Annotated in this window: 61 protein-coding genes and 1 pseudogene (1 of these 62 cut by a window edge); 24 read left to right on the top strand and 38 right to left on the bottom strand. The window is 47.7% G+C overall.

The annotated features are described in order from the left end of the window. Positions 1–352 carry the 3' portion of a HyaD/HybD family hydrogenase maturation endopeptidase gene (locus DHAF_RS13710; RefSeq protein ID WP_015944203.1) on the top strand. Its footprint begins 143 nt before the window's first position, so the window shows 352 of its 495 coding nt (coding positions 144–495); the start codon falls outside the window, past its left edge; its stop codon occupies positions 350–352. 77 nt (positions 353–429) lie between these two features. On the opposite strand, the gene DHAF_RS25170 is transcribed toward DHAF_RS13710, so the two are convergent. Then, on the bottom strand, positions 430–600 hold the full coding sequence (locus DHAF_RS25170) for a DUF1540 domain-containing protein (protein ID WP_015944202.1): 171 nt from the start codon (positions 598–600) through the stop codon (positions 430–432). A gap of 200 nt (positions 601–800) precedes the next feature. On the opposite strand from DHAF_RS25170, the gene miaB reads away from it, so the two are divergent. The 17 genes and pseudogenes from miaB to DHAF_RS13630 all read left to right on the top strand — a co-directional run bounded on the left by miaB (position 801) and on the right by DHAF_RS13630 (position 22,254). Then, on the top strand, positions 801–2,144 hold the full coding sequence (gene miaB, locus DHAF_RS13705; RefSeq protein WP_015944201.1) for a tRNA (N6-isopentenyl adenosine(37)-C2)-methylthiotransferase MiaB: 1,344 nt from the start codon (positions 801–803) through the stop codon (positions 2,142–2,144). Between the two features lie 92 nt (positions 2,145–2,236). Next, positions 2,237–2,632 carry a YlbF/YmcA family competence regulator gene (locus DHAF_RS13700; RefSeq protein WP_015944200.1) on the top strand — a complete coding sequence of 132 codons (396 nt, stop codon included), beginning with the start codon at positions 2,237–2,239 and terminating at the stop codon, positions 2,630–2,632. Between the two features lie 869 nt (positions 2,633–3,501). Continuing rightward, positions 3,502–3,630, top strand: coding sequence for a hypothetical protein (locus DHAF_RS26590; RefSeq protein WP_015944199.1), 129 nt, complete (start codon positions 3,502–3,504; stop codon positions 3,628–3,630). 49 nt (positions 3,631–3,679) lie between these two features. Beyond that, the gene (mutS, locus tag DHAF_RS13690; protein WP_193345567.1) at positions 3,680–6,268 is read left to right on the top strand and encodes a DNA mismatch repair protein MutS; all 2,589 of its coding nucleotides are present in this window, start codon (positions 3,680–3,682) and stop codon (positions 6,266–6,268) included. A gap of 176 nt (positions 6,269–6,444) precedes the next feature. Beyond that, positions 6,445–8,124, top strand: coding sequence for a hydantoinase/oxoprolinase family protein (locus DHAF_RS13685; protein WP_015944197.1), 1,680 nt, complete (start codon positions 6,445–6,447; stop codon positions 8,122–8,124). Further along, positions 8,121–9,446, top strand: coding sequence for a histone deacetylase family protein (locus DHAF_RS13680; RefSeq protein ID WP_015944196.1), 1,326 nt, complete (start codon positions 8,121–8,123; stop codon positions 9,444–9,446). Before DHAF_RS13685 ends, DHAF_RS13680 begins: the two co-directional genes overlap by 4 nt. Then, positions 9,443–11,635, top strand: coding sequence for a DNA mismatch repair endonuclease MutL (mutL, locus tag DHAF_RS13675; protein WP_015944195.1), 2,193 nt, complete (start codon positions 9,443–9,445; stop codon positions 11,633–11,635). Before DHAF_RS13680 ends, mutL begins: the two co-directional genes overlap by 4 nt. A gap of 12 nt (positions 11,636–11,647) precedes the next feature. Further along, entirely contained in the window at positions 11,648–12,487 is an 840-nt protein-coding gene (locus tag DHAF_RS13670) for a class I SAM-dependent methyltransferase (RefSeq protein WP_015944194.1), read from the top strand. Beyond that, a complete protein-coding gene (miaA, locus tag DHAF_RS13665) occupies positions 12,484–13,428 on the top strand; it encodes a tRNA (adenosine(37)-N6)-dimethylallyltransferase MiaA (RefSeq protein ID WP_015944193.1) in 945 nt (314 codons plus the stop codon). The genes DHAF_RS13670 and miaA overlap by 4 nt, the downstream gene beginning before the upstream one ends. Positions 13,429–13,462: 34 nt before the next feature. Next, positions 13,463–13,714 carry an RNA chaperone Hfq gene (gene hfq / locus DHAF_RS13660; RefSeq protein WP_015944192.1) on the top strand — a complete coding sequence of 84 codons (252 nt, stop codon included), beginning with the start codon at positions 13,463–13,465 and terminating at the stop codon, positions 13,712–13,714. Between the two features lie 592 nt (positions 13,715–14,306). Then, a pseudogene (locus tag DHAF_RS26775) lies at positions 14,307–14,508 on the top strand (hypothetical protein). Positions 14,509–14,590: 82 nt separating this feature from the next. After that, positions 14,591–16,423, top strand: coding sequence for a translational GTPase TypA (gene typA / locus DHAF_RS13655; protein ID WP_015944189.1), 1,833 nt, complete (start codon positions 14,591–14,593; stop codon positions 16,421–16,423). Positions 16,424–16,490: 67 nt separating this feature from the next. Further along, positions 16,491–17,456: an AAA family ATPase gene (locus tag DHAF_RS13650; protein WP_005811577.1), complete on the top strand. Its 966-nt coding sequence runs from the start codon at positions 16,491–16,493 to the stop codon at positions 17,454–17,456. Positions 17,457–17,504: 48 nt separating this feature from the next. Next, on the top strand, positions 17,505–19,097 hold the full coding sequence (hflX, locus tag DHAF_RS13645; RefSeq protein ID WP_011459781.1) for a GTPase HflX: 1,593 nt from the start codon (positions 17,505–17,507) through the stop codon (positions 19,095–19,097). Positions 19,098–19,174: 77 nt separating this feature from the next. Then, positions 19,175–20,437, top strand: coding sequence for a methionine gamma-lyase family protein (locus tag DHAF_RS13640; protein ID WP_005811572.1), 1,263 nt, complete (start codon positions 19,175–19,177; stop codon positions 20,435–20,437). 10 nt (positions 20,438–20,447) lie between these two features. Next, entirely contained in the window at positions 20,448–21,017 is a 570-nt protein-coding gene (gene lepB / locus DHAF_RS13635) for a signal peptidase I (protein ID WP_005811571.1), read from the top strand. Positions 21,018–21,168: 151 nt separating this feature from the next. Next, the gene (locus tag DHAF_RS13630; protein WP_015944188.1) at positions 21,169–22,254 is read left to right on the top strand and encodes a D-alanine--D-alanine ligase; all 1,086 of its coding nucleotides are present in this window, start codon (positions 21,169–21,171) and stop codon (positions 22,252–22,254) included. 54 nt (positions 22,255–22,308) lie between these two features. Here DHAF_RS13630 and DHAF_RS13625 read toward each other — a convergent pair whose 3' ends face one another. Beyond that, positions 22,309–23,109 (bottom strand): CPBP family intramembrane glutamic endopeptidase, encoded by an 801-nt coding sequence (locus tag DHAF_RS13625; RefSeq protein ID WP_015944187.1) that lies wholly within the window; start codon positions 23,107–23,109, stop codon positions 22,309–22,311. 185 nt (positions 23,110–23,294) lie between these two features. Next, a complete protein-coding gene (lexA, locus tag DHAF_RS13620; protein WP_011459777.1) occupies positions 23,295–23,909 on the bottom strand; it encodes a transcriptional repressor LexA in 615 nt (204 codons plus the stop codon). A 170-nt stretch (positions 23,910–24,079) separates the two neighbouring features. Here lexA and DHAF_RS13615 point away from each other — a divergent pair, with 170 nt between their 5' ends. From DHAF_RS13615 to DHAF_RS13600, 4 genes are all read left to right on the top strand, one after another. Beyond that, a complete protein-coding gene (locus DHAF_RS13615; protein ID WP_015944186.1) occupies positions 24,080–24,442 on the top strand; it encodes a LysM peptidoglycan-binding domain-containing protein in 363 nt (120 codons plus the stop codon). A 59-nt stretch (positions 24,443–24,501) separates the two neighbouring features. Further along, positions 24,502–25,320 carry a M23 family metallopeptidase gene (locus tag DHAF_RS13610; RefSeq protein WP_015944185.1) on the top strand — a complete coding sequence of 273 codons (819 nt, stop codon included), beginning with the start codon at positions 24,502–24,504 and terminating at the stop codon, positions 25,318–25,320. Between the two features lie 143 nt (positions 25,321–25,463). Next, entirely contained in the window at positions 25,464–26,522 is a 1,059-nt protein-coding gene (locus tag DHAF_RS13605; protein ID WP_015944184.1) for a D-alanyl-D-alanine carboxypeptidase family protein, read from the top strand. Positions 26,523–26,568: 46 nt separating this feature from the next. Next, positions 26,569–26,799, top strand: coding sequence for a hypothetical protein (locus tag DHAF_RS13600; RefSeq protein ID WP_015944183.1), 231 nt, complete (start codon positions 26,569–26,571; stop codon positions 26,797–26,799). A gap of 153 nt (positions 26,800–26,952) precedes the next feature. Here the strand turns inward: DHAF_RS13600 and DHAF_RS13595 are convergent, their stop codons facing one another. From DHAF_RS13595 to DHAF_RS25895, 8 genes are all read right to left on the bottom strand, one after another. After that, complete coding sequence (locus DHAF_RS13595; protein WP_015944182.1) at positions 26,953–27,135, bottom strand: helix-turn-helix domain-containing protein; 183 nt, start codon at positions 27,133–27,135, stop codon at positions 26,953–26,955. A gap of 1,042 nt (positions 27,136–28,177) precedes the next feature. Beyond that, on the bottom strand, positions 28,178–28,390 hold the full coding sequence (locus DHAF_RS13590) for a hypothetical protein (RefSeq protein WP_015944181.1): 213 nt from the start codon (positions 28,388–28,390) through the stop codon (positions 28,178–28,180). A 29-nt stretch (positions 28,391–28,419) separates the two neighbouring features. Then, positions 28,420–28,611, bottom strand: a complete 192-nt coding sequence (locus tag DHAF_RS13585) for a hypothetical protein (protein ID WP_015944180.1) — start codon at positions 28,609–28,611, stop codon at positions 28,420–28,422. Between the two features lie 10 nt (positions 28,612–28,621). Then, complete coding sequence (locus DHAF_RS13580; RefSeq protein WP_015944179.1) at positions 28,622–28,804, bottom strand: hypothetical protein; 183 nt, start codon at positions 28,802–28,804, stop codon at positions 28,622–28,624. Between the two features lie 51 nt (positions 28,805–28,855). Continuing rightward, a complete protein-coding gene (locus DHAF_RS13575; RefSeq protein ID WP_015944178.1) occupies positions 28,856–29,122 on the bottom strand; it encodes a hypothetical protein in 267 nt (88 codons plus the stop codon). Positions 29,123–29,204: 82 nt separating this feature from the next. Then, positions 29,205–30,071, bottom strand: a complete 867-nt coding sequence (locus DHAF_RS13570) for a hypothetical protein (RefSeq protein WP_015944177.1) — start codon at positions 30,069–30,071, stop codon at positions 29,205–29,207. 57 nt (positions 30,072–30,128) lie between these two features. After that, the gene (locus tag DHAF_RS25900) at positions 30,129–30,287 is read right to left on the bottom strand and encodes a hypothetical protein (RefSeq protein WP_015944176.1); all 159 of its coding nucleotides are present in this window, start codon (positions 30,285–30,287) and stop codon (positions 30,129–30,131) included. Positions 30,288–30,319: 32 nt separating this feature from the next. After that, positions 30,320–30,478, bottom strand: a complete 159-nt coding sequence (locus DHAF_RS25895) for a hypothetical protein (RefSeq protein WP_015944175.1) — start codon at positions 30,476–30,478, stop codon at positions 30,320–30,322. 26 nt (positions 30,479–30,504) lie between these two features. Between DHAF_RS25895 and DHAF_RS25765 the strand changes: the two genes are divergently transcribed. Further along, the gene (locus DHAF_RS25765) at positions 30,505–30,828 is read left to right on the top strand and encodes a hypothetical protein (RefSeq protein ID WP_148213289.1); all 324 of its coding nucleotides are present in this window, start codon (positions 30,505–30,507) and stop codon (positions 30,826–30,828) included. Here the strand turns inward: DHAF_RS25765 and DHAF_RS13565 are convergent. The 5 genes from DHAF_RS13565 to DHAF_RS13545 form a co-directional block, all read right to left on the bottom strand. After that, entirely contained in the window at positions 30,806–31,969 is a 1,164-nt protein-coding gene (locus DHAF_RS13565) for a hypothetical protein (protein ID WP_015944172.1), read from the bottom strand. The two genes, DHAF_RS25765 and DHAF_RS13565, sit on opposite strands and share 23 nt — an antisense overlap. 13 nt (positions 31,970–31,982) lie before the next feature. Continuing rightward, the gene (locus tag DHAF_RS13560) at positions 31,983–32,219 is read right to left on the bottom strand and encodes a hypothetical protein (RefSeq protein WP_015944171.1); all 237 of its coding nucleotides are present in this window, start codon (positions 32,217–32,219) and stop codon (positions 31,983–31,985) included. A gap of 20 nt (positions 32,220–32,239) precedes the next feature. Next, on the bottom strand, positions 32,240–32,536 hold the full coding sequence (locus tag DHAF_RS13555) for a hypothetical protein (protein WP_015944170.1): 297 nt from the start codon (positions 32,534–32,536) through the stop codon (positions 32,240–32,242). Between the two features lie 6 nt (positions 32,537–32,542). Further along, positions 32,543–33,349, bottom strand: a complete 807-nt coding sequence (locus DHAF_RS24755) for a rolling circle replication-associated protein (RefSeq protein ID WP_015944169.1) — start codon at positions 33,347–33,349, stop codon at positions 32,543–32,545. A gap of 295 nt (positions 33,350–33,644) precedes the next feature. Continuing rightward, complete coding sequence (locus DHAF_RS13545; protein WP_015944168.1) at positions 33,645–34,082, bottom strand: hypothetical protein; 438 nt, start codon at positions 34,080–34,082, stop codon at positions 33,645–33,647. 217 nt (positions 34,083–34,299) lie between these two features. Here DHAF_RS13545 and DHAF_RS13540 point away from each other — a divergent pair, with 217 nt between their 5' ends. After that, positions 34,300–35,283 carry a tyrosine-type recombinase/integrase gene (locus DHAF_RS13540; protein ID WP_005811557.1) on the top strand — a complete coding sequence of 328 codons (984 nt, stop codon included), beginning with the start codon at positions 34,300–34,302 and terminating at the stop codon, positions 35,281–35,283. A 208-nt stretch (positions 35,284–35,491) separates the two neighbouring features. Here the strand turns inward: DHAF_RS13540 and DHAF_RS13535 are convergent, their stop codons facing one another. The 22 genes from DHAF_RS13535 to DHAF_RS13435 all read right to left on the bottom strand — a co-directional run bounded on the left by DHAF_RS13535 (position 35,492) and on the right by DHAF_RS13435 (position 57,333). Continuing rightward, positions 35,492–35,713, bottom strand: a complete 222-nt coding sequence (locus DHAF_RS13535) for a hypothetical protein (RefSeq protein WP_005811555.1) — start codon at positions 35,711–35,713, stop codon at positions 35,492–35,494. Positions 35,714–35,954: 241 nt separating this feature from the next. Beyond that, positions 35,955–36,764, bottom strand: a complete 810-nt coding sequence (locus DHAF_RS13530; RefSeq protein WP_005811554.1) for a CoA-transferase subunit beta — start codon at positions 36,762–36,764, stop codon at positions 35,955–35,957. Positions 36,765–36,768: 4 nt separating this feature from the next. After that, the gene (locus DHAF_RS13525) at positions 36,769–37,737 is read right to left on the bottom strand and encodes a CoA transferase subunit A (protein WP_005811552.1); all 969 of its coding nucleotides are present in this window, start codon (positions 37,735–37,737) and stop codon (positions 36,769–36,771) included. 111 nt (positions 37,738–37,848) lie between these two features. Beyond that, positions 37,849–38,997 (bottom strand): acyl-CoA dehydrogenase family protein, encoded by a 1,149-nt coding sequence (locus DHAF_RS13520; protein WP_015944166.1) that lies wholly within the window; start codon positions 38,995–38,997, stop codon positions 37,849–37,851. 35 nt (positions 38,998–39,032) lie between these two features. After that, positions 39,033–40,394 (bottom strand): thiolase family protein, encoded by a 1,362-nt coding sequence (locus DHAF_RS13515; protein ID WP_005811549.1) that lies wholly within the window; start codon positions 40,392–40,394, stop codon positions 39,033–39,035. Positions 40,395–40,445: 51 nt separating this feature from the next. Further along, a complete protein-coding gene (locus DHAF_RS13510; RefSeq protein ID WP_015944165.1) occupies positions 40,446–41,285 on the bottom strand; it encodes a 3-hydroxybutyryl-CoA dehydrogenase in 840 nt (279 codons plus the stop codon). Between the two features lie 346 nt (positions 41,286–41,631). Next, the gene (locus DHAF_RS13505) at positions 41,632–42,054 is read right to left on the bottom strand and encodes a cobalamin B12-binding domain-containing protein (protein WP_005811545.1); all 423 of its coding nucleotides are present in this window, start codon (positions 42,052–42,054) and stop codon (positions 41,632–41,634) included. Positions 42,055–42,081: 27 nt separating this feature from the next. Beyond that, entirely contained in the window at positions 42,082–43,719 is a 1,638-nt protein-coding gene (locus DHAF_RS13500) for a methylmalonyl-CoA mutase family protein (RefSeq protein ID WP_005811544.1), read from the bottom strand. Between the two features lie 72 nt (positions 43,720–43,791). Further along, on the bottom strand, positions 43,792–44,757 hold the full coding sequence (gene meaB / locus DHAF_RS13495) for a methylmalonyl Co-A mutase-associated GTPase MeaB (RefSeq protein WP_005811543.1): 966 nt from the start codon (positions 44,755–44,757) through the stop codon (positions 43,792–43,794). Further along, positions 44,754–45,272, bottom strand: coding sequence for a cob(I)yrinic acid a,c-diamide adenosyltransferase (locus DHAF_RS13490; protein ID WP_015944164.1), 519 nt, complete (start codon positions 45,270–45,272; stop codon positions 44,754–44,756). The genes meaB and DHAF_RS13490 overlap by 4 nt, the downstream gene beginning before the upstream one ends. Before the next feature lie 312 nt (positions 45,273–45,584). Continuing rightward, positions 45,585–47,378, bottom strand: coding sequence for a sigma-54-dependent Fis family transcriptional regulator (locus tag DHAF_RS13485; protein WP_005811541.1), 1,794 nt, complete (start codon positions 47,376–47,378; stop codon positions 45,585–45,587). 164 nt (positions 47,379–47,542) lie between these two features. After that, on the bottom strand, positions 47,543–47,935 hold the full coding sequence (locus DHAF_RS13480) for an ACT domain-containing protein (RefSeq protein WP_015944163.1): 393 nt from the start codon (positions 47,933–47,935) through the stop codon (positions 47,543–47,545). Between the two features lie 113 nt (positions 47,936–48,048). Next, complete coding sequence (locus DHAF_RS13475) at positions 48,049–48,585, bottom strand: GNAT family N-acetyltransferase (protein WP_005811538.1); 537 nt, start codon at positions 48,583–48,585, stop codon at positions 48,049–48,051. 391 nt (positions 48,586–48,976) lie between these two features. Continuing rightward, positions 48,977–50,179: an MFS transporter gene (locus DHAF_RS13470; RefSeq protein ID WP_005811534.1), complete on the bottom strand. Its 1,203-nt coding sequence runs from the start codon at positions 50,177–50,179 to the stop codon at positions 48,977–48,979. Positions 50,180–50,544: 365 nt separating this feature from the next. Beyond that, complete coding sequence (locus DHAF_RS13465) at positions 50,545–51,477, bottom strand: alpha/beta fold hydrolase (protein ID WP_015944162.1); 933 nt, start codon at positions 51,475–51,477, stop codon at positions 50,545–50,547. Next, positions 51,413–51,856, bottom strand: coding sequence for a hypothetical protein (locus DHAF_RS25760; protein WP_148213288.1), 444 nt, complete (start codon positions 51,854–51,856; stop codon positions 51,413–51,415). The genes DHAF_RS13465 and DHAF_RS25760 overlap by 65 nt, the downstream gene beginning before the upstream one ends. A 198-nt stretch (positions 51,857–52,054) precedes the next feature. After that, positions 52,055–52,753 carry a C40 family peptidase gene (locus tag DHAF_RS13460; RefSeq protein WP_005811530.1) on the bottom strand — a complete coding sequence of 233 codons (699 nt, stop codon included), beginning with the start codon at positions 52,751–52,753 and terminating at the stop codon, positions 52,055–52,057. A 271-nt stretch (positions 52,754–53,024) separates the two neighbouring features. Then, entirely contained in the window at positions 53,025–53,483 is a 459-nt protein-coding gene (locus DHAF_RS13455; protein WP_005811528.1) for a GNAT family N-acetyltransferase, read from the bottom strand. A gap of 8 nt (positions 53,484–53,491) precedes the next feature. Beyond that, positions 53,492–54,460 (bottom strand): AmmeMemoRadiSam system radical SAM enzyme, encoded by a 969-nt coding sequence (gene amrS / locus DHAF_RS13450; RefSeq protein WP_011459758.1) that lies wholly within the window; start codon positions 54,458–54,460, stop codon positions 53,492–53,494. Continuing rightward, a complete protein-coding gene (gene amrA, locus DHAF_RS13445) occupies positions 54,460–55,722 on the bottom strand; it encodes an AmmeMemoRadiSam system protein A (protein WP_015944160.1) in 1,263 nt (420 codons plus the stop codon). The genes amrS and amrA overlap by 1 nt, the downstream gene beginning before the upstream one ends. Positions 55,723–55,730: 8 nt before the next feature. Beyond that, positions 55,731–56,723, bottom strand: coding sequence for a hypothetical protein (locus tag DHAF_RS13440; protein ID WP_018211766.1), 993 nt, complete (start codon positions 56,721–56,723; stop codon positions 55,731–55,733). Positions 56,724–56,970: 247 nt separating this feature from the next. Further along, entirely contained in the window at positions 56,971–57,333 is a 363-nt protein-coding gene (locus tag DHAF_RS13435; RefSeq protein ID WP_018211767.1) for a hypothetical protein, read from the bottom strand. Positions 57,334–57,671: the final 338 nt, after the last annotated feature.

Here is a 57,671-nt window from a genome sequence, read left to right as displayed (position 1 = left end):
TGAATTGGTCCATCTTATTAAAGAAGTAGACTATCTCATCATCGTCGATGCCTTGAATGCCAAGGATGAACCTGGCGCAATTTTCCGGTTTGAGCCGGAAGATATTCGGGTTATGCCCTCTCAGTTTGAGGTTTCCTTTCATCAAGTGGGGATTCTGGAAGTATTGGCTATGGCTAATATCCTGGGGAATGCGCCCAAAACCCTCATCTTTGGTGTTCAGCCGAAGAGCCTGGAGATGGGATTGGAATTGACTCCTGAGATTCAAGCAGTATTGCCCAGGGTCAAGGAGCTTGTTCTGGAAGAAATTCAGAACATCACTCAGCATGGGGAATTCCGCCAAGTGAACTCTTAATCCCACCCCGTGGGCAGACGACTTTATTTAAAAAATTACTAAAGGGAACCGGATTTTCCGGTTCCCTTATCACATGCTTAAACTTTTTCTCTTCCGTCACCTAATTCGAATGTACCGCAGTCGGTCGCTTCAGTAGTGCGAACCTCGGCATGATGCTTGGTTACTTGAATTTCTCCGGCATGACATTCTTTGGCAGCTTCATTATACTTGCACTCCACCACATTGCACAAAACTTTTGGATTAGCCATTCTTATCACCTCCCTAATTAAGATACCCAAATAAATCACCTTCTACACCAAAAAGAAACTTGAAAAATTCGTAAAAACCCCACCCGAGCAGCTTTCATCAATGTTTAAAAACCTTTCACAGTAGTCCTTGACTGGCGGCCTTTATTGAAGTATGTTATCCTTTATGAAGAATACTACTTTTCAGGAGTGAGACGATAAGTATGTCAATCACGAAAGTCCCTAAGAAGGTCGTCACCTTAGCCTATGGGTGTCAAATGTCGGAGCGTGATGCCGATACCTTGACCGAGATATCCAGCCAAAAAGGATATGTCCGCTCTCAGGAGCTGGAACAGGCCGACCTCATCATTGTGAATACCTGTTGTGTTCGCGAAAGCGCAGAAAATAAAATCCTGGGTAAAATCGGCGAGCTCAAGCATTTGAAAGAAGCCAATCCTCAATTGAAAATCGCCATTTCAGGATGTATGGTTCAGCAGCCGGGCGCTTTAGAACGGCTTAGAAAAAGAGCCCCCCATGTGGATATCTGGGCAGGAACCCATAATATCCATGAGTTTCAGCGTCTCCTGGAGGAAGCTGAGGAAAAGGGGAAAGTGGCTGAGGTCTGGGAAAAGCCGCGGGAAACCCAGGAATCGGTTCTTCTGGCAGCCAAAGGCAAGCTTAAAGCCTATGTCAATATCAGTTATGGCTGCAATAACTTCTGCACCTATTGTATTGTCCCCCATGTCCGCGGCCGGGAGCGCAGCCGTCAGCCGGAAGAGATCCTGGCGGAGATCAGGGCCTTGGTCGAGACAGGCTGCAGGGAAGTGACCTTGCTTGGCCAGAATGTAAACTCCTATGGCCAGGACCTGGACAGAGCTTATGATTTTGCCGATTTGCTCAAGGATGTGGATAGCATTGACGGATTGTGGAGAGTGCGGTTTATGACCTCCCATCCTAAAGATCTATCCGATAAATTGATTGAAACCATCGCTGCAGGCACCCATCTTTGCGAGCATATTCATCTGCCTTTTCAGGCCGGCAGTGATGAAATTCTCAAAGGTATGAATCGTAAATACACCCGGGAATACTATTTAAGCCGGATTGCTCAAATTAAGGCCATCATTCCCCAAGTCAGTTTAACGACGGATATCATTGTTGGTTTTCCCGGGGAGACGGAAGAGGATTTTGAGCAAACCCTGGCTTTAATTCGACAGGTAAAATACAGCCAAGCCTTTACCTTTATGTATTCCAAACGCTCCGGTACGCCGGCAGCCCAAATGGCGGAGCAAATTCCTCTGGACATCAAGAAACGCCGCCTGCAGCAGCTGATCACGGTTCAGAATGCCCAAAGCCTGGCCTGGCGGCAGGAAATGATCGGCAAAACCTGCGAAGTTCTCGTGGAAGGGCCGAGCAAATCCAATCCTGATCGTCTTACCGGGCGAACCCGGGGTTATGAGCTGGTGGTCTTTCCCGGGGAAGCCCAATTAATTGGCACCTTGGTTCAGGTGCTGATTCAGGATGCCAATTCCTGGACGCTGTTTGGAGAATGCCGCGCAGACAGGCATTGAACGAGACTTCTTTCAGTGATAAATAATAATTGAAGGCTCAAAGCAGGAATCAAGAAAAACGTGTAGAATCAATCGAAGATGGAGGTGTTGTAATGACGGCGGAAATTATGGAAAAAGCCGAAGTCCTAGCTGCAGCTATAGCCAAAAGTGTGGAATTACAAAATTTGCGCAGCACGGAAGAAGCTATGATGGCTGACGAACAAGCTCAGCAAATCATTGCTGATTTTCAAAATGAGCAACAGCGAGTGTATGAGCTCCAGGCCCAGGGTCAAGAGTTGACTGATGAAGTACAGCAGGCCATTGATGCCATGGAAGCGAAAGTGGAAGGTTATCCTCCCATTGCTGCCTATCTGCAGGCTCAAGAGCAATTCACAAAGATGCTGGACACCATCAATGGTGTTTTGGCTCAAGCAATTGCCAATGACCCCAATGGCGGAGGCTGCTCCTGTGACACAGGTTGTTCAGGATGCGGGGGAAGCTGTTCATAAACTCGCGATACAATAGAAATGAGTGGAGATCACTTTATTTAGATTGGGCGCAGCAAGGGAAGAGTGTACACTCTTCCCTTTAGAATATACGCCTGGGGGTCATGCCGCTCAGGGGGCATCGGCAGTGGCAGCACCGGTAGCATTGGCAGAAGGTTAAAAGAGCTGTCCGGGTCGCGTAGCTTTACGCACAACGCGTACTCCATAGCTCCTGGGCTGGTCAACCCGCTTTCTTAACAGCATCTGCGGCGGATAAGTATTCTTTGGGGTGTGCCGCCTTGAGCGAAACTGTCCACCGGACACTTTCGTACGCCAAACCTCAGGGTAATACCTGATGTGAACCGTGGCTTCGCTACGTTAAGAAAGCCTCGTTGACCTGACCGCCCCTCCGCTAAATCCGACACCTTCGGGCGTGAATCCTAAAACCTACCTGCGCCGCTAAGCTTTCCTCTATGGTATTGCGGCTTGGGCGAAACCATTCACTGGATGGTTTCGTCACCGGAAGGTTTCTTCTCCGGAGTTCACGGCTTTTGTACGTAAAGCTACGTCTTGTGGGTCTCTTTAGGTTTTCCTTTGGGGTTCCAATTGCCTTTTTTGAGGGCTCTTGGGTTTAGCTTCAGAGCCCTTCTTGCACTTAGCCCGCATAGCCTTTCTCAGGAGTTAGCCGGCCCTGCCGCCGCAAGCGGCGCCGGTAAAGACGGAAAAAGCAGCTTAGACCAGTCAACTCCCCCACATTTCCCGGAATCTTACAACCTTACAACGCTCTGCATGCAAAAACCTGAAAAGCAGCCCAAGGATTTTGATTTACAAGAAGGAAGCGACTTTAAGCGAGCGGAAACAAAACTTCGCGAAAAGCCCGCAGCGGAGTCGAGTTGGAAACAGGACGTTTCCAACCGGCCATTGATAACAAGTGCGAAAGCAGTGCTTTCGAGGAGCGATTTGGCCGGCGTCCCGACGGAGCGGTGGGCTTGAGCGTTAGTTTTGTCCGCGCAGCTTATTAAGCGACCGATGTAAATCAAAATCCTGGAGACCCCGCTTTCATAAATAACCTTGCCAAGACATTCTACCGCTAAGGAGTCACCAACCATGACCACACCGATGATGCAACAATACAAATCCATAAAATCTCAAGCCCCTGACGCCATTCTCTTCTTCCGCCTGGGAGACTTCTATGAAATGTTTGGCGAGGATGCCCGGACCGCCGCCCCTGTTCTGGAAATTGCCTTAACCGGCCGTGATTCCGGAGGCGGGGAGAGGATTCCCATGTGCGGTGTTCCCCACCATGCTGTAGATGGCTATCTGCTCAAGCTGGTTTCTGCCGGTTATAAAGTGGCCTTATGCGAGCAAGTGGAGGATCCTCAAGCCACTAAAGGGATCGTCAGAAGAGAGATTATCCGAATCATTTCTCCCGGTACTATGACGGATTCCTTAGTGGAGCAAGCCAATAATTTTTTAGCCGCGGTCTATCATGATCAGGACTGGGGATTGGCCTTTGTGGATGTTTCCACAGGGGAGTTTACGGTTTTTCAGACTGAATCCATAGATATCTTAACCACCGAGCTTTCCCGGATTCGTCCTTCCGAATTGCTGCTCCCGGCGGAACTCCTCAAAGCAAAGCACTGGCGGCCCTATTATCTTACTCAGCGGGAAAAGAAAACCTATCAACACACCTTGCTGGAACAGCGCTTTACGGAACAAACCGAGTTATTTCAGGAATTTCCGACGGCTATGAAAGCCGCCAATGGGCTTTGGCAATATATCCTGGAAACCTCACCCGGTATCGATCCCTCCCATATTCTGAAGATCAATGCCTACCGTCCTGAGCACTGGATGCTCCTTGATCCCTGGACCCGCAGAAATCTGGAGCTTACCGAGTCCATTCGCGGCCAAGGGAAAAAAGGAACTTTATTATCCGTTCTGGACTTCACCAAAACCGCCTTCGGCGGCCGCCTGCTCAGACGCTGGATCGAGCAGCCTTTGCTCCTTAAAGAGGAGATTGAAAAGCGCTTGGATTATGTGGAGGCCTTGGTTGAGGATAGCTTTTTACGGGGGGACCTTATCCAGCTCTTCAATAAAGTGTTTGATCTGGAGCGCCTCATGGGCAAGGTTTCCTATGGTACCGCCAATGCCCGGGACTTATTATCCTTAGCTCAGACCTTAGGCGTGCTGCCCCAACTCCGGGCTTTGCTGGCGGAAGGCAAGTCGGCATCCCTGCAAGCCTTTATTCCGGCCTTGGAAGGTCTGGATCCTTTGGCTGTGACCTTAGAGCAAGCTATTAATCCGGAAGCCCCCATCTCCCTGAAGGACGGAAACCTGCTGAAAGCCGGTTATTCAGAGGAAATCGACGAATTGCGCAGCATATCCTCCGGGGGGAAAGCCTGGGTAGCCAAATTGGAAAGTATGGAAAAGGACCGGACAGGAATTCGCTCCCTTAAGGTTGGATATAATAAAGTATTTGGGTATTATATCGAAGTGACACATGCCAATTCCCACCTGATACCTGCTGAATATATTCGCAAACAAACCTTAGCCAATGCTGAGCGTTTTATCACCCCGGAATTGAAGGAATATGAACAAAAAATCCTGGGCGCCGAAGAGAAAGTCACACAGCTGGAGTATCAGCTCTTTCTCGAACTCCGGGAAACAGTTCGCGGGCAGGCCGCTAGGATTTTAGAAGCCGCCCATGCTCTGGCTGAAATCGACGTCTATGCCAGCCTGGCGGAAGCCGCTGTGCGCCATCATTATTCCCGTCCTGTGATGAAGGGAGAAGGGGGGCTCACTATCATCGAGGGGCGGCATCCTGTGGTGGAATCCATGCTTCAGGACACTTCCTTTGTCCCCAACGATACCATCCTGACTGAGGATAAACATCTGGCCTTGATCACCGGCCCCAACATGGCCGGTAAATCCACCTACATGCGGCAGGTAGCCCTGATCGTCCTGATGGCCCAGATTGGCAGCTTTGTACCTGCACAGCAAGCCACCATTCCCATCGCTGATCATATCTTTACCCGGGTGGGGGCTTCCGATGATCTGGCCTCAGGACAAAGCACCTTTATGGTGGAGATGTATGAAGTGGCCCATATTCTGCGCCATGTCACACCCCATAGCCTGATCATTCTCGATGAAGTGGGACGGGGGACAGCCACCTACGACGGCCTCAGCATTGCCTGGGCGGTGGCTGAGTACTTAGCCGGTCAGGAGAACAAACCCAAAACTCTCTTTGCTACCCATTATCATGAACTGACCGATTTGGAGGAAACCCATGCCGGTATCTTCAATCTTCATGTCGGGGTTAGGGAACATGGGGAAGAGATTGTTTTCCTGCATAAGATTATCCCCGGCCGTGCCGATCGCAGTTATGGCATTCAAGTGGCAAAGCTGGCCGGTTTGCCTGCCAATCTGCTGCACAGGGCCAAAATCATTCTGCATGAGCTGGAATCCTCCGCCAAGGAAAACCGCCAGGAGCATTTGCTAAATAAGGAGAAGGCAACCCAACTGTCCTTGTTCGAAGTTCAGCCCCTGGACCCCCTGTTGCAGGAAGTCAGCGAGCTTTCTGTGGAGGATTTGACTCCCAGGCAGGCCTTGGATTACCTGTTCGATTTAAAAGAACGGATTAAAACGGCGGATTCTATTTAGATTTAGTAGTTCATAATTAGACTTAGAAGGTTCATAAAAAAACAGGTTCATAAAAAATATAAGTGTGGGTGTAGGTAGAGGAGAGAGAACTCATGGCAACGATGGGACGTGGAGGGGAACGTGATGAGCGTAAAACTGCACGGCCCGGACAATAATGTGAATTGAGGAGGGCAATTATGTCATACCAAGTTGGAATTGACGTCGGCGGGACGTTTACTGATGGGGTACTTATTCACAAAAACAACCTGATCAAAAAAACGAAAGTCCCCACTCAACACGATAATTTATTGGACACCCTGCTCCATGCTCTGGAACATCTCGATGTCTTTAAACAGCCTGTTGAGCAGATTACAGTCAGTACTACTTTGGTGACCAATGCCATTCTGGAAAACAAATTACCCCCCATTGAGCTGTTTCTCTTTCCCGGTTCCGGGATGAGGCTGGATGCTCTGCCCTGGCCGGTGCCTTATCATGCCCTTATGGGTGAAATCGACTATCGGGGCCGGGAAGTATCTCCCCCGGATGAGCTGGAGTGGCGGCGGCTTTGCAACCAGCTGGATTTTGAAGCCGTCCCCCAGGCGGCCATTGTCAGTAAGTTTTCCCACCGGAATCGGATTCTGGAAGATGCTTTGGCTCAGTTTTTGAGCAAAAAATATCCTCAGCTGGACATTGCTTTAGGCTGCGAATGGGGGCATGCTAATTTTTACCGCCGCAGTCTCACCACCTATCTCAATACCGCCAGCAAAAATCTCTATAAAACCTTCTCCTCCCAATTGCACCAGGCTGTGGCGAAAAATGGTTCCCAAGCCGGGATTACCGTCTTGAAAGCAGATGGAGGCATTTTGCCTATCGATCAGCTCCGTCCGGTGGAATCCATCAATTCCGGCCCTGCCGCCAGTGTCATTGGCGCCCTGGCCCAAACGGATCCTCAGCAGTCTTTTGTGGTGGTTGATATCGGCGGCACCACCACAGATATCGGCCTGATCCTATCGGGAGAACCACTTCTCAGTGCCCGGGGTGCTCAGATTGGTCCCTTTCTGACCTTGATTCCCACTTTAGCCACCCGCTCCATCCCTGTAGGCGGAGATTCTGCCGTGCTGCCTGCACCTGATGTGCCGGAAGGCTTTACCCTCGCTCCCTATCGCCAGGGACCGGCCTATTGTTTGGGAGGGGGATACCCAACCCCCACCGATGCCATGCGCTATTTAAAACGGGTGGAGCATGGGAATTATGCCCGTGCTGAAGAAGGTTTAGCATCCCTGCTGCCCCCTGAGGCCCGGAATCCCCAGGCCATTCAGGGATTAGCCCTAAAAATACTGGAGAAGTTTGCGGAAGAGGTAGCCAATGCTTTTTCGCTCCTGCATAAAGAATGGCAGGAGGAACCCGCCTATAAGGTGTGGGAGGTTCTTCATCCTCATAGTGCCAAGGACTTCTATATCTGGGTCAGCGGGGGCAGCGCCCGGGGTATTGCACCTTCCCTGGAGGATAAAGTCCACCTGCCTGTGCGTTTTACCCAGCATGCCGATGTCTCCAATGCCATCGGTGCGGCCTTAGCCCGGCCGACCCTATCCTGCACCCTGCATTTGGATACCACGATCCGCTCTTACCGGATTGAGGAATTCGGAGAACAAAGGGAATGGCTGGGTTCCAAACGCCCTCATAAGGAGGTTCAGGAATTCCTGCAGGAGATTGCCCGGGAGCGGGCCCGCACCATTGGCTTAAATCTCCATGAACTGGAGTTTAAGACTCAACCTTTTGATTTTTTCCCAGTTGTTAAAGGTTACGCAACCGTTGGTCAAATAATCCGGGGTTCTGTGGTGGTACCCCCGGGAGTGGTTGGGAGGCTTGAGGTATGAAGCAGACAGGATTATTGTTTTTCCCTGCGTTTGACTGGTCTTTAGGAGATACCCACCCGGAACGGGAAGAAAGACTTCTTTATACCCAGGAACAATTGTTTGAAGAAGGGGTTATGGATTTACCTCAGATCAAACACTATGCTCCAGGTCTTGCTTCGCTAAAAGATGTCCAGCGCACCCAAGGGATTTTCCCCGCTCCGGAAAGCCATGATTTGGATGCCCATTTGATCGCTGCCGGAAGCTCTCTGGTTCTGGGCGAGGCCTGGGCCAAAAAGGAGATCCACAATGGCTTTGCCCTGGTGCGCCCGCCGGGACACCACTCCGGGGCTACGGTTTTAGGCAATCGGGGGTTCTGCACCCTGAACAACGAAGCGATCCTGATCAATCATCTCCGCACCTTCCATGGGATAAAAAAAGTGGCCATCGTGGATACGGATGTTCATCACGGGGACGGCACCCAGGATATCTTTTATCATGATCCTAATGTCCTCTTTGTCTCCATTCATCAGGACGGACGGACTCTCTATCCCGGCAGCGGCTTTATCTACGAGAAAGGGGGACCCAATGCCTGGGAGACCACCTTGGATATTCCTCTGCCTCCCGGTACGGGAGATGAAGATCTTCATCATGTCCTGGAAAACTGGGTTCTTCCCCGGATTTATGACTTCCAACCGGATCTGATCATTAATTCGGCCGGTCAGGACAACCACTTCACGGATCCCTTAGCTTCCATGAGTGTGACAGCCCGGGGCTATGGACGAATCACCGAGCTGCTCAATCCGGACTTAGCCGTCCTGGAGGGGGGCTACTCCATTGAAGGAGCCCTGCCTTATGTGAATCTGGCCATTGTCCTGGCCTTGGCGGGAGAAGATTATCAGGGAGTTATCGAGCCTCAAAAGCCCCGTCATCCCCACAGCGGCTCCAATGCCTTCCGGGGCTTCCTTAAAGAGCTGAAAGAGCAATACCGCCGGGCCAAACCAGACTGGAACATCCGCGCCGACAGCTTCCTTCCCGAAGGAAAATGGGTTTACATTCCTCATTCCGTATATTATGATACGGAAGGCTTCCAGGAGGGGCGTAAGGACTGGATCCGCCAGTGCAACCATTGCGGGGGAACGGTGCTCATTGAAAGCCAGCATACTGTAACCGGCAATACTTTCGCTTTAGTGCGGATTCCTTTTGCGGCTTGTGAGCAATGCACCCAGGCGGGATATGATTTATGGGAGCATCTGATCGGGCGCAAAACATCTGTATTACTCCAGGATCAACAGCACAATAAGGTTGAACTCTGGCATCTGGATAAGGGGGTAACTCATTTTTGACCGCTAAAATCCACATCCTTGATATACAAGCCGCCAATCAAATCGCCGCCGGCGAAGTGGTGGAGCGCCCTGTTTCCGTGGTTAAGGAGCTGATTGAAAACGCTCTGGATGCCCAGGCTACTCAAATCGAAGTGATCATTGAGGGAAGCGGGGTGGAAAGGATCAGGGTCCAGGATAACGGCCAGGGAATATCTGCCGAGGATCTGCCCCTGACCGTCCTCCGTCATGCCACCAGCAAAATCCGGACCATTGATGATTTGAACCGTTTACGCACCCTGGGCTTTCGCGGGGAAGCTTTACCCAGCATTGCCTCCGTCTCCAGGCTGGAGATCATCAGCCGCCCCCCTGAGGAAATTTCCGGGCGGGTTTTGCGGATTCAGGGGGGAGAGCAGCTGGAGTTCTCCGAAACCGGCTGTCCGCCGGGAACCACCATTACCGTCGATGATCTGTTTTATAATACGCCTGCCCGGCGGAAATTCCTGAAATCCAAAAACACGGAATTTGGTCAAATCTCCGATGTCATCGGGCGGCTTTCTTTGGCCCGGCCTGATGTTTCCTTTACCCTGAAGCATCCGAAAGTCCTTGTCCTGCAGACTCCGGGCAAAGGAAATCTGCTGGAGAGCATCGGGGCTGTCCTTGGCCAGGCCACGGCCCGCCGTCTCCTGCCCCTGTCCTGCTCCCTGGGGGATTGGCGGCTGGAGGGTTATATCAGTCCGCCGGATCTGGTTCGTTCCACCAAACAAGGGGAGACCTTGATCGTCAATGAGCGGATTATTCGTTCCAACAGCATCAGCCGTGCCATTTCCGAAGGGTATCATACCTTGATCCCTGCTAAGCTTTATCCCATCACCATCCTGAAACTGCATATCCCGCCCCATGAATACGATGTCAATGTTCATCCTACCAAAATGGAAATCCGCTTTCACAAAGAGAAAGAACTTATGGAGTTTATTGCCGAGGGAGTTCGCAGGACCCTTCTCCAAGCCCGTCCCATCGCCCCCTTTGTCAAGGTCAAGAACACTCCATCCCCTAAAGAATCTCTCCCCGGCGCTGACAAGGTTGACAGACCTGTTCAGGGCGCCCTCAATTTTGCTCCTAAAAGCCCTCACAGCCTGTCTCAGGGCAAAACTATCCCCATACCTTATAAACACTCCAGTTACTCTCCCTTGGGGCCTGCAAATGGGCTTTCTGCTTCGCAAAGAGATCGTGAGTTAAATGCCGGCAATGAATTTAAGGCAGGTCATAAACTTAATGCACATGAGTTTGCTGAGACAGCAAAGTTCCTCATCAAGGACTTAAACCCCCAGGAAAGGCCGCCGGTTAATGAGCAGAAACTCTTTCTTGAGTCTCAGGAACCTTTTCAAGTCACCCCTCTGAAAGCTGATAGGTTAGAACCTGATCTTTCCTTGGAGTCGGATGCTTTTTTAGGAGCGAATATTTCGGGAACCGATATTTCAGGGGCTGATACTTTGGGGAGAGCTGATGCTCCTTTGGCTGAAGAAGAGGTGGGGGCAGGGTCAACCGCTGAGTTGGAGCTATCCGTTGCCGAAGAGAACCATGAAAGCAATGAAATTACCGAAATCACTGATAAAATCAAGGAGCAAAGTCCTCTTTTGGCCTTGCGGCCCATCGGGCAGGTTTTTAATACCTATATAATGGCAACGGATGGGGAGCAGCTTGTCATCTTCGACCAGCATGCCGCCCATGAGCGCATTAATTATGAACGCCTGCTGGCAGAGCACCAAAACAATCCCGGCAACAGCCAAATGCTCTTGATTCCTCTGACCATGGAATTTACACCTGGGGAAGAAGAGGCTTTGCTGGAGCATTTTCTGCTGCTCAACGAGATGGGGTTCATCCTTGAGCACTTTGGGACCCGAACCTATCTCCTGCGCGGCATCCCGGCCTATAGCGGCCCTTACCAGGGGGAGCAGCTTCTGCGGGACTTTCTCGACCAGGTCATGCTCAACCACATTCCCCCCACTATGGATAAATTGTTGGAGGAGTGGATCTATATGTTGGCCTGCAAAGCATCCATTAAGGCCAAAGAGAACCTGACCCTGTTTGAAATGGAGCAGCTGATTGTTCAATTGAGTAAGACTCTGAATCCCTATACCTGTCCCCATGGCCGGCCCACCATGATTCAACTCACTAAAGAAGAGCTGGAACACCGCTTTTATCGTAGTTAGGAGCAGCAGCCAATGAACCACGCAACAGTCATCGTTAACATCACCCATCCCAGGGATCCGGATTTACAGAAAAAATTTCTTTGGTTTTCTGAACAACCCGGCATTACCTTACTGACTTCCTCCCCGAAGTCCCTGGCCGGGGCGGTTGAGGAGCCGCCTTATCCGATCCTCCACATTACCCGCAAAGGAATCTATCTGGAAACAGGGGACCATCCTTTGCACTTTCATCCCAGTATGGCCTTGCTGCGGGTTATGCAAATCATTAGAGGAGAAGGGGATCGTTTTCTGGAGGCCGTTGACCTCCGGGCAGGGGATGTCTTTTTGGATGCCACATTCGGTTTGGGAACGGATGCCTTGGTAGCTGCTGTTCAAGTCGGGGCTCAGGGCAAGGTTATCGGCATAGAACATTCGCCTATTTTAGCAGCTCTGGTGAAAGATGGGTTAAGGACCCTGGCTCAAGGGGATTGTCCCCGTGTCCAAAACCCGGACAAGGCCAAAGCCTGGCAGGTCTTGGCTGAAGCGGCACAGCGCATTGAGGTTCTGTGGGGAGACCATCTTGAGCTGCTGGCCGGCTATCCTGCAGCCTTCGCCGATGTGGTTTACTTTGACCCCATGTTTCGCCACACCCGGGAAAAAAGCGCCTCCATCCGCCCTCTGCATGAGGTAGCCAACTCCTGCTCCCTGCAGGGTGAAACTGTTGCCGAAGCCTGCCGTGTAGCCAAAAGACGGGTGGTGCTGAAAGAGCGGAAAGCAAGCCGGGAATTCAGCCGCTTAGGGTTTGAGATTCAAGAAGGGGGGAACTATAGTCATGTAGACTATGGGATAATCCACAAAGAAGGAGCCGGTTCATGAAACCCTTGATCATCATTGTAGGACCTACAGCCGTAGGCAAGACAGCTCTTGGGGTTGCCCTTGCCCAAGCTCTCCAGGGTGAGATTATCTCCGGGGACTCCGTTCAGGTCTATCGTAAACTGGATATCGGGTCAGCCAAGCCAACGTTGGCCGAACAAGGCAATGTACCCCATTATCTGCTGGACGCTTTGGATCCGGCTGAACCATTCACAGTGGCTCAGTTCCAGACTTTGGCCAATCAATCTATTCAGAATATCCAAAGCCGGGGCAAGGTGCCGATTGTTGTCGGCGGGACAGGTCTTTACATCCGCTCTTTAATCGACCCTTTCCAATTTGCCGAGCACGGCTCAGAGTCTATCCGCAGCTTCTGGACCGCCTTTCTCTCTGAACAAGGGAAAGAGGCTCTGCACCGGGAGCTGGCCAAAAGGGATCCTCTCAGTGCCCAGCGTCTCCATCCCAATGATACGGTCCGGATTATCCGGGCCCTGGAAATGTGCCAATTAACCGGTAAGCCCTTTTCCGAAATCCGCGGCAATCAAGACATGAATTATCCGCCTTTGCCACCTTCGCTTCTCTATGTGGGACTTACCGCACCAAGGGAAATCATTTATGAGCGGATCAATCGCCGTTGTGAACAGATGGTGGCCGCGGGGCTGATTGAGGAAACCCACAATTTAATTAAAGAAGGCTATTCCCCAAAACTTAAGCCTTTGCAAAGCATTGGTTACCGGCACGCTTTACTCTATCTTTATGGTAAGGTAACCCTTCCGGAGATGATGAGAATTTTTCAAAGGGATACCCGGCATTTCGCCAAACGTCAGCTCACTTGGTTCCGCAGGGACCCGCGAGTGGTTTGGTATGATACTTACAGTGGGAATTTGACAAATATTCTTGAATCTTTGATTGGCACTTGCAGTGGAATGGAAAGTCGTGTAGAATAGGAAAATAGAAATAGATGGTGGTGGAGGGAAAAAAATGAATAAAGCGCCCATCAATTTACAGGATACCTTTTTAAACCAAGTCCGAAAAGAGAATATGCCGGTCACGATTTACTTAGTGAATGGCTTTCAATTAAAAGGTCTGGTCCGCGGATTTGATAATTTTACAGTGGTCATTGAATTCGAAGGTAAACAGCAAATGGTCTATAAGCACGCCATTTCCACTGTAATGCCGCTTCGTCCCATTAATTTAGTTGCTGCTTCGCAGTCCTCGACAGAGGAGCGTTAAGAATAAGGTCATCGCATCAGTAAAGCCTGATTCCCATCAGGCTTTTTTCGTGTGTCAGGTTTGCTGGCAGGTTAAGCGGCACCCGTTGGGGGACAAAACGTTGTCCGGGTCGCGTAGCTTTACGCACAACGCGAACTCCATAGCTCCGGGGCTGGCTCACTCGCTTTCTTAACAGCTCACGCCAAACCCCGTTGCTTTCTGCAAGTGAACCGTGGCTCCGCTACGTTAAGAAAGCCTCATTCACCTGACCGCTCCTCCGCTAAATCCGTTCGCTTTTGTGCGTAAAGCTACGTCTTGCGGGTCTCTTTCAGTTTTTCTCTGGGGATCTGGGCCTCTTGTTGGGACTTCATGGGTTTAGCTTCAGGGCTTTTCTTAGCCCCCATAGCCTTTCTCAGGGCAGCCGACCTTGCCGCTTAAGCGGCGTCGGTAAAGACGGAAAAAGCGGCTCAGGCTAGGCGATCTTCCCCGACATCTCCCACAACGCCCCACATGCTCAAACCCGCAAAGCAGCCCAAGGATTTTGCTTTACGGCAAGAAGCGAATTTAAGCGAGCGGAAACAAAACTTCGCGAAAAGCATGCAGCGGAGTCGGGTTGGAAACAGGACGTTTCCAACCGGCCATTGAGCAGGAGCGATTTGGCCGGGTACCCGACGGAGCGGAGGGCTTGAGCGTTAGTTTTGTCCGCGCAGCTTATTGAGCGACCGGTAGTAAAGCAAAATCCTGGAGACTCGGCCCAGAGCCCCGAGCTTTCAGACCTTTTTTCATTTAACTTCACCCTAACGCGGAAAATATAACTAAAAATAATTTATTGTAGAGATAATAAAGGCATGGTATATTTAAGAATAGTGTAATTTACTCATGAAAGGGAAATTCTTAATGAAATCAATGAATATTCGTAATATCGCCATCATCGCTCACGTTGACCACGGCAAAACAACCCTAGTCGATGCAATGCTCAGACAAAGCGGAACCTTCCGCGCCAATCAAAATGTTATGGAGCGGGTTATGGACTCCAATGACCTGGAACGGGAGAGAGGGATTACCATTCTCTCCAAGAATACAGCGGTCAATTGGTTGGATACAAAAATCAATATTGTGGATACACCGGGTCACGCCGATTTTGGCGGTGAAGTGGAACGGGTCTTGAAGATGGTGAACGGGGTGCTCCTGATTGTGGATTCCTTTGAAGGGCCCATGCCCCAAACACGCTTTGTGTTAAGAAAAGCTTTAGAGCTGAAGCTTGTTCCCATCGTTGTGATTAATAAGATTGACCGTCCTGATGCCCGTCCTGCTGAAGTGGTGGACGAGGTCCTGGATTTATTTATCGAATTAGGTGCCGATGAGGAGCAACTGGATTTCCCCGTGGTCTACGCTTCGGCCCGGGATGGGTTGGCCGGACTGGATCCCGACCAGCTTACCGATAGCCTGGAGCCTCTTTTCAGTGTGGTGCTGGAGCATATTCCCGCGCCCAGTGTGGATGTGGAAGCCCCTCTGCAGCTCCTGGTTACCACCCTTGATTATGACGACTATGTAGGCAAGATTGTGATCGGGCGCATTGTCCGGGGCAAGGTCCGCCAAGGAGAGAATATCGCCCTGATCAAACGGGATGGTGTTTTGGAGCGGGCCAAAATCGGCAAAGTCTATACCTATGAAGGGTTGAAACGTATCGATGTGCCCGAGGCAGAGGCCGGCGAAATCGTGGCCCTCACCGGCTTGACCACTGCCAATATCGGGGAAACCGTAGCCGATGCCAATAATCCGGAAGCTCTGCCGGTGATTGAAGTGGATGAACCCACTTTGAATATGAATTTTATTGTTAACAACAGCCCTTTTGCCGGACTGGAAGGGGAATTTGTGACCTCCCGCAAATTAAGGGAGCGCTTATTCAAGGAGATCGAGACCAATGTGAGCCTTCGTGTGGAAGAAACGGATTCGGCGGATTCCTTTAAAGTATCCGGCCGGGGAGAGCTCCATTTATCCATTCTAATTGAGAATATGCGCCGGGAAGGCTATGAGCTTCAGGTTTCCAAGCCCGAGGTTATCTATAAGATGATTGACGGGGAGAAATGTGAACCGATTGAGTATCTTATCTGTGATATTCCGGAAACCGCTATGGGTACAGTCATTGAATTGCTGGGGAAACGGAAAGCGGAAATGATCAATATGGCCCATATTTCCCAGACCCAGATACGGGTAGAATTCAAAGTTCCCGCCCGGGGGCTGATCGGCTTTCGGGGGGATTTCCTGACCGAAACCCGGGGCGAAGGGATCATGAGCCATGTTTTCCACGGTTATGAGCCCTATAAAGGCGAAATACCGGGCAGAAGCCGGGGGGTTTTGATCGCGTTTGAGACCGGCGAGGCGACAACCTATGGGCTGCATTCCGCTCAAGAACGGGGCATCATCTTTATTGACCCCGGTACCAAGATTTATGAAGGCATGATTGTGGGGGAAAGCAACCGGGAACAGGACATCGAAGTCAATGTGGCCAGAAAAAAACATGTCACCAATATGCGTGCCAGCAACTCTGAGGAAGCCCTTCGTTTGGAGAAAGCCAAAGTCTTTACCTTGGAGCAGGCCCTGGAATATATTGATGATGATGAGTTGGTGGAGATCACACCGAAGAGCGTTCGCTTGCGGAAAAAGCACCTCGACAAAAATGCCCGTGTCCGCTATGCCAAATCCCTGGCTTCCAACAGCGCAAAATGAGCTAATAATTAAGACACCTTTCCCGTCTTGCTGCGTATAGTAGTAAAGACGGGAGGTGTCACATCTTATGGGAATACGCATTACCTTTCCGAGTGAAAAGAATCAGGCTCCGATCGTCCAAACACCACGGACTGAGAGAAATGCGGCCATCGTGGATTCATCTTCTGAATTATCCCGTGGACGCAAGGCAGCTCATCATTCATCGGAAAACGGTACCATGGCTGAGATTATCGCTGAACTCAATGCCCTCGTGGGCTTAAGCACAGTCAAACGTCTCATCCACGAGATTCAGGCTTACATAGAGATTCAAAAGAGACGGACACGGGAAAAATTAGTGGCGGAGCCCTTGGTTCTCCATATGATTTTCCGGGGCAATCCGGGAACAGGCAAAACCACGGTGGCCCGTTTAATCGGCAGACTTTTTAAAGAAATGGAAGTTCTGCAAAAAGGGCATATTATTGAGTGTGAGAGAGCGGACTTAGTGGGGGAATACATAGGTCACACGGCGCAAAAGACCCGGGATATGGTTAAAAAGGCTTTGGGAGGGATTCTCTTTATCGACGAAGCCTATTCTTTAGCCCGGGGCGGGGAAAAGGATTTTGGCAAGGAAGCCATCGATGCCTTGGTGAAGGCTATGGAGGATCATAAGACTGATCTTATTCTGATCCTGGCCGGTTATAAACACGAGATGGAATGGTTTTTACAAACCAATCCCGGCTTAAGATCCCGCTTTCCCATCCATATTGATTTTCCCGACTATTCCATTGAAGAGCTGCTGAGTATCGGCGATTCCATGCTCAAAACACGCCAATATCAGTTCACCGCTGAAGCCCGTGATGTTTTCCGGTTTATGCTGCAGGGAGTGCTGAATTCCCATCCGTATGCAGGCAATGCCCGTTTAGTGCGCAATATGGTTGAGAAAGCTATTCGCAAACAAGCCGTACGGCTCTATGCCAAACCCACCTCATCCCGGGAAGAACTCATGGGGATTCTGCCCTGTGATTTAAATCTGGATGACGATGACTTGAAATGAAAGAAGCCGAGTCCTTACTGGACAGTGACATATACAGCGGAGGTTCAAATGGATATTTTGGGTGATATCTCTGGGATCCGCGGAACCCAGCTCAAAGAACTCAAGGATTTGACTTCGCTCCGGACGGATCGTCCGGAGCTTATCCATGATGATTTATTAATGGGAATCTGTCGTCTGACCAGCCTTTGGAATAAAGAAATTGCTCTTTATATCAATCGCTCGGGAATGGTCATTGCTGTGGCCATCGGACAGCATGCAGCAGTTAAACTGCCCCCTCTGCCAGCCCGGCAAGCGGGGCGTTTGCGCTGTCTCCATACCCATCCCAGCGGCAATCCTCAGCTCAGTCCTATGGATCTGAGCGCCCTGAGTTCTGCCGGGCTGGAAAGCATGAGCAGTATCGGGGTCAGCAATGGGCAGATTACCGGAGTTGAAATCGCCTTTTCAGGAGATTCAGACTATCAAATCCTGGCCCTAAACCCTAAGGAATTTGTGAATTTTTCTTACGACGGGGCAGTCAACGATTATCGCTCGCGCCCTGCCAGCCCAAGCCTCAAGGTCTCGGAACAGGAGAAAGCTTTTCTGGTCGCTTTGGAGGAAGAGGAATTAGGGCTTGAGCTGCTGACCGAACTGACTGAACTTGCTCACTCTTCAGGTGTTGAGGTAGTGGGGCAGCTTCTTCAGCCCAAACGGTACGGGAGCCCGGTGAGTTACCTGGGCAAGGGCAAACTCCAGGAGATGACCCAACACTTGCAAAACAGCGGCGCCAATGTTCTGATCTGTGATGATGAGCTGTTACCTGTGCAACTGCGGACTTTGGAGCAGGCTACCGGGGTTAAGGTGCTGGACCGCACTACGTTGATCCTGGATATTTTTGCCCAGCGGGCCAAATCAAGAGAAGGTAAGCTTCAGGTGGAATTGGCCCAGCTTAAGCATCTGCTGCCCCGTTTAACCGGTCAGGGACTCAGCCTTTCCCGGCTGGGCGGGGGAGTGGGAACCCGCGGCCCCGGAGAATCCAAACTGGAAATGGATAAGCGGCGGGTAAGAAAGAAAATTAATCTCTTGGAAAATGAACTGGGTGAAATCCGCAAAACCCGTACGACCCAGCGGCGGCAAAGAGAAAAAAGCGGCATCCCCCTCATCGCTTTAGTCGGTTATACCAATGCGGGGAAGACCACCTTTTTGCAAAAAGCCATGGAGCAGACCCGTTCCAAGGGGGAGAGTGTTAAGGGAGAGGACAAGCTCTTTGCCACCCTTGATCCCATCGTGCGCGGGATACGCCTCGATCAAAGGACGGAGATATTGCTTAGTGATACGGTAGGTTTTATTCAGAAATTGCCTCATCAACTTCTCCACGCCTTTCTCGCTACTCTGGAAGAGGTGCAGAATGCCGATGTTTTAATTCATGTCCTGGATGCCAGCCACCCCAGAGCTCTGGAGCGCGCCGATACGGTTCATAAGATTCTGGAGCAGCTGGAGTGCCATCATAAACCACGTCTTACCTTACTGAATAAAATCGATCAGCTGGATCATCCTTCTGATTTAAGCCGCTTGGCTCAGGAGCTGTCTCATCCCATACCGATGTCCCTTATTGCCAACACTTCACTGACTCCTGTCTGGAATAAAGTTCTTGAACTTCTCTAATGCAGTGACAGACTTCAGTCGGCAAGGCAGTGGAGTGGGAGGTAAAGGAAGATGGATACAGCGAGGAGGTTTCATCATTGTTTTTGGATCATCTGCCCAGCAAAATTCTCGAGGCGAAAAATCAGGCCGAGCAGCTTTTAACGCTGCAGGAAAAGCCTATTCTTGATATTGCCGAATACAATCATGCCAAAGTCTTGGCAGCCTTTCAGGAAGAAAGGGTAAGCACCTATCATTTACAGGGCACCACAGGCTATGGCCTGGGGGACAGCGGCAGAGAAACTCTGGACCGGGTGATGGCCCGCATCCTGGGCACGGAAGCCGCTTTGGTGCGGGGACAATTTGTATCGGGAACCCATGCCATTGCCACAGCTTTATTCGGTGTTCTCCGGCCTGGTGATCATTTTATTTCCGTTACGGGAGATCCTTATGATACTCTGGAAGAGGTGATTGGCATCCGGGGAACAGGGCAGGGGAGCCTTAAGGATTTTGGGGTATCTTATGACTCGGTTCCTCTCAGTGAAGAAGGAACTATTCAGCATTCTCTGGTAAGTCAAGGGATAAAGCCCAACACAAAAATGCTTATTCTTCAGCGTTCCCGGGGCTATGCCTGGCGCAATTCCCTTCCTATGGAGCAAATCGCCGCCTTTGTGGCTTATGTCCGGGAGCATTTTCCTCATCTGATTATTTTTGTGGATAATTGTTACGGTGAGCTTGTGGAAAAATGTGAACCCGGGGATGTGGGAGCCGACCTCATGGCGGGATCCCTGATTAAAAACCTGGGGGGAAGTTTAGCTCCCACAGGAGGATATATTGCCGGCAGACAAGAGCTTGTTGAGAAAGCCGCCTGCCGCTTAACTGCTCCGGGGATTGGCGGCGAGGTGGGAGCGACCCTCAGCTGGCAGCTCCAGTTCTTCCAAGGACTGTTCTTCAGTCCTTTGACCGTAAGTGAGGCGATTCGGGGAGCGATTTTTTCCGCTGCCTTTTGGCAGGCCTTAGGGTTCGAAGTCAATCCTCTTCCCGATGCCCTGCGGACGGATCTGATTCAAGCTGTTAAACTCAATTCCCGGGAGGCGATGATTGCTTTTTGTCAGGGCTTCCAGAAGGGTTCGCCTGTTGACAGCCATGTCCTGCCCATTCCGTCGGGAATGCCGGGGTATGAAGATGAAGTCATTATGGCCGGGGGAACCTTTATCCAAGGTGCGACCAGCGAATTCTCCGCGGACGGCCCCATGCGTGACCCCTTTATTGCTTATCAGCAGGGTGGGGTTTCCATGAATTATATTAAGTTTGGGAATCTATTAGCGGCTCAAAAACTTTGGGAACAGGGATTACTAAAGTGAGGTGCACACCATGGGAAACGAACAGGATATCAACGAACAAGATATCAAAGTAAAAGCGAAGAGTATGTTTAAAACTATTATTGAAGTCATCGAGATTGTGATTATTGCCTTTGCCTTGTCCTGGGTCATTCGCACCTTTGTGCTGGAGGCCAGATTAGTCCCCACCGGCTCTATGCTGCCGACGATTCAGCTCCAGGACCGGATTATTGTCGATAAGTTCTTTTTTAAGCATTTTGGTGATTTTGAACGAGGGGATATTATTGTTTTTCATCCGCCTTCCAGCGCCCACTCTTCCGACGATTTTATCAAACGTTTGATTGCTTTGCCGGGAGATACCATTGAGATCAAGGATCATAAGACCTATATCAATGGCCAGGAAGTGGAAGAGCCTTACGTTATGGAGCCTCAAATTAAAAATCTTGAGCCTTTGGTCGTTCCGGAAGGTTCCGTTTTTGTTATGGGAGATAATCGCAACAGCAGTGCCGATTCCCGGGAATGGGGTTTTCTGCCGATTGAAAACATCTCCGGGATGACGTTATTTCGTTATTGGCCGCTTAACCATATTGGAACAATCGATTGATTGTGGCAGCCTTTTCACCCCTGTGCATATAGTATAGAGTAAACCTGTTGCTTGGCTTGTGCAGCTTTATGTACATCCGTACACACCTAAGCACTGTTTTCAGGTTTTCTGGGCTATTTTCTAAAATAGAATAGAGAGGATGGGTACGCCAATGACACGGCAAAAGATTATTATTCTCTTCGGAGGTCAATCCGGAGAACATGAGGTTTCCCTGAACTCTGCCAGTTCTGTACTTAAGGCCATCGATCAAGAAAAATATGAGATAGAGACGATTGGCATTGCCAAAAACGGCCAATGGCACTGGGGAATACGTCCTGAACAATGGCAGCAGGACCCCGCGCTGGAGGGTATTCCTGTCATTCTTGCCCACGATCCTACGAACCCCCGCTTTATCGCTTTAGACGGCAGTTCCCTTCCTCAAGATGGGAAGTTTGCTTTGATTTTCCCCGTTCTTCACGGACCCTTCGGAGAGGATGGGACCATTCAGGGCTTGTTTGAAATGGCCAATATTCCTTACGCCGGCTCCGGAGTTCTCGGCTCCGCTCTGGGTATGGATAAAGACCGTATGAAAGCAGTTTTTACCGAAGCGGGCCTGCCCCAAGCCCCTTATATCACCGTACTTAGAACCATGCTCCAGAAACCGATGGAGCAACTGCTGGATAATATCGAACACTCTTTGGGTTATCCTTGTTTTGTCAAGCCTGCCAATTTAGGCTCCAGTGTAGGCATTTCCAAAGCACGGAACAGGGAGGAGCTCATCCAAGCCCTCCAGCTTGCTGCGGAGTACGATCGCAAACTGGTCGTAGAGCAAAATATCGTGGGACGCGAAATTGAGTTGAGTGTCCTGGGCAATGAGGATGCCCAAGCCAGTATCCCGGGAGAGATTCTTCCCGCCAAGGATTTTTATGATTATGAAGCCAAGTACATCGACACCGGCTCTCAGCTGGTGATTCCCGCTCCTTTGGCTCCCGAGGTCGTCAGGAGTTTGCAGGAAAAGGCTGTTGCCGCCTTCAAAGCCGTCGAAGCCTGCGGCTTAAGCCGGGTGGATTTCTTCGTCACGGAGGGCGGTCAGATCTACATCAACGAAATCAATACCATGCCGGGGTTCACTCAGATCTCCATGTACCCTAAGCTTTGGGAAGCTAGCGGCATCCCTTACACCGAATTGATCACCCGCTTGATCGAACTGGGCTTCCAACGCTTTAGAGACAGCCGTTCCCGGAAAATATCCCGTTAGTATATCGGTATACAGCCCTGAAAGCCGTTTAGTCAGCGGAGTTCAGGGTTATTTTTATACCATTCGCCTGCTCTTTTGGTCGTATATCACAACGGTTACCATTGAAACAAGAACAATCACAGTATTTGCGGCAATTGTTCCCGCCCAAGTCATCGTCATGGTGCCAAAGAGGGGAGATACCGCATTGAACATGGTGTGGAATAATACGCACATAAACACACGGCCTTTTCCTGATATTTTGTAGATTGCCCCGTTGAAAAACCGAAAGGCCATGAGTTGAACTGCAAACATCCAAAAGTTAATGAGGCCCTCGCCATGATTCGTCCCCGGAATGAAGAAGAGAGGGATATGCCATAAAATCCAAATGATGCCAACAAAAAGAGAAGATAGAACAAAGCCATATTTTTTGTCAAGCTCAGGCTGCAATACGTACATCCAGCCAGCTTCCTCCAAGCCGCCGATAATAAGATTACCAGGCAGGGAAAGGAAGAACGTATAAAATGGCAGCACCATTGCCGTGGGGCCTGAAACTGCAATATGTATCAAAAAATAGAGTGCAAGCCCTGCAACAACGAACAAATAGAGAGAGATGTTATTTTTGGCGTAAAAAACAGTTTTCAACCATTCCTTAAAATCTGCTATTTTGTTATTTTTCTTGAGAACGATATATGAAGCAATAGCAGGCGACAAAATATAGATTGCAAAAGGAATATTCATCCCAAATTGCTGTAACGAGTGAACCCAATTGTGAACCGAATATCCGAATTGCCCAAGTGCAATCAAAGCGCCTGATACAAGATAGGCTATGCAAAATGTCAGCGTCGTAAATTGTATGATGATTTTTTTGTCTATCATGATTTCTTAACCTCACAGTTCCCTTGCTGCCATTGCAAAGTTCGCTCCGCACAAATATAAATTTAATAGATCCATTCTACCATAAAAATCCTGCCTGTCATTGTACTTTCATAATAAAAAAGCAGACATCCACCCACATCAGTGTGGAATGGAGGTCTGCTTTTGCTGTCCCTGTAGTTTATAAATCAGTGTAAAATACGAAATACCCCAATAACTTTGCCCAAGATAGTGACATCCTGAGAGTAGATAGGCTCCATATAAGGGTTTTCAGGTTGCAGGCGAATCAGTGTTTTTTCCTTGTAGAACCGTTTTACCGTAGCTTCTTCATCAATCATGGCCACGACGATCTCGCCATTACGGGCTACTTTTTGCTGGCGTACTAAAATAAGATCCCCATCCATAATTCCCGCATCAATCATACTTTCGCCTTTGACTCTCAGCATGAACACTGTGTCTGAGTTAACCACATCAACAGGAAGCGGGAACGTATCTTCGATATTCTCCTGGGCTAAAATAGGCTGCCCGGCGGTTACTTTGCCAATGATGGGGACAAAAACAGTCTTTTTCTCATTAGCATCACTGGAACTGTCTAATATCTCAATGGCTCGAGGTTTGGTGGGATCGCGACGTATGTACCCCTTTTCCTCAATGGTCTGCAAATGCCCGTGAACAGTGGAACTGGACATCAAGCCAACGGCGTCGCCTATTTCGCGGACAGAGGGGGGATAACCCTTTTCTCGAATAACCCGTTTAATATACTCCAAGATATCGGTCTGTCTCTGTGATAAATCTGGATACACCCAATTTCCCCCTTTCATATGTTCTAAACCTATTTTAGCATTAAATATTCTTCTGTGCAAACAAATGTTCGAAAAAGTATTGACGAATCTTCCTGGTCTCCTTTATACTGTTTTCAAGAACTTATGTTCGTATTTATTTAGTTTTAACAGGAACATAGAGGGGGATTAATATGAGTGCTTGTTCTTCTTCCGTCCGGAACTACAGAGGCCATTATAGAAGCTATCGGAATTATCGAATGAAACAACTGCAAAGGCAGCTGTGTTCTTATATGCTGCTTTTCCTCATGGTCTTTGGCAGTATGGGCTGGTTCTTCTGGGACTGGAGCCAGGCAAACAGCAGGGTAGAGGACCTTGCTTTCCAGCCGCAAATCGTTCAATCCGGGGACACTCTTTGGTCCTTGGCTGAGAACTCCGGCCTGCAAATCGATACCCGTACGCTTGTTCTTAAAATTATGGAATACAATCAGCTCACAGATACTACCATACAAACCGGTCAAGTGATTTATACTCCGATCTTAAAGAATCAGCCTTAGTTATACTTCTAATCCGACCTTTCCCCCCATATTATGCATTGTAGAGAGGGGAGAGATGAATGAGGACGCGCAAAGGCCTTAAACCGAGACAAAAGCACTGGACTTTGTTCCTGAAGCTGCTTGTGGTCATTCTGATCAGCGCAGTTGCCTGGAAGGGCATCCATAAGCCCCCCAAGATCTCTGCTGATATCTATCCTTATCTCACGAATCTGTCTGCTGAACTTGTGCTGCAATGTCAGAAAGAAGGGGAGGGGATTTCTCCTGAGGCTTGGGCGGATTTAATAGCTGTACGAAGCACCGTTGAAATAGATGCAGAGCATTACCTCATCCAACAGCTCCAACAGGGCATAGGGCTTCAAGACATTGTTTGGAAAAACAAGGAAATCCAAATCAGTGAAGATGTTGTTCGACAAATCCTTGAGAGGCGGCAGATTCTTTTAACTTATCCCTTTTATGAGCCGGGCCGTTTTGCTTTTCCGGTGATGGGTCAGGTCTGGTACATGGATACCTTTGGGGCAGATCGGGAGGGTGGAGCACGCAGACATGAGGGAACGGACATTTTTGGCGCAGAAGGCATTCCCATTATCAGTGCTGGCAACGGCAAAGTTGAGAAGCTGGGTTGGAACCGCCTTGGCGGAGAACGGGTAGGGGTTAGGGGAGAAGATGGCAACTATTATTACTATGCTCATCTAAAGGCTATAAACCCTCAACTCCGGGAAGGCCAAGAGGTTAGGAAAGGGGATTTTTTGGGGACATTGGGCCATACGGGGGATGCTCTGACAACTCCGGATCATCTGCACTTTGGTATTGAACTTCCTAATGGCGAGTGGGTGAATCCTTATCCGTTCCTATATATCTGGCAGCAAAGTCAGAGTTAGAAGCAGAACAACCCTATTACCAACCAAATTGCCAATTGGTTGGTAATTTCATGATGGTCTTGCCCTTAGGGTTAAAATTCATTATTATATAGAGAGGTCGATATTGTCCAGTACATCTTATCATCTTATAAAGAAGGCAAGATATGAGTAAAAAATCAAGGAAAAGAGTTTTCCTTACGTTTTTAACGATGATTGCGACAGCGGCAATCGTTTTAACCTTTTTTCCAGGTTTGTTGGATCGAACGGGTTTAGCGAGTACCCTTCATACTCTAAGTTCTAATCTCTTAAACGGTCAAGAGAACCCGGATAAAGGGGCATCTCTTGACAAAGGTGCCGGAAAGAGCAACCTCAACCTGACCAAGACATCCCAGAGTCAAGTGGATGCTAATCAATTTACGCCTCCTGAAGACTCCAGCTATCTTATGCTTAATTTACAAACAGGGGAGAGGCTTCTGGAGAAAAACGGGGATACACACCGGGCGCCTGCCAGCACGGTAAAACTTTTAACCGGGCTTCTTGTTCATGAAAAGCTGCAAGCGGATGAGCTCATTACCTTAGGAGAGGAAGTTAAGGTGGAAGGCTCTGTTCTTGGCTTTAAGCCTGGGGATAAGATCCTTGTCAAGGACTTGTTTACGGCAATGTATGTATACAGTGCCAATGACGCCGCCAATGCCTTAGCTGTGGCAGCTTATGGCACTAAGGAGCAGTTTATTCAGGCCATGAATAGTTATGCCGCTGAACTCGGTTGTCAGGATAGTCAGTTTAAAACAGCCGATGGTATGCCGGCAGAAGATCAATATACTACTGCCAAAGATTTAGCCATTATTGCTGCAAAGGTAACGGAAACCCCTGTGCTCATGGATTATATCAATCAAAAAAAGGCATCGGTAGAATGGACCGATGCCAACGGTTGGAAGCAGGTCCGGGAAATCTCCAATACGAATCAACTTTTAGGTATTTATCCGGGAGATCAAGGGCTTAAAACAGGGACCACAACCGAAGCCGGCCAGTGCCTTGTAACATATATCACAAGTGAGGACGGCGACCTTTTATTGGTCCTATTAGGCAGTAAGCAGCGTTATACGGATACTGTTGAGTTATTGGACCAAGGAATGGCTAAGATACGAACACGGTCGGCCTTAAAAAATATTTTAAGCAGTCCGGATGCGTTTTATAATATACCAGGATTTTTTGTACCGTAGTCTAAGCTGACTAGGGTCAGTTTATTAAACATGGGAGTGCTGAATCATGAAACAATACGGTGAATCTTGTGTCCTTGAGAATCGACTCTGTACTGAATGCGGTGAATGCGACCGCTGTGAATTAAACAGCGAAAAAACCTGTGATAATTGCTGTCAGTGTATAGAATCTACAGCTGACTTTGCGGGCATTGAAATCGAGGAAATTATAATCAACACTGAAGATATTAGAACGAAACATCCCGTTAAAACGTTTAGAATTAAAAACGAAGACAATTAGTTAACTCTGAGCTCAATAGCTTATTTATGCTTATTTAAAGACCTTCCCAAATGACAGACAGGAACTCAGCTAAGGGAAGGGTCTTTCTTTTTTTATTTTGGGTCCTATAATAGATATTATGTAAAGCTGTCAGCATACCCGTGGAGGGGTATACTAATTCTGAATGAAATCCCTTTTCACGCTAAAACTCACACTAACAGTTCCATATTTACGAATACGATTCATTACAGTAGTTGGTGAAACCCCAACCTGCTTAGCTATTTCTCGTGAAGTATATCCTTGCTTATAAAGATCAAGAATCAAATTTTCGTTAAGATTTTTCTCAGGTCTGGCCATGAAAATATTCCCCCTTGCACTAAAAATTTAGCACAACTCTACAGGGAATATCTATTATAGGATTAATACAAATATAAACAATTATTGGCCAATTGACAAGTAACTTTTTTATTTTTTCTGTTTTTCTTTCAAAACATTACTAATCACCTGATAAAAACCCAATATCTTACAACAAAAAAAAAAAAAAAAAATAAACTCTGCACTAAATATCGTTTTAATACAGAGTAGTGCTCTTTTTCTTTTAGGCCTTATCCGGAGTTTATGCGCGCGCAGTCCCTACCAATCACAGGTATTCCTTTTAGGTTGCCCTACGCCCTTCGGGCTACCCAGCCGGGACATGCGCGCGCATATCGGGGTATTCCTTTTCCGTCTGCGGCCCCTGTGTCGCCGCCTGCCATTCCCGGGGAAGCTCTGCCGGAATGTTTCCCTTCGTTGCACTACGGTCAAAATTCCTTTGTCGGCACTATGAGGTCCTTGGTTACGAGGAACACTCTCTCCCCTCTCCCGGCCGGGAGAATCAAGTGAGGCTAGCTTATGGCTTGGTAGGGTTAGGCGATGCTAAGAACTAATTATTATATAAGTTACAAGTGAAGTAGTAAGTATTACCTGGGGCCGGGGAACGTCGGAGCCGACAAGCCAATCACGCTATGCGCGCTCTCAACCAAGCAAAAACCTCTACTTGAGTCTACGAATGGATCACCAAAGGGAAAGGCAATGTCGGCGATTAAAAACGACCTCCCCCACTCCATCCATGAACACAGTCAGAAACCTGTTTACGCCGGGACAGGGGCTGGCAAAGGTCTACAAAACACCGCGCGGCTACAATTCGCTGTCGCTCATTTCCGGGGGACTTCCCCCGGCCCCCTGAAGGTGTACGAACGTTGAAAGCAAAAAGAAGAATTTAATTCGGAAAACACAGCAAAAAGACCACGGCAGCACTTATCCCAGGAGCAGGATCACCGCCGATGGGAGCGAGCCTGGCAACAAAAACCCGAACAATAAAAAAATCGACCTGGGATTACCAGGCCGAATATGTATTGCATTACAAAGCTTTAATTTTGTTAATTTCATCATCATGCCTAACAACTTCTTTGTCCAAATCTTTAACAGCTTCCCATGTGAGTTTTTGCATCCTAGAAACCTGCTTAACTTCATCAGAAACGCGATCGATTTTATCATTTAAAGTTTTCATTTCCGAACGAAAAGCCCTGTCCATTGCCGTTAGTCTCTCTAAAATTAAATCAGCTTTATCCAATGCCTATCCCTCCTGAACTTTATATTACACTAATTCCCACAAGGATACAATTCAATTATCTCTCCATCCTTATAAACAAAACAAATAGAACCCCCAACCATATCTATAACTTCAACTGAATATCTATCTTTAAGTTTTACAGAAATGCATGTAATATCAAAAATTTCCTCTATAAACCTCAAAACCTTAAACTGCTCTACAGTCTCAGCTTTAAAATGCATGATAACCCCCTTAGAACAATTTGTGAGCATCCTTAAAACCCTTACAAATCCACTCTATACGGTCCGCATCACCAGAGCAGAGCATCCGCAGGAGTTGACCTGGAGAACTCAAACCAAGACGTTCAACGACCTTATTCAAGACATCCTGATCCTCCTTGGAGATAGAAACAGTAATACGTGGCAAAGTAGCCATAGAAGACACCTCCAGAAACATTTTACACACATTATAGCATAATGCCAGCAATTAATCACGCTGAAGCAACTCCCCATCCAGCAATGCAACCATATTACGCAAATTGTCAAGAGAAAAACAATCAAAAGAAACAGAAGAATCACCAGAATACTGTAAGAATCGGCATAACAAACCATTTTCAAAGAAAAATACTTCACTTAGAAACTTATAACTAACAACCTTCAGAAGCTTAGATGATACCCCCAGTTCCTCATTATGACGAACATACGAAGTAATCCTTTCCTGCATTTCCGGTGGTAATCCCTTAAGTTCTTCCATGAAAAACAACTCCTTTCTCATGAATTAAGTATATCATAATGCTAGCATGTTGTCAACTTACAAGCTAGCATTATGACAGTATTTAAGCATCATTTTCATTAGCTCTTCTTAAGATTTTTCGAATCAAAGACTTAGGATAAAACGAATAAAAGGTTTTTATTGCATCCGGGGATGTGTGCCCCCCCGACACGTCGGGGGACCCCCCACCCCCTCCTGATAGCTCCTCTTGGAGCTCCTTGCCTTTAACCAAACCAAACCACTTACGCTCTCGTTTATAGCGGGGCCTGAGCTTAGCCTTGAACTCCTCTAGCTCGAAATCTATGATTTCGATATCAGGCGGGACCCACCAGGAGTCAAAATACTTGAAATAAAGCGGCCGGAGGAAAACCCTCCAGGAAAACGGCCAGCGGAATTGGTACTCATCAATAATTTGTTTGGTGACTTCATCAATACCCACTTTCTTTTTTATGGGCTGGATGAGCGTAAAGAAAGGCAAATACCGCAAAAGATAGATTTGCGTGTAAAGCCGGCGGAGAGTGACGTCTACATCATCATGGCTTTGACTCACGACAATAATGGTCGATTTATAATGACGAATCAGCTTCAAGTATCTGATTTCATGCTCCGTAAGATTCATCTTGCGATTGTTATATTCAATGCTCCCCTCATCAATCAGGAGCAGAGTATCAGCCATGGCAGCGCGCTTGAGCAATGCCCTGAAATTAGGCTCATAAATCACGCCAGAGATAACAGCATTGGATACGATATACCTATACTTGCTCTTACCCTTATCCATACGCTTTAGCTCCGCCTGGACAAGTTTTGACAGGTACGTTGTCTTCCCGGTGCCGATGTTAGCGAAATACAGCACGACACCATTCGGTTCCGGCGGGGCAGACACCCAAAAAAGAAAAGCGAGAATAGCGACCAGGACCAAAACAAAGCCCAAAATAAATCACTCCCTAGATATAATAAAGGGGGAAAGCAAGCCTTTCCCCCACCGGAATTAAATAAAACGTTTGACAAGACCAACTCCGGCCCCGAGAAGACCAATACCAACCGGAATGAGCAGTAGAGGCTGAGCAACAATAACGCCAACAATAGTCGTAACAGTACCTGTAACAGTAGACACAACAGCCTCAACCGAGGTCATAATAGCTTCCATCAAGTTCACCTCCTCCCCATCTGGAATATAATTTACCGCCTGCGGAGCCAGGAACCAGTGACCCAGTAAAGGACTTCTTCGAGGATAACCAGGACAATGGCTAACGCATAGAGATAAATAAACGGAGTATTAGGCATGAGGTCTAGGATATCCGTCAGGAGTGAGATAATGAGCGCTATAGCATCGGTCATGATTTTCCCCTCCTTCGAAATGCCCTTTGGAATTGCAAAATAACCGCGAAGATAAAGCAATAGAAGACCAACAACAAGATGCAAGCAGTTTTATAGGCTGTGGCCTCAAAGCCCTCTGGAGGTGTACCAACGAGGCTGATGACAACATCAACGATTTGCATCTACTCACCTCCCCGGCCGAAGAGTTGACGAATAAGCACAATAACGATAAGGATAAAAAGGAAGTATTGCCAGAGGGTGAAAGATATTGTAGAACTGACAGGGATGGTGTTAGACAAGATGTCCCATACACCATTGAAGATGATTTCCAGAGCCTGCAGCACATCCTCACCCCCTCATCACGCGCATAACAGTAAAGACCACAACAACCATAAAGAGCATGATGAGAGCAGAGGAAAGTTCTGCGGGAAGGAAAGCGAAAATTGCTCCGAAGAATCCACTCACGGAGGCAACCCAACCGGAGGAGGTCTGAAGCCATTCAACAAAACCGGAAAGGGATTCGCCAATGAACCGGAACGGAGCCGTGATATAATGCTTGACGTAATCGAGAGAATAGCTGATACTCCCAAGGACACCATCCTCATAGTCATCACGCTGGGGAGTTTCATCGACCGGAGGCTCCGGTTCTGGGGGCTGGATGGGCTGCCCTGTTCGATCGTCGATACCATCACCGTCTTCATCAACGATACCTGTAAAGCGCTCTACAGTAAGATGATTGGCTAGAGTCTTGTATTTGTATGAGACGTTGAAGCTTATGGTATTTACCCCTATTTTCACGCCGCGCTCAAAGGTAACGATGCCCCGCGCCCATCGCTGGCCTGTAGAGTCCATCTCGAAGTTAAAATCATGAGAGATGACCCGGCCAGTACCCTCCTGGCCACCAAGGACCTGGAGGGCTATATCTTCCTTCTCTGCTGATAAATCAACAGGCATATTATACATGACGCGAAACTGCCAGGTAGAGGGAGTATCTTTATAGCCAGAAGATGGACTTATAAATGTTACGCCCTCTCCGATAACAGGGACATTAGGAGGGACATACTGTCCGTCCTCGATTGTTCCCATCTCGCCAACAGGAATCGAATCGACACCATCAGTAAGATCAAAAGTTGAAAACAATACACTTTGAATGCCTTCATTATATAAAGCAAGGCTTTTAACCCAGCCACTAACAAGTCCGGTGCAGGAACTAAAATTCCATCCACCACCTGTATTGATATACTGAGTCAATTGGAGATTACCATTCGTACTATAAAGAGAAAGCCTCATATTACCGTATTGATCTGTGTATATATCCTGTACTACTATAGTGCCTGGCCCCTCAATAACACTGAAAGTATAATCATTGCTAACTTTAGTCATGATCAATCCCTTAAGGGGGTACTCATTATGCTGGGACAACACAGAACTAAAATCAGGATAATCTGCCGCAAAAACACCAGGAGTCACCAACATAAAAAGGAGTGTCAATAAAATTATTTTATACCGCAAAGCTCACACCGCCTTAATCCACGAGGACAAGGACACCACCTTGATAACCATAGAGAACACCGGAGAAGGTCACATCTTCCCCTTCCTTGGGTAATTCGCGGCCATCATTTAAGATACGAACCTGAGCAAAACCAGCACGGTTCCCCTTTTGCTGAAGAAGCTGAAAAGTCACATTAGGTTTGCCCTTATAATCCCCTTCCACCTTACCTACAACGCGACCAGTGACCGAACCATACGTTACCATTGCCATTTTTAATTACCACCTTTCAATTATTTATCATCTTCATTACAACGAATTCTTTCATCGAATTCATCTGAACACGAGGGTTCTTCGTAGTACGCATCATCCAAAGAACCTTCTAATTCCTTAATCTCTTCACACGCATCATTCAAAGTAGCTTCCAATTCACGAATACGACTAACAAGAGCAAAGACCAAGTTGTCACCGACCAAATCTCTCCATGACTTCCCATGGCGAAGAGCCTCAAAAGAAAATTTACCTAGACCTTCCTGAAGGAGAATGGTGTACTTACCATCCTCCAAATCTAAACGATACAGAGCGAACACCTCCCTTCATCCCGTTTTAAGCAGAATTGAGCGACACTCTTTTGTTTCGCCCGCCACATCAAATGTGGAAATTTTATCAAAGAACACATTGTCCTGGGACAACGGAAGCGACCGGAGGAAGTCTTCGTACGCAAAGTAGTCTTGGAGACATTGCATGTAAAAATGGATTACCTTCCTGGACTTCTTGAAATCCCGGTCCAGGGATGTGCTGCAAAGATAAGACTTTGCATTGTGGCCCTTCTTTGTCACGAAGGGATCTTCCATGGATTTACCAAGGTACTTCAGGCAGTAGTTAATGGCCTGAAGTCCTTCCACGAAGCGAAAATCAGCAGTACCCTTCTTGACCAGGCTAACCCAGAGCTTGTGAGCTACCGCCTGTGGTATGTACCGATTAATCAGTAGATGATAATGCACCGCCCCCCTCTTCTGGCGTTCACGAACGCCAATGTATTTAAAATCAGGATAATGGTCACGTAGACCAAAAATGAATTTTTTAAAAAGGCCGTCAAGCCTCTCAAAATCACCAATATTCTCTTGAGTAGTAAGAGTCATAAGCCTAGTCAGCTGATTATGTAATGCAACTCTCCGGAGCGTTTTTTTTGCTCTAGCAATAGCTATACCGCGATCACGTGCAGATACCTCATCTGAGTTCTTCCCTACCCGGCCAGGAGTCTTCTTACGAAATTGACCATCTGAGCGATACGTGTCAAAATCGTCATAAATAACAAGTTCCTGAACCCCTGCTTGTTCAAAGTTGTAAACATGTACCGTTTTAAGTTCTAAGCGAGTTACAACATTTGACATTAAAGACATGAACTATCCTCCAGAAATCAATTCGGTGGCCGTCGATATTTCGGGATTAACACCACTTCCCCCATTCCATCTTTCGAGATGAGGATTAGACACCACGCGCTATCCGTTTAACCTGGACCACATTACCAGACACCACCATCCAAACAAAAAAAGAAGGGAAAAAATCAAATGAGTCCTATTTTAAGATATTACATATCCATTTCTGGTCAACATGTCCAGGAATAGATATTATGTAAAGTAAAATAATATAAAAGAAATAGCCGGCCAGAGATCTCTGGCCGGCTATGTATTATAGTTACAAAGCTTTAACCTTGCTGTCGATAGCCCGAAGTTCATCGCTATGTCTGATTACTTCCTTATCCAGATCCTTTACAGCTTCCCAGGTAAGTTTCTGCATCTGAGCAACATGATCTACCTTATCATTTAAGGATTTCATTTCTGCTCGTAAGGCTCTATCCATTGAGGTTATTCGGTCCTCCGTCGATGTCATACGAGCCTCCATGGAGGTCATTCTTTGGTCCATAGATGTCATACGAGTCTCCATGGAGGTCATTCTTTGGTCCATGGATGTCATATGAGTCTCCATGGAGGTCATTCTTTGGTCCATGGATGTCATATGAGTCTCCATGGAGGTCATCTTTGATGTCAGTTTTTCGTCCAGAGATTTGATTTCAGCCTTTAAAGACGTATCTATTGAATTTATTCTTTCAAGGATTAAATCAAGTTTATCCATGATCCATTCCTCCCATTTATTACATATTAACATAATTGCCCAATCCATACTAGCAGTATTTTTGTAATCGTACATCAGGTGACTGTGTCAAAATTAACTATGCGCTAAATATCGTTTTAATACAGAGTTGATTTTGCATCCTTTATCCTCTAAAATATGAATTACAAATAAGAATTACAAAGGTAAAGTTATCAAGATTAATTGGAGATGAATCAGCATGGCAGATATTTTTGATATTCCTCTACCCTCTTATGCTTTTACATATATCAATCATTTGGGGGTAATCAACAGGTCCCCCCATACTCAGAAAGCCTATGCCCAGGAACTCTTTCTCTTTTTGAAATTTATTTGTGACTATAAGCCGGGTTTTCCTCCCTCCCCTTCTTCCTTGACAATCGGACACCTTCAGCAAATTCAACATACCGATGTTGAAGCCTATTTAAACTGGGCCAGAACCCAAAGGAAAAACGGAGTAAGAGCCTTAGCCCGCAAACAAGCTGCTATCAAGTCCTTTTACCGCTATTTATTGCGGGAAGACCTGATCTTAAAGGATATCACCATAAAACTCAATCCCATCTCTCAGAATCAGAAAGCCCCCAAAGCCCTTGAGCCGGAACAGATTGCCGATTTGGTGGACATTATTGAGACCGGCACCGGCTTAAGTGAAGGCCAGCTTAAATACCATCTCTATACTGAGAAAAGGGATTATGCCATCTTCCTGACCTTCATAGGTACGGGTTTACGTTTAAGTGAGTTATATGGCCTGAATTTACAAAGCATCGACTTTAATAAAGGTTGTTTTGCCGTAATTCGCAAAGGAAATAAAGAAACCAATATCTATTTTAACACCGAAGTCGCCACAGCCATCCAGGATTATATTAAGAATGAACGGCCCCGCTATATGCTCCAGCATACCGAGGCCTTATTCCTCTCTATCCAGGGCAACCGCATGAGCAAGCGGGCCATCCAGGATCTGATCAAAAAGTATATGGCCATTCTGCAAAACTTTGGCCACAATACAGAGGGCTATAGTGCTCATAAATTGCGCTCGACCTTTGCCACCCTCCTGCTCCGGGAAACAGAAAATCTGGCCATCGTTCAGGATGCTCTTGGTCACAGCGACCCCAGGACGACCAGAATTTATGCCAAGGTCCTCGATGAACAGCTTAGGCGTGCGGCGGATCATATTAAATTCAGGTAAGCATAGTTCACACTACTCCATTATTGGGATTCAAGGTTTTAGTGCGACATAATTTCACTTAATAACAACACCGCATAACAACACCGCATTAATGCAAACTTTCTAAAAATAAAAAAACTGAAAGATACTTATGCATCTCTCAGGCTTTTATCACTTTTAAGTTTTACCTAACCCAGTGCGGTCAATCGACCTGTGCACTTGTTAAGCCTTATTCTTCCCCGTCGTCAGTAATCTCTTCGATTGAGTCAATGGCATTAACGTTAACCTGATCACCATCGGTAAGAGCGATATAGTGTTCCGATTCAGGCGTCCCGGTAAAGCTTTCTTCAATGGCTTCCAGGTCTTTTGCCGTTAAATAGGCCTGTCCCAGGAATCTTTCCTCATTACCGGTTAGAGTATAGATAGCATATAACTTTGACAAACGAATCATCCTTTACAAAAAACTTGAGAAGAGCATAAGCTATTCTCCCCTCCTCATTATAATTTATGAGCTTTGAACTTTCTATACCTATGTAAAAACAGGAAGAAACTCCTTACAGAATGTCTTCCCAACAGAATTTATATTAACGGGGGATATAATTATGATCTAAAACGCTATTTTGTCCTACCTCTTTAAAGACAAAGACAAAAGACGGGCTATCAGCTTTACGCCGATAGTCCGTCTTTTGTCTTTACTTCATAATAATCCCTTCGGGGTCAATCACTTTGTGAAGGAGTTCCAGCTCCTCATAAGTCGGAGTGGGTGTCTCGCCCCTGACTTTAGAGATATTCAGGTCAAAACAGCAGTTATCCCGGCAATCCTCCGCTGAAAAGCCGGGATGAACGGTATCGAGATACATCTCGCCCTGTTCATCGAAGCGATAAATCCCCATATCGGAGATAACGGCTGCCGGCCCGCCTCTGAATGCGGCGCCATATACTTCTTGCTTGGGGACCCACTCTCTATTGGGCCCATGGGGAAACTTCCATCCGGGTGAAGTAATATAGCTGACCTTTTCCACAAAGCGGCGTTTTTGATTGATCTGGGGCATAATCAACACACTTCTTCTGGCTAAGGAATGGATATCCGTATTCCCCCCGCTGCCGGTGAGGCGTTTGCCTGTGGGACCGCCCATGAAGGTTGTGTTGACATTCCCGTACATATCGACCTCGGCTCCCCCCAGGTAAGCAAGGTCGATTCTCCCTGATTGAAGCTGACTGAAGGCATCCATCAGGCCGTCGGCCACAGCGGCTTGATAGCTGCAGCGGGCATCGGCTACGGAAGTGGGTAAATCAATGGGGCGGCCATCGATTGAACCGGATTCATAGATACAAACCGCCGTAGGCGCTTGAGTTTTTTGAGCTAACATAATGGCCAGCATGGGCAGCCCTGTGCCGGCAAAAACAACCTCACCATCCCTGACCTCCCGGGCGGCTGCACAGGCCAGGAGATCCATGGGCTTAAATTCTCCGATCTTTGAATGTTCTTTCTTGCTTTCCATGCCCTTACCCCCTTTTTAATTTTGAAGAATACCCCAAAGCAGGGTTGGCCCGCAGGTTTTCCAGACGTGTCATCCCCAGCTTGCTTAAATATTCCTCGAAATCTTTAACCCCGAAGATCCACTCTTCAGCCCATTGGTCGAAGCCTTCCTGGGTACGGGTGGACTTAAAGAAGTGATTGATAAAAGGACCATCAGGCTCATAGGCACCGTATAAGCCGGTGGGGTGAGCACCCCAGGGCAATTCGACGATATAATCCACGAAATAGCCGGGAAGCATATTGCGGGTTGGTTCACGCCGCAGATACTCCTCAGGAACGACTTGCTCGGCGATAATGATATTGTGTTTAGAGGCTTTGATGGCTTCCTCGTCGCTGAATCTTAAGCCATCCACCCGAACTGTTCCCTCTTCCCCCACCATCTGAACATGGGTAAGGCACCAATCAGGGCTGGCCGCCGGAATCAGGGTGATTTCGGAATCCGTAAAGGGCTCTTTATAAGTGACAAATTTATGTTTGCCGATATGGCGGTTGGACCCGTCCCGGAGCCCTGCTTTGCCCAGGTTATCATTCTCAGGATTGAGCATATCACAGCCTATGGCTGAATAGGTGGGCAGGAAAGGAACTCCCTTGGCCGCAGCGGCTAAGCGGTATAAAGCATGAATATGGGACCAGTCTTCATAGAGAATTTCCTTATTTTCGATCTTGCGGGCCAGATTGCCGCCTAATTTGCCATAGAGCTCATGCCCGCTCCAGCAGGATTCCCATACCCCGACACAGCCTGCTCCCACCAGCATATCATCATGGGTTCCGCCGTTGACTTCAACCAAATGCAGATTTCTTTTCTGCTGACGGATGATCTCGTAAATGGCGGCCATGGGGCGACGCCAGACTGTAAAGCCACCAAAGGTCAGCATATCGCCATCCTTGATTTGGCCGATGGCTTCCGTTAAACTAACATTTTGCGGTCTTGCCATAGAGTTAAACCTCCTTTATCTATATCTGCTTTATTCATATCTGCTTAATCAAAATCTTCCTGACCAACAGATGCGTAACCAATATCTTCCTAACCAATACAGTCCTAGTCTTTAAAAACGCCCAATGACTTCACGTCCGATGATCATACGCTGAATCTGATTGGAGCCTTCATAGATTTGGGTGATCTTAGCATCCCGCATCATGCGCTCCACCGGGTATTCGGAACAATAACCATAACCCCCTAATAACTGCACACAATTCGTGGTGACTTCCATGGCCACGTCGGTAGCAAAAAGCTTCGCCATGGATGCTTCTTTGTTATGGGGCAGTTGATGATCTTTGAGCCAGGCTGCCCGGTAGATGAGCATTTGCGCCGCTTCGATTTTCGTGGCCATGTCGGCGATCATGAATTGAACCCCTTGATTGGCAGCCAGGGGTTTATCAAACTGCTGTCGCTCTTTGATATAATTGATGGTGTAGTCAAGGGCGCCTTCAGCAATTCCCAGACCCTGAGCCCCAATGGTGATCCGTCCCCCGGCCAGCAGCCCCATGGCCACGGCAAATCCGTTATTGATCTCCCCAAGGACATTTTCTTTGGGGACTTTGACATTTTCAAAAATAAGCTCTACAGTAGGTGAGCCATGCATGCCCATCTTCTCGACAGGTTTGCTGATGGTAAATCCGGGCAGATCTTTTTCGATCAGCAAGCAAGTGATCCCCTTCCCTTTCGGCTGGGTAGGATCGGTCTTGACAAAAGTACAGAAAGTCGTGGCCACCGTGCCATTGGTGATGAATATCTTGCCGCCATTGACCAGGAAATGATCCCCCCGGTCTTCAGCTTTGCAGCGGAGCGCCCCGGCATCTGAGCCGGCGTTAGGCTCGGTCAGGGCATAAGCTCCGATAATCTCCCCTGTAGCCAATCGCTCCAGGTATTTTTCTTTTAACTGCTGGCTGCCATAGAGGTACATGCTCATACAGCCTAAACCGGTGTGGACACTGGTAATCACCGCTGTCGATGCGCAGGCTTTGGCCAGTTCTTCCACGATAATGGCAAAATCCAGGTAAGAACCGCCGCCGCCCCCCCATTCTTCAGGAATGGGAAAGCCTGTAAGGCCAAGTTCTCTCATTTTGTTCCATGTAGCCATGGGAAACTCATGGGATTTGTCCAATTCCGGGGCCAGCGGTGCCAGTTGGTTTTGGGCAAATTTTCTGACCATGTCTCTGATCATCAATGTTTCACCGCTCAGTTCAAAATTCACAGTCCCATCCACTCCTTAATTTATCCTTTTTGATATCAATCAGGCTCCACATAGATGAGCATGGCATCGCCCTGGGCGTGCCCTGCACAGATACCACATACTCCATAACCGCCCCCCCGGCGCTTGAGCTCATAGGCTAAGGTCATGACAATTCTGGCTCCGGTCGCTCCAATGGGATGACCATAGGCAATGGCCCCGCCGTTAACATTGACTTTTTCATACATTTGTTCCTTGGTCATGCCCAGAATCGTGCGGGCACTCACCAGGGCGACCGCAGCAAAGGCTTCATTGATTTCGATGAGCTTTATATCCTCAAGGGTCAGCTTATTTTGTTCTAAGACCTTCTTGATGGAAAGCCCGGGAACGGTAGCAATATCCTTGGTGGGCTGGGAGACTTCGGCATAGTCCACAATGGAGAAAAGCGGTTTGAGGCCGAGTTCATCGGCTTTCGCCCGGCTCATCAGGAGACAGACATCCCCGCCGTCGTTTGTTCCCGGGGCATTGCCGGCGGTTACGCTGCCAGGCTTCCCGGTTACAGCACTGATGTGATCAAAAACGGGGCCAAGCTTAGCCAAGCCTTCCAGGGTAGTATTGGCACGGGGGCCTTCATCTTTTTCCAGGGTTTCTTTGCCCGTTTTAACGGCCACCGGAAAGATTTCAGCATCAAGCTTCCCGGCGGCAATCGCTGCCGAGGCGGCGAGCTGTGAATGGAGGGCCCATTCGTCCTGCTCCTCCCGGCTGTAGCCGAATTCATCGGCCACTTCGGAACCGTGAATGGCCATATGGCGCTCATAGAAGGAATCCCAAAGTCCGTCCTTGACCATCAGATCAACACAGTCAATAGTGGGAAGCCCCATCTTCCTGCCTCTGCGCATGTCCGGCAGTGAGAAAGGAATATTGCTCATGCTCTCCTGCCCACCGGCAATGACGATTTCCGCCCTGCCTAAGGCAATCATTTGCGCCCCCAGGTCAATGGTTTTGACACCGGAGGAGCATACTTTATTGACCGTAATGGAAGGGACATGTTCCGGCAATCCTGCCAAAAGAGTGGCCTGGCGGCTGGAGACCTGACCGCTGCCCGCCTGGACGACATGACCCATGATCACATAATCCACTTCACCTGGGGCGACTTTTCCCTTGGTTCGCCGGAGAACTTCTTTAATAGCCAGTGCTCCCAATTGAGCCGCATCGTATTCCAGCAGGGCCCCCAGCGACTTGCCATAGGGTGTCCGGCAGGCTTCCACACAGACGACCTGGCGCTGCCTGGCATAAGTATTCTCAATTTTTCTTCCCAGGGTTGAGTAATCCGGCTTTCTTTCACCGTAAGCGGCGATTTCAGCGTCTTTGTAATAGTTTTTTCTGGTGTGTTCAAGTTTTTGAACCACTTTTTCTGACATCTTGGCTCCTCCCCCGTGACTAAGATCGTCTCTTTATTAATATTGGTAAAATTAGTATTGGTAAAAACCACGACCGGATTTTCTTCCGTACCAGCCGGCTTTAACATATTTGCGCAGAAGCGGGCAGGGACGATATTTGTCCCCCAGTCCTTCATGAAGAATTTCGGAGATGGACAGCACCGTATCCAACCCGATTAAATCTGCCAAAGCTAAGGGGCCCATGGGATGATTCATCCCCAGTTTCATCACCTGATCAATATCTTCAACCGTGGCAATCCCTTCATAAAGGGTATAAACCGCCTCATTGATCATGGGGACTAAGATGCGGTTGGCTACAAATCCAGGGGCATCATTGACCTCTACAGGGGTTTTTCCCATTTCCTGACTTAAGGCTTCAATGGTTTTATAGACTTCGTCGCTGGTGGCCAGGCCGCGAATGACTTCCACCAGCTTCATCACCGGAACCGGATTCATAAAGTGCATACCGATAACCCGGTCAGGACGTTTAGTAAAGGCAGCAATCTCCGTTATGGGGAGAGAGGATGTATTCGTCGCCAGAATGGTATGCTCCGGACAAATCTCATCCAGTTGGGTAAACAGCTGACTCTTGATCACCATATTTTCTACGGCTGCCTCAATAACCAGGTCAGCCGAGGCTGCATCCTGCAAAGCGGTGGATTGGGTAATGCGCCCTAAAGTTGCTGCAGATTCTGTGGCTTCAAGCTTTCCCTTTTCCACATTGCGTCTCAGGTTTTTCTCAATCACACTCAGCCCGCGGGTCACAAACTCCTCTTTAAGATCATTGAGAATAACGGAATAACCCGCTTGGGCGGCGACCTGTGCTATGCCACCACCCATTTGTCCTGCACCGATGACCATGATCTTTTTCATTGGGCTTCCTCCTTTCTGGAGCATGGTTTGTTAAGCAGGGAATATTGTATCGTTTAAGCTCCCTCCTCTAGTACCTTGCTTTACCTTTTTATTTTTAATATTCTGAATTATCTTGCAACAATTGTGCCAAATCTTTCGCTTTGCTAACAAATGGCCAAAGGATGTGAACGATAAAGACGCCTGGTGTCACAGGGTTTAAGGATTAAATCCCCGGGAAGAAATTTTTTTAACCTTACCCGTTGAGAAATATGAGGTAAGAAAGCCATGGAAAAGTAAAAAACAATTGTCCCGAAAGCAGGCATTTGTGTGCACAATGCGTCCGCTTTCGGGACGGTTTTAGCAATGATTAGCCTTGTTTTTGCTCAACTCTATCCTTGATCCATTGAATGATATCGGTTGTCGGTGTGCCCGGAGTAAAAAGCGCTTCTGCGCATCCCTCTTCAATTAAGGCTTTAATATCTTCTTCAGGCAGGGTTCCCCCGCCCATGACAATGATATCTTCAGCATTCTGTTCTCCAAGCAGTTCTCTGACCCTTGGAAAGACAGTCATATGGGAACCGGATAAGATACTGAGCCCGATCACATCCACATCCTCTTGAATCGCTGCTTGGACAATTTGTTCAGGAGTTTGATGCAGTCCTGAATAGATGACTTCCATGCCCCCGTCACGTAAAGCCCGGGCGATGACTTTGGCACCCCGATCATGGCCGTCTAAACCCGGTTTGCCCACCAAAACACGAATGCGCGCTTGTTCCCTGTCTAACCCCATTGTCTAACCCTCCCTTATGTTTAAAGTTTAAAATACAGATTGTTCCCTGTATTCCCCAAAAACCTCTTTGAGGACAGCGACGATTTCCCCTTCGGTAGCGTAAGCCCGAACGGCATCAATAATTTTCGGGATAAGATTATCTGAACTCAGGGCGGTTGCTTTTAAGGCAGCGAGGGTGTTTTGGACGTGTAAATTATCCCGGGTGGCTCTCAGTTCTTTAACACGTTGAGCCTGGTTTCTTTCGATTTCAGGATCAATTTTTAAAAGGTCGATTTCCAGAGCCTCTTCAGTTTGGAATCCGTTGACCCCAACGATAATGCGGTCTTTCCCTTCGATTTCTTTTTGATAGCGATAAGCTGCATCGGCAATTTCCTGCTGGAAAAAGTTCTGATGGATTGCGGCAAGGACTCCGCCCCGTTCTTCAATTTTACGGAAGTATTCTTCAGCCCCTTCTTCCATTTGCCGGGTTAAAGCCTCTACGAAGTAGGAGCCGGCCAGGGGATCAATGGTATTGACGATACCTGTCTCATAGGCCAGAATTTGCTGGGTCCGTAAAGCGATCTGCACGGCTTTTTCCGAAGGTAAGGCCAGAACTTCATCCATAGAATTCGTATGCAGGGACTGAGTTCCTCCCAGCACCGCAGACATGGCCTGATAGGCTGTGCGAATGATATTATTCTCAGGCTGCTGTGCCGTCAGTGAGCACCCGGCAGTCTGTGTATGAAAACGGAGCAGCAGGCTTTCCTCTTTTTTCGCGCCATAGTTTTCTTTCATATGCCTTGCCCAAATCCGGCGGGCGGCGCGATATTTAGCGATTTCTTCAAAAAAGTCAGTGTGTGAATTAAAGAAGAAGGAAAGCCGCGGTGCAAAATCATCCACATCCAGACCGGCCTTGATCCCTGCTTCCACATAGGCGAAGCCATCCGCCAGGGTAAAGGCTAACTCCTGAAGAGCCGTTGCGCCGGCCTCCCGAATATGATAGCCGCTGATACTGATCGTGTTCCACTTGGGAACATGATCCCGGGCAAAGGCGAAACTATCCGTGATCAGGCGGAGAGAAGGTTCCGGTGGGAAAATCCAGGATTTTTGAGCAATGTATTCTTTTAAGATATCGTTTTGGATAGTTCCCGTGAGTTTGTGGGCAGGAACTCCCTGCTTCTCCGCTGTAACAAGATACATTGACCATAAAATAGCCGCAGGAGCATTGGTAGTCATAGAGGTGCTGACTTGATCCAAAGGGATATCCTTAAATAAGGTTTCCATGTCCTGGAGGGAGTCGACAGCAACACCTACCCTGCCCACCTCCCCATAGGCCCGTGGGTGGTCGGAGTCGTAGCCCATGATAGTTGGCATATCGAAAGCTACACTTAATCCCGTTTGGCCTTGACTGAGCAGGAACTTGTACCGTTGATTGGATTCCACAGCCGTGGCGAAGCCGGCAAATTGCCGCATTGTCCAAAGCCGGCCACGGTACATGTTGGTGCGGACGCCCCGTGTATAAGGGTATGCCCCCGAGTAGTTAATATCTTTTTCAAAATCGATTTCAGGAGTGTTATCCGGAGCATAAAGAGGAGCGATGGGGGCGCTGGAAACAGTCATAAATGGCCCTTGGCGCTCTTTCTGCTCCTGGTAGGATTTTTGCCAACGGCTAAAATCTTCTTGCATACCTTTCACCTAACCTTTTTCAGAATCACTCCCTAACCCTTTCACCCTATATCTATAAACAACCTTAAATTTTTAAGGAGCAGAACGGTCGGTAAATCTTCCGGAAACAATAGATGCCCAGATTTCTTCAGCAAGTGTGTAAGGATTGCCAGGTTCAAGGTCATCTCCCTCAGACCTTGGCAAGTCTTGCCAGGCTGCGGCAAAGGCCTGCCGCGCAATAGCTTCCCAATGGCGCCAAACTTCTTGAGTGAAAGCATTGTGACGGCGTTGGCGGCATTTTCCCGACTCGGTCAGAAATGTTTGGTGCCTGGCAATATGATCGCGAAGCTCATTAAGCCCACGCTGCTCAAGAGTGCTGGTCATGACGACAGGTGCCCGCCAGGCCTTTTTACCATTCAGATCCAAAACCATTTCAATATCGTTCTTAAGGCGTTCGGCCCCTGGTAAGTCGGCTTTATTGACAACAAAGATATCGGCAATTTCCATGATACCGGCTTTGATGGCTTGAATGCCATCGCCGGTTCCCGGGTTTAAGACAAGCAGGACCGTATTGGCACATTCCATGATTTCTAATTCTGATTGTCCTACACCGACGGTTTCCAGGAGGAGACGTTCATATCCGGCAGCTTCCAATATTTTTAAGACATCGGTGGTGAATCGCGCCACTCCCCCTAAGTGCCCCCGGGTTCCCATACTCCGTATGAACACTCCAGGATCCGTGCCATGGGACTGCATGCGGATTCTATCGCCCAGAATGGCCCCTCCGGAGTAGGGGCTGCTGGGATCAACGGCGACGATGCCAACTTTATCATGCTGTTCCCGATAGAGCTGAGTGAGCGCTCCGACTAAGGAGCTTTTCCCTGCACCCGGCGGTCCGGTTATGCCGAGGACCATGCGTTGACCGGTCCTGGGCAGGATTCGGCACATAATCTCCACTCGTCCCTGGTTATCCTCGACTTGGGAGATGAGTTTAGCCGCGGCCCGTTTATCCCCCTGCCAAAGGCGCTCTAACCAAGGCTCCCATGCGCTGATTTTCAAAATTCCATCCCTTCCTTTGCCTCAACCCCTTGCTGATAAGCGTGCCGGTGTTCCTGCATGATGGTTACTGTATCGGCAACGGCCAAAAGTTCATCAGGTGCATAACGCCCGGTTAAAACAAGAGTTAAACGGGGGGGACGTTGCTCAATCAGGTCTAAAACTTCCTGAACTGTGACTAAATTAAACCCCAGGGCGACCAAAAGTTCATCGGCTACAATCAAATCAAAACGATCCTCTTGAAACCATTGGGATAAAATAGCTAAACCATCCTGTGCCATGGCAATGTCCACAGGTTCGGGATTCTCAAAGGAAACGAAACAATCCCTGCCTGTTTGCACCAGAGTTAAATTAGGAAGTTTTTCAGAAATCTTAACCTCCCCGTAATTTTTGCTTCCTTTCATGAATTGCAGGAAGCCTACCTTTTGCCCGTGGCCTAAAGCTCTAAGGCTCAGACCCAAAGCGGCGGTGGTTTTTCCTTTGCCGTTACCGGTGTAGACAAGCAAGAGCCCTTTCATCGTTTTCACCTTCCTCCTGTATCTCAAGTAAGGCCAACGCTTCATGTTGTGTTAAATCGTCTTTACTATTTGACATGTTTACTCCCCCTCAACCTGACTGGTTTCCTAAACGATATGCCGTTGCCCTCCTTGCTTTAAATTATCTGAATTATTAGATTATTTATGCAATAACTATGCCAAATATTTTCAACAGCCTCTGGGCTAAGAAACCTTTCCGTATAGTATAAAAAAGCGTCCCGGAAGCGGACGCTTTTGATTAGCAATTATCCGCTTTTGGGACGTTTTTCTGGATGATCTCATCTTAGAACATGCTTAAGTATTAAGATCGTATTTATTTAATTTGTCGTAAAGCCTTGAACGGCTGAGGTTTAAAAGTTTGGCCGCTTTTGTCTTGTTGCCTCCTGCTTTCTCAAGAGCGGCAGCGATCATATCCCGCTCGATCTGACCAAGTCTATCCTGATGACGAATCGTTTTCTTGTTCATTACCTGACCTAAGGCAGTATTGCCGCTGATAATCTGGTGGGGTAAGTGAATCAATTCGATTAAGCCGCTGCGCGTATAGTTAACCGCCCTTTCCACCACATTTTCCAATTCGCGGATATTCCCCGGCCATGAATATTGGAGCAAAGTTGCCATGGCATTAGGAGTGATGCCGCTCACATTGGCCTTAAGAATATCGTTAAATTTAGAGATGAAAAAATGGGTCAAAGGTTCAATATCCTCAAGGCGTTCTCTAAGGGGAGGCAAATGGAGATTGATGACATTTAACCGATAGTAAAGATCCTGCCGGAATTCCCCTTTCGCAATAGCGTTGCTTAATTTCTTATTCGTAGCGGCTAAGATACGAATATTGACCTTGATTGTTTCCGTGCTTCCCAGCCGTTCAATTTCCCGATCTTGTAATACCCGCAGTAATTTCGCCTGCAAAGCCAGGGGCATTTCCCCGATTTCGTCTAAGAAAAGGGTTCCGCCGTCGGCTCGCTCGATGCGTCCCGGTTTCCCATTCTTCGCCGCACCTGTAAAAGCGCCGCCGACATAACCAAACATTTCTGATTCCATAAGACTTTCGGGAATGGACGCACAATTTACTTTGATAAAAGGCCCTTTGCCCCGATCGCTGCCAAGATGAATGGCATGAGCCACCCCTTCTTTGCCGGTCCCGCTTTCCCCGGTGATTAACACGGTTGAGGTGCTGGTAGCGACGATGGATATTTCATCTTTAAGTTTTTTCATTTGGGGACTTTCGGCAACCATATCCTTCATGATGTCCTGAGCTGTCCTGTTTTTTTGTAATTCTTCCTGGAAAAACGTGACTTTATGCTCTAAACAGCGCACTTTTTCAGCAAGTTCCTGAGCCTCGGCAAGGTGAGGAAACACAGCCTTGCCTACAGCACCCACAACCTTTCCCCCTTTGATGATGGGCGAGTTGGAAACGATCAAAGGCTTGCCGCGTATGGTCAATACTTCACTGGTTTGGGACAGCCCGGTACAGGCGACATGATGCAATTGATTTGACGACATGATTTCGGCAATGGGTTTGCCGATCATCTCTTCGGGAGGGAGGGTTAAAAAATCCGCCATGGCTTGATTAACAAGGGTTATCTTTCCTTTTTCATCGACAACGACGATGCCATCACGGATGATATTAAGAACGGTATCAAAAGTTTCATTGAGAGCCTTAACTGTTTCCAATTCCTTGGCTGTATGCTCTAAATCCGTGAGATCCTGTTCGGAATGCCTGAATAAGGTCGTTACCATTTTGGCTTTGCACAAAAGTCCGATCACTTTTCCTTCTTTATTAAGGACGGGAACAGAACCGACTGGACTCATTTTCACGAAATTGGCTAATTGTTCGTCGGGTATGTCATTGGCGATACTTACGACATCGGTAATAAGGTAGGGATCGATCCGATCTTTGGATCTTGCCCCAGCCAAAACAGCGCGATAAAGGCTGCTGTGGCTGAAGATGCTCAACAAGCGGCCTTCTTGATCTAAAACAGGAATGATGGCGATCTTTAAATCCAAAAAAATACTTACAGCTTTTTCTATGGTGTCACCAGGGTTCAGATAGGAAAAGCAGGTATTCGTACCTTCCTGGAGGAGCATGTGTTATCCCTCCTTGTAAAGTTACAACAGATAAGTATTTTCAGTTATTTCTAAATATTCCATCAATATTATAGCATAGATTTGACTATTATATCAGTCAGGTTAGCATCAACCGGCTAAAAGATTGTTAAAATATTGCGGCCCTTCCTGCTAATCACCTTTATTTATCCTCCGGCTATGGTAATCTGATGACCTTCTGCCCTCAAGGCAGCAACGGCTTTATCCAGCTCTTGTTCCTTGATCAATAGATAATCGGTGTCATAAGTCGAGATCACAAAGATGCTAATCCCTTGACTTGCCAACAGCCCGCTTAGATAGGAGAGGACGCCAATCAGCGAAAAATCCAATATCCCTTCAATTCTGAAATAGCGCCAACTCCCCTCGCATTTAACATGTTGAGGAATGTGCTTTTGACTGCAGACAATGGACAATTCATCAGAAGTCCTGGTTATGGACAAAAAGCTTCCTTCCGCCCATTCCGGTACTTGGGCATTGCTGTCTAAGCGGCAAATCCCTAAAACTTCTTCAAATACTTTAAGATTAAACTGTTTTATCATGGTAAACTCCTGCCTTAAACTATTTCCCGGCTTATCACTTTCTACTAAAGCCAACCTGATGTTTATTCTTAATCCGGTAAAAGCACTTCGATTAGAAGCCATTAACTCAGGTATTAATCGAGCCATAACCCCATACAGCAGAAATCATAGAACTTGCCTGAAATCATCAGTTCTCTGGTCATCAACCCCTCCTGAACAAAGCCAAAGCTTTTATATAGCCTAATCCCTCGCTCATGATCACTTCTGACCCGAAGGTTAAGTTTCTTAATCGTCTGCCCATCCTTGGCCCAGCGAATTAATTCCTCGATCATTGTCCGGCCAATTCCTTCTCCCCAATAATCCTTTGAGACCGAGACGCCAAACTCACCTGTATGCTGGGTACGTACCCTGGCCCCATTAACAAAGCTCAGACACCCAACCACCTTGTTGTCAGCTAAGGCAAGGAGCAGCAGCTTATTCTGGGCATTGCGGCTTTCTTCGATCAGGGCTGCCTCATCACTTACTGATACATGCAGCTCGCCAGGCCCGAAGGTCAGAAAATCGGATTCTCCGCCAATCCTTGCTAAATAATCAACTACTTTCTGAGCATCTTCTTTGACTGCTTCTCTGATTATAATGAGTGGCCCATGTTTAAGCTGAATTGACTTCATAGGTTTCAACCCTCTTTCCTATTCTCTCTTTATAAAGATATTCTTCGCAAACCTGCTTTCCCCTTTTGCCAGACCCCCCACTGTTGTATAGGTAAACATGAAAAGAAAAATACGGAAGTTATTGGCTTGAGTTGTCACACCGGCAGCCTAGCCTCATATACTATAGTAAAACCACAGGAAACTATATGAAATCGCCAGGAAGTACAGAATGGTGGTGGGCGGCGCCCTGGGCGAAAAAGAATCCAAAATCTTCAACGTTGAAGATTTTGGATTACTCCCGGACCAGGGTTGTGCTGGATAGAGAACATAAATACCCATAAAGAAAAAGCTGGGGTTCCGCAGAACCCTCAGCTTTTCCCTTCGAAGATTGATGCTTAATTTTATGGCAATTCTAATGAGAACTTGCCTGGGAAGGACCAACCGGCGCTGCCGGTTTTTTCATTGAAAAGAGAACCAAAAAGAAGATCAGGAGAGCCGCAAACCCGACTATGCCGCTGTAATATTGGAATCTCAGGGTTGTGATACCCAAGGTTCCCATAACGGCAGCGTAGATATAGCCGGAAAGGAAACCGCCCAGGTTCATGCCGGTGACAATAATGGACATGGCCATCGGGGTCTGGCTGGGGTGTACGGAGGCTCCGGCCATCATATTGATGGAGGTCATGGTGAGAGTCAAGCCAAATCCCATCAGCGCTTCACCGATAATAAAGAGGGGCACACTCTGGCTGAAGGCAAAGAGGACTTGGGATAAGACGAAAAAGAACAGGCCGAAACTGAGAGTCTGCCGGCCAAACTTTTTAAAGGTTTTGCCAAAAACTATTCCTGCCAGCATGCCGCCTATGGTCATGAACATTAAGACGATCCCGGCCACTGCGGAATTGGCTCCGATAGTTTCAAGAACAGAAGACATATTGGTCAGAGATGGGTAGTAGAGGATGGTGGCGACTCCAAAGGCAATTCCCCAGCCAAAGATGGAAACAGGCATTTTTAGTTTTTGGGCCGGGGCATCTGCCGTACCTGCAGGAAGTTCATGCTTTTTAGGTTCGGGCAGGAAGAATAAAGTGAGCAAAAATGTGATTAAACCAAAACCGTGGGCCAGGAAGCTGTAATTCCATTGAACTGAAGCAAAAACGCCACCCAGCAATTGCAGGACAATCCCGCCGATATTCATGACCACGCCGTTGATTCCCATAATATTGGCCTGCTTATCCGGTGGGATAAGATTGAAAATCAAAGCGGTATTAAGGGGCATGATCAGACCGAGCCCTAAACCAAAGAAGGCTCTGGATACCAGGATCAGAGTAAAATCATTTATGAAATAGGGAATTATACCGCCAATGGTGAACATCAGGGCTGCAAAGAGCACTAAAGTTCTGTACTTAACCGATTTGCCGGCAATGCTGCCGCCGATAATCGCTACCGGAATTGAAACAAGGGAAGGAATTGTGGAAACTAATAATAAAGTGCTGAAACCAATCTGGGGAAAGGCTGCTCCAATCGCAGCTATGGCAGGTGTAATCGTCCCAACGCCCATCGCGATAAACGCAAATGAAAAAATGGCCAATAATACTAGAGATTGTTTCTTCTCGCTCATACTTACCAACCTTTCCGTAATCTAGTGGATTCCACTCCAGAGCTTATTGTTCCTTAGCAATAATTCAAAGGCCCCTGTTTCTCTACCCTCCTTTCATATATCCATATCCCTGTGAACTTGAATATATGTCTATACAAATTATATATCTTTATCTTCATAATAGTATGAATATTGCTGCTGTCAAGAGAAATTTTCCTTTTATTTGTAGAAGTGAATTTCCCAATGGTCGTGATGAAGCTTAAATGGCATGAAATCAGTGCTTTTTCCAGTGCTTCCCTCGCTGAAATGAATGACAGCAAAAAGCCATGACTTGGTGGAATCTATCTTCAAATCATGGCGTATATCCTCTGAGCTATTCTCTTAAGTTATTGCCGATTGGGGCTGACTACTTGGACTATTTCTTTCACTATAGCTTCAGGATGATTAAAATGCATGCTATGACTCGTACCCTGAATTACCTTCATGCGGCTGTTTGCCGACCAAGCGAGCAGCTTTTTTTGAGTCTCATCCCATCCTGGTACTCCCTTGCTGCTTTTTTCCGAAGACAAGAGCACAAAGGGTATATCCCCGATGGGCCCGTTTGATTCAACAATGGCCGCGTTTCGATTCAGTTGTTTTAGCTCCTGAATACTATTGTCATTAAACCAATTGCTATAAAATTTTGCCTTAGCTTTATTCCTCATGTCTTTAGGAAAGTACGTCATTGTGCTGATGCCTAAACTAGTCGCTGCATTTCCGAAAATCCTGATCACCCCGAGTCTTGTGACAAGCCTTGTTCCATGAATAACTGCTTTTAAAGCAGTGGAAAATTTAACTGTACGGTAATATTCGGGGCTGCCACCGTCCACTAATACCACGCCGGCGACCAAGCCTGGATAGGTTTGGGCAAAATGAAGAATCTCCAATGAGCCCATAGAATGCCCCACTAAAACATAAGGTGGCGTTTCACCGCTTTTTTCGAGGAGCAGATAAAGCTCCTTAGTCATTTGTTCGATGGCTCTGGGGGTGGTTGATTTTTCGCTCCACCCATAGCCCGGTATTTCATAAACAACTGCTCTGGTATAGTGGGAAAGACCTTCCAGGACTCTGTAATAATCTACTACAGCCGATGGCGAACCCAAACCCACAGTCATCACCACGGTTGGGTTTCCTTCCCCTTGGGCATAGATATGCATTTTATGGCCTTCAACCTCGATCATTTGACCATCAGGCTGATATTTTTTACTCTCATACTTAACCGAAATCAGCTGGTAAACAAAGCCTGCCCATAGCAAACAAAGCACTGTTACGATAGTCATCGTACTCCTCCTTTTTACACTCAGAAATAACGCGATGTTCCGTTATCGCTCTTAGGAAAGGAAGATCACTGAACTTTTGCCTGCCGATTAAAGCCTGAACTTCAAGCAAAAATCCCAATACCCGCCAGGATATTTGGGAAGACAATTGATAATGATTAGAAACGCGAAACAAGTTGTTGACCAAAGTCCTGTACCGAACCAGGGGTTCCACAGGACATAAAGCGAACAGCTCTAGATTAGCAAGAGTACAAAGAAGTAATCTTATTTCTGCAGAAAGAATATGGCCTGTGAAGAAGGAAAAAGAGTCTATTACTTTATACCTCCATGGCGCACAAGCAAGTAAAATGAATAGGCAGAAACAGATTCCCAAATCGGCCACTTTGCTTTCCTCCCTGGAATAAGATCGCTTAATCCTAGTAATTCCAGATTTTCTTAGCTATTCCTCCAACTTGTTAAGATATTTTCAATATATTTATAGCAAAGAAATTTAAAACAAAGAAAAGGGCCGCACTAAGCAGCCCCTTTACTGTATCGGTTCCAATATGTTACTTTTAGCTGAATTTAATTTCAACTGAATTTAATAGACTCTCTTGGCCCCTACATAGGCATTTTTCCAATAGGGTGTAAAGCCATAAGTAATGACACCTTTACCAGATGTTGCACTGATAAATTGTCCGTCTCCCATATAGATCCCCACATGGCTTACCACACTGCCTGAATTGAAATTAAAGAATACCAAATCCCCTGGTATCAGGGAGTTAAAGCTTACAGAGGTTCCGATTTGGTATTGCTGATTGCTGGTGCGTGGAAGAGTAATCCCATTTTTCTCAAACACATATTGAGTAAATCCGGAACAATCAAAACCTGAGGGTGTCGTTCCTCCCCAGAGGTAAGGAACACCTGTGTAATTCTTGGCCGTGGACAAAATGGCTTGAGTTTTTTGGGAAGGATTCGCTGTACTCTTAGACTCCAGTGCTGTAGTCTTGGAGCCCAGCGCTTTGGTCAAGGCCTGTTGAGTCTGGGGACCGACGATTCCGTCCACTTGGATGCGGGAAGCCGTTTGGAATTTTTGCACCGCTGTTTTTGTCTTGGCACCAAAGATGCCGTCAATGGGGCCCACCTCATAGCCGAGAGTTTGCAAGTTTGATTGCAATGTCGATACAGCTGAACCTCTTGAGCCAACTTTAAGCAATGGAGTAGCGGCATGAGTCGTTTGAGTGCTTACCAGAATCATCACAAGCATGACGCTGAGCAGAAACACAATTTTCTTCTTCAAAAAAATACTCCTCTCCTCGTTGATTAAGGTAGCCTGTCCTTAAGTATAGGGAGGGACGACTTAAAGGTAAATGCAAAGTTGTTTCATATTTTGGATAGATTTTCTTAAATTAGTGGCGGTTTCCAATTTTTATAATTGAATAAAAATAGTACTATAGCAGGGCAATATAAAAAGCGGGTTTGCAATGCAATACACCGCGAACCCGTCTAAACCCCTGGTTTTCCCTTTTCTTTATTTTCTTAGCAATTGTATTTTAATAATGCTTGGAAATTTATCTCCCTATGATATTCTCTGGAGTATTATCTCCAGCCAATTGTTTGGAGAATTTAAAATGAAAATTGTGCATACCTTGTCGTATATAAAAACGATGCGTATCTTGGCGCAGTTGATTACAGGCAACCTCGATTTGATAACAGCCGTTTTCTCTTGCAATCCGGCAACTGTGGGCAAACATTTTCTTTCCTATGCCTTTGTTTCTGTATAAAGGGGCAATTGCAAATTCAAGGATTTCCGCTATTCTCTCCCCATGATGCAACTGTTCCTCAAAACGTATATTTAGCAAGCCAATCACCATACCGTCCTGCTCGCAGACAAGGCAATAATAGCGGCAATCATTTATCTGATCCCTATAAATTGTTTCAAATCTGTCATATGAAAGCTCTTTGTTTTCCATATCGCAAATTAATAAGTAGGCGGCTTTGCAATCATCTAAAGTACTTTTTCTATACATTGTAATACCTATAGCCCTACACCAAAGATACCCCTGCCGCAAGCAGGGCATTTCCCATTGTGGAGAAGGTTCCGGATTTCATAGTTCTCCCGCAGAATCACCTTCTGCCCGCATTGGGGACAAAAAGTGGTCCCTCCCCCAGCGATATTGCCCAGATAGACATACTCCACTTCTTCTCTGGCCAGTTCCCAAAGCTTCCTGAGCTGCTGAGGGTCTGTAGGCGGGGTGTTGAGTTGATAAGCCGGGAAAAACCGGCTCAAATGCCAGGCCAGGGGGGTATCGAGCTGGCGCAGCCAGCGCCCTAATTCCCGAATCTCCCGGGGATCATCATTGGCATCAGGTATAACTAAGGTCGTGATCTCCAGATGAACGCGGCCGGCCAGGCGCTCCACCGTGTCCAGAACCCAGGACAGCCTGCCGCCGCAGAACTTTTGGTAGAATTCTTCTGTAAAGGCCTTAATGTCGATATTGACAGCATCAAGGAAAGGAATCAGCTCTTCGATGTACCGGGAAGCGATGGTGCCGTTGCTGACCAGAACCACCTTGCCGCCATTTTGCCGGACCAGGGGGGCTGTGTCCCGGATCATTTCAAACCAAGTGGTCGGTTCTGAATAGGTAAAGCATAACCCCAGAGAGCCCCGGGCTTGCCTGGCCAGCTCCTCCGGTGTAACCCTCAATCCTTTTTGCCGGGATTGGGAGATTTCATAGTTTTGACAGAAGGTGCAATTAAGGTTGCAGCCGAAGCCGCCCACGGAGAAGATCCGGCTTCCCGGATAAAAATGAAACAAAGGTTTCTTCTCGATGGGATCAAGATGCCAGGATGCCGCTTCCCCGTAATTAAGGGGTTCCACACCATTCCCTTGATTCCCCCGCACATGGCAACGCCCGGTTTGTCCTGAACGAAGCCGGCAATGCTGAGGGCAAAGCAGGCAGCTTGCAGTTTTTTCTTCCATGGACGACCGATACCTCCAGATCATTACTCAAAATAGCGGACGACCTCAAACCGCCACATTTCCACGGGTTCATTCAGACCTAAGCCGGCCTTATGTTTGGCTATGGTCACCTGCTCCTGGGCTGTGTTGACCCCTTCCAAGCGGGGAAGCAGCAGTCCTGTTCTTCCCCGGCTGCGCACAACCACGCCATAACGCCAGGGATCAAGTTCTTCCAGGCCGCTGATTTTTTCCATCTCCCCCAAGACATCCACCGTAATCGTCAGGGCGGGCAATTCCTCCGCCTCCACCGGCCAAAAGCGGGGATCATCTTTGCCGGCAGCCAGAGCGTTATGCTCAATTTCCTGTGCGAGATTTTCCCGGTAAGGGGCAGTGGTGCCAATACAGCCGCGCAGCTCCCCTTCTTTATGGAGAGTTACAAAACAGGGCCGCCGCAGCTTCAGCAAGGGAACATCGGGAGGGGTGAGCCCTTGAGTCGTGCCTGTTTTCAGATAGGCTGCCAGGCATTGTCTGGCCCATTGGGGTAAAGAAGAGGATTGGTAGAGTTCGGCGACGAGATAACCCACCCCAAAGGTTCCTTCATAGGAAAAGACCTTGGGCATCCCTTGCTGCACAGCCAAGGCCAGGCGCAGACTCCGCCAGCCGCATTCCCCCGCTTCCTCGGTCAGGTCTTGGGGAATCTCTTTGATGGCAGAGGGATCTCTGGATAATCCTTCAAAAATCTGCCGGTCAAATTCCGGCCCTGAAGGATGAAGGCCATAGGGACCATCTTCCTTTAAGCGATGGGAGAGATCGCCGCTGGCCACCAAGGCAATGGGTTCGGAATAGTCTTGGAGAACAGTGCGGATGATGTTGCCATAGCCTTCAGGGTCCGCCAGGGGCATACTCATAACCACCAGCTTGCCCTCCCAGCCTGCTTCCCGCAGAAAATACAGGGGGACCAGGGTGCCATGATCCAGCCTTCCTGAATAGAGCACCCCTCCAGGCAGTTCTTTGGCTAACCTTCCGGCCAGAGGCTGATGATTGGCAAAGGCCAGCTTGACCTGGGGCATCCCAAACTGGGCAAAATCCCCCTTGAGAATCTCATCCTGAAAAAGGGCCACCCCCTCCCGCAATAAGGGAGCATGAGGGGAAATAAGCAGAACGGTATCGATTCGGGCTGCCGCTAAATTCCCGGCCAAAGCCCGGTAGGCTGCCAGAGTAGCCGGGCATTTCCTTTCCTCCCCCCGTCCGATCTCGGGCACCAGAATGGGCGGATGAGGGGCAAAGATTGAATACACCAAAGGCATAAGATCACCTATCCTTTTACAATAAGCTCACTTAGTTCAACATCGAGCCGGTCGAGGCGTTTCCTCTCCTGAGTTTTTAGTTCATGGAGCTTGGTCATAATGCTTTGCACCTGGTTTTTGACATTCTCGACACTGGCTTGAGATTCATTGATCCTAGTTTGCATAAACCAGTCGGCAATGATTCCATCAAAGAAAAAGTCGGCAAATTTAATGAACCCTTCTGTTTTCAGACTCAGCTCTGTGCCAATGTGGATATCTGTCAGCTCCGTTTTAAACTGACGCAAAAGACTTTGGGTTTTTTCGATGTTCTCTTGGGCTGAATTGATATGGGAGTGCTTGGCCAGGCCGGAGATCATTCCGCCGCCGAGCAGGTCCCAGGTTCCCCACCCTTCGGCGCTGGAAAGATTGCGGAGAGCCTGGTTAAGACTATCCAGAACTTGACCGCCCACTTCTATGGCTTCATCGATTTCCTTAAGATTAATCCGCCTGCGATTCTTCTCATCGGTAAGGGCCAGGATTTCCTGAGCCATTGCTCCCTGCTCCTCCAGGAGTATTTGCTGCTTTTGGGCATAGAGATCCCGATACTCCGCGGGGCTGTCAACATAGTTCAGCCGCTCAGCAGAAAGCTTGGCAATACTGGCATGAATCTCCTTAATATCTTGCCCAGCCTGATCATATTTGAGCTTGGCAGCCAAGGCCTCACTCCGCTCCTTCTCGATCCGTTCCTCTAAATTTCCTCTCACGGCATGGAAAAAAGCGGACAGACCTTTGCTTTCCAGCTTTTCCACATCCAACATCTCTTGTGCCAGAATTCTCTTCAGCTCTTGTTCATGATTTTCGAGCTCCTGAAGTTCCTCTCCCAGCTTCTTAAGCATAGCGTCAACTTTATGCAGACGGGCTGCCCCCTGCTGAGCCTGGGCCAGCCTTGCGTTGAGATCCTGATTCATTGTATCACTCTCCCGTCTCTTAATGGTCATGCTGAAAGCTTCTGCTTTCTTCATTCTACATATTCCCCGCAACATCCTCTCCTCCCAGACTATTTTTTATTAGATAGACGGAAAGCGTCTTATAAGCCTATGCAAATGATTCACACATTGCAGAATTCTCATTTTGCAGCATCCAAAGGATGAAAAAGAAACCGTTTATCAAACACATAATGAAACCGAATGCATGAAAGGGATTCTCATACGCAGGTTGTGAGCAGAATAAGGGCTGTCTTGCGACAGCCCCGTTTATTTATAGTAACTTTCATAACCGCGTGATTAGGTTTATATTCAAATTCAATTTTTGAATTCCATCACCTACACACAACCCCAGTATTTCATCCTGTAGCATATCCTGCGAATAATCCAGACAGGTAATTTTGGCGTTCTGCATCCGTCCGTATTTTTCGGTGGTAAACACAGCCGTTCCAACCGGAACGTCAAGCAGGCTGCCTTCAAAATTATCAGGCAGCATATTCAGCACCTGGCGGGCAATTCCAACATCATTGACACCGCTCCAAAAGAAACGGATATACAGCCTTGACCACCACTTTGACTGCGTTAATGTATCATCATAGATGTTCTTTGACGCTTTATAGGCCTTGTTTGATTTTTCCAAAGGATTCAAATGCTCACCCCGCTTTTTTCGCTTTAATAAAGCACAGCGGCTTCATTCCACCGTTAAGGATTATCTCCCGCCGCATCATGAAACCACATGCTTCTCTATAGTCGGATAGTTGTTTCCGCTCCAGCGATGATAGGTGCAGGAGCTTCGTTCCCGCCTATCAAATCTATTTTAGCGATAACCAAACTATCTACACCGCAAACGATACAAGAACGGCACAATAACCGGTTGACCGCACTATTGATTTTCAACCCTCCTTTGCACCGAAACCTTGTCTTGTTTCGTTTCCAGGCAATAAAGAAATAGGCATAAATCAGCGTGAAACCCTTGTAGATAAAGGA

Source organism: Desulfitobacterium hafniense DCB-2 (assembly GCF_000021925.1).
Taxonomy (GTDB): domain Bacteria; phylum Bacillota; class Desulfitobacteriia; order Desulfitobacteriales; family Desulfitobacteriaceae; genus Desulfitobacterium; species Desulfitobacterium hafniense.
The sequence above is the reverse complement of the archived record's forward strand: the minus strand, read 5'-3'. Positions and strand labels throughout refer to the sequence as shown.

Excerpts from the sequence above, each read along its gene's own strand:
- DHAF_RS25170 (WP_015944202.1), bottom strand. The coding sequence starts at position 600 with ATGGCTAATCCAAAAGTTTTGTGCAATGTGGTGGAGTGCAAGTATAAT.
- miaB (WP_015944201.1), top strand. The coding sequence starts at position 801 with ATGTCAATCACGAAAGTCCCTAAGAAGGTCGTCACCTTAGCCTATGGG.
- DHAF_RS13700 (WP_015944200.1), top strand. The coding sequence starts at position 2,237 with ATGACGGCGGAAATTATGGAAAAAGCCGAAGTCCTAGCTGCAGCTATA.
- DHAF_RS13685 (WP_015944197.1), top strand. The coding sequence starts at position 6,445 with ATGTCATACCAAGTTGGAATTGACGTCGGCGGGACGTTTACTGATGGG.
- DHAF_RS13680 (WP_015944196.1), top strand. The coding sequence starts at position 8,121 with ATGAAGCAGACAGGATTATTGTTTTTCCCTGCGTTTGACTGGTCTTTA.
- DHAF_RS13670 (WP_015944194.1), top strand. The coding sequence starts at position 11,648 with ATGAACCACGCAACAGTCATCGTTAACATCACCCATCCCAGGGATCCG.
- miaA (WP_015944193.1), top strand. The coding sequence starts at position 12,484 with ATGAAACCCTTGATCATCATTGTAGGACCTACAGCCGTAGGCAAGACA.
- hfq (WP_015944192.1), top strand. The coding sequence starts at position 13,463 with ATGAATAAAGCGCCCATCAATTTACAGGATACCTTTTTAAACCAAGTC.
- typA (WP_015944189.1), top strand. The coding sequence starts at position 14,591 with ATGAAATCAATGAATATTCGTAATATCGCCATCATCGCTCACGTTGAC.
- DHAF_RS13650 (WP_005811577.1), top strand. The coding sequence starts at position 16,491 with ATGGGAATACGCATTACCTTTCCGAGTGAAAAGAATCAGGCTCCGATC.
- hflX (WP_011459781.1), top strand. The coding sequence starts at position 17,505 with ATGGATATTTTGGGTGATATCTCTGGGATCCGCGGAACCCAGCTCAAA.
- lepB (WP_005811571.1), top strand. The coding sequence starts at position 20,448 with ATGGGAAACGAACAGGATATCAACGAACAAGATATCAAAGTAAAAGCG.
- DHAF_RS13630 (WP_015944188.1), top strand. The coding sequence starts at position 21,169 with ATGACACGGCAAAAGATTATTATTCTCTTCGGAGGTCAATCCGGAGAA.
- DHAF_RS13625 (WP_015944187.1), bottom strand. The coding sequence starts at position 23,109 with ATGATAGACAAAAAAATCATCATACAATTTACGACGCTGACATTTTGC.
- DHAF_RS13615 (WP_015944186.1), top strand. The coding sequence starts at position 24,080 with ATGAGTGCTTGTTCTTCTTCCGTCCGGAACTACAGAGGCCATTATAGA.
- DHAF_RS13610 (WP_015944185.1), top strand. The coding sequence starts at position 24,502 with ATGAGGACGCGCAAAGGCCTTAAACCGAGACAAAAGCACTGGACTTTG.
- DHAF_RS13605 (WP_015944184.1), top strand. The coding sequence starts at position 25,464 with ATGAGTAAAAAATCAAGGAAAAGAGTTTTCCTTACGTTTTTAACGATG.
- DHAF_RS13600 (WP_015944183.1), top strand. The coding sequence starts at position 26,569 with ATGAAACAATACGGTGAATCTTGTGTCCTTGAGAATCGACTCTGTACT.
- DHAF_RS13595 (WP_015944182.1), bottom strand. The coding sequence starts at position 27,135 with ATGGCCAGACCTGAGAAAAATCTTAACGAAAATTTGATTCTTGATCTT.
- DHAF_RS13585 (WP_015944180.1), bottom strand. The coding sequence starts at position 28,611 with ATGCATTTTAAAGCTGAGACTGTAGAGCAGTTTAAGGTTTTGAGGTTT.
- DHAF_RS13580 (WP_015944179.1), bottom strand. The coding sequence starts at position 28,804 with ATGGCTACTTTGCCACGTATTACTGTTTCTATCTCCAAGGAGGATCAG.
- DHAF_RS13575 (WP_015944178.1), bottom strand. The coding sequence starts at position 29,122 with ATGGAAGAACTTAAGGGATTACCACCGGAAATGCAGGAAAGGATTACT.
- DHAF_RS25900 (WP_015944176.1), bottom strand. The coding sequence starts at position 30,287 with ATGGAAGCTATTATGACCTCGGTTGAGGCTGTTGTGTCTACTGTTACA.
- DHAF_RS25895 (WP_015944175.1), bottom strand. The coding sequence starts at position 30,478 with ATGACCGATGCTATAGCGCTCATTATCTCACTCCTGACGGATATCCTA.
- DHAF_RS13560 (WP_015944171.1), bottom strand. The coding sequence starts at position 32,219 with ATGGCAATGGTAACGTATGGTTCGGTCACTGGTCGCGTTGTAGGTAAG.
- DHAF_RS24755 (WP_015944169.1), bottom strand. The coding sequence starts at position 33,349 with ATGTCTTTAATGTCAAATGTTGTAACTCGCTTAGAACTTAAAACGGTA.
- DHAF_RS13545 (WP_015944168.1), bottom strand. The coding sequence starts at position 34,082 with ATGGATAAACTTGATTTAATCCTTGAAAGAATAAATTCAATAGATACG.
- DHAF_RS13540 (WP_005811557.1), top strand. The coding sequence starts at position 34,300 with ATGGCAGATATTTTTGATATTCCTCTACCCTCTTATGCTTTTACATAT.
- DHAF_RS13535 (WP_005811555.1), bottom strand. The coding sequence starts at position 35,713 with ATGATTCGTTTGTCAAAGTTATATGCTATCTATACTCTAACCGGTAAT.
- DHAF_RS13530 (WP_005811554.1), bottom strand. The coding sequence starts at position 36,764 with ATGGAAAGCAAGAAAGAACATTCAAAGATCGGAGAATTTAAGCCCATG.
- DHAF_RS13525 (WP_005811552.1), bottom strand. The coding sequence starts at position 37,737 with ATGGCAAGACCGCAAAATGTTAGTTTAACGGAAGCCATCGGCCAAATC.
- DHAF_RS13515 (WP_005811549.1), bottom strand. The coding sequence starts at position 40,394 with ATGTCAGAAAAAGTGGTTCAAAAACTTGAACACACCAGAAAAAACTAT.
- DHAF_RS13510 (WP_015944165.1), bottom strand. The coding sequence starts at position 41,285 with ATGAAAAAGATCATGGTCATCGGTGCAGGACAAATGGGTGGTGGCATA.
- DHAF_RS13505 (WP_005811545.1), bottom strand. The coding sequence starts at position 42,054 with ATGGGGTTAGACAGGGAACAAGCGCGCATTCGTGTTTTGGTGGGCAAA.
- DHAF_RS13500 (WP_005811544.1), bottom strand. The coding sequence starts at position 43,719 with ATGCAAGAAGATTTTAGCCGTTGGCAAAAATCCTACCAGGAGCAGAAA.
- DHAF_RS13490 (WP_015944164.1), bottom strand. The coding sequence starts at position 45,272 with ATGAAAGGGCTCTTGCTTGTCTACACCGGTAACGGCAAAGGAAAAACC.
- DHAF_RS13485 (WP_005811541.1), bottom strand. The coding sequence starts at position 47,378 with ATGCTCCTCCAGGAAGGTACGAATACCTGCTTTTCCTATCTGAACCCT.
- DHAF_RS13480 (WP_015944163.1), bottom strand. The coding sequence starts at position 47,935 with ATGATAAAACAGTTTAATCTTAAAGTATTTGAAGAAGTTTTAGGGATT.
- DHAF_RS13475 (WP_005811538.1), bottom strand. The coding sequence starts at position 48,585 with ATGAAGTCAATTCAGCTTAAACATGGGCCACTCATTATAATCAGAGAA.
- DHAF_RS13470 (WP_005811534.1), bottom strand. The coding sequence starts at position 50,179 with ATGAGCGAGAAGAAACAATCTCTAGTATTATTGGCCATTTTTTCATTT.
- DHAF_RS13465 (WP_015944162.1), bottom strand. The coding sequence starts at position 51,477 with ATGACTATCGTAACAGTGCTTTGTTTGCTATGGGCAGGCTTTGTTTAC.
- DHAF_RS13455 (WP_005811528.1), bottom strand. The coding sequence starts at position 53,483 with ATGTATAGAAAAAGTACTTTAGATGATTGCAAAGCCGCCTACTTATTA.
- amrS (WP_011459758.1), bottom strand. The coding sequence starts at position 54,460 with ATGATCTGGAGGTATCGGTCGTCCATGGAAGAAAAAACTGCAAGCTGC.
- amrA (WP_015944160.1), bottom strand. The coding sequence starts at position 55,722 with ATGCCTTTGGTGTATTCAATCTTTGCCCCTCATCCGCCCATTCTGGTG.
- DHAF_RS13440 (WP_018211766.1), bottom strand. The coding sequence starts at position 56,723 with ATGAAGAAAGCAGAAGCTTTCAGCATGACCATTAAGAGACGGGAGAGT.